55 protein-coding genes (1 of these 55 only partly in view) are annotated in these 57,671 nt (G+C 68.5%); 34 read left to right on the forward strand and 21 right to left on the reverse strand.

The features are described from left to right. Both ACIN94_RS12695 and serC read left to right on the forward strand, forming a co-directional pair. Positions 1-816: the 3' portion of a citrate synthase 2 gene (locus ACIN94_RS12695; RefSeq protein WP_400703883.1), read on the forward strand. 291 nt of this gene lie to the left of the window's left edge; the window shows 816 of its 1,107 coding nt (coding positions 292-1,107); its start codon lies off the left edge, out of view; the stop codon is at positions 814-816. A 123-nt stretch (positions 817-939) separates the two neighbouring features. Further along, positions 940-2,049, forward strand: a complete 1,110-nt coding sequence (gene serC / locus ACIN94_RS12700) for a phosphoserine transaminase (RefSeq protein WP_400703886.1) — start codon at positions 940-942, stop codon at positions 2,047-2,049. 48 nt (positions 2,050-2,097) lie between these two features. Here serC and ACIN94_RS12705 read toward each other — a convergent pair whose 3' ends face one another. The 9 genes from ACIN94_RS12705 to ACIN94_RS12745 form a co-directional block, all read right to left on the reverse strand. Next, complete coding sequence (locus tag ACIN94_RS12705) at positions 2,098-2,724, reverse strand: GntR family transcriptional regulator (RefSeq protein WP_400703889.1); 627 nt, start codon at positions 2,722-2,724, stop codon at positions 2,098-2,100. Positions 2,725-2,884: 160 nt separating this feature from the next. Then, positions 2,885-3,532, reverse strand: coding sequence for a rhomboid family intramembrane serine protease (locus ACIN94_RS12710; RefSeq protein WP_400703892.1), 648 nt, complete (start codon positions 3,530-3,532; stop codon positions 2,885-2,887). Positions 3,533-3,666: 134 nt separating this feature from the next. Continuing rightward, the gene (locus ACIN94_RS12715; protein WP_400703895.1) at positions 3,667-4,467 is read right to left on the reverse strand and encodes a crotonase/enoyl-CoA hydratase family protein; all 801 of its coding nucleotides are present in this window, start codon (positions 4,465-4,467) and stop codon (positions 3,667-3,669) included. A 9-nt stretch (positions 4,468-4,476) separates the two neighbouring features. After that, a complete protein-coding gene (locus tag ACIN94_RS12720) occupies positions 4,477-5,250 on the reverse strand; it encodes an SDR family NAD(P)-dependent oxidoreductase (RefSeq protein ID WP_400703898.1) in 774 nt (257 codons plus the stop codon). Between the two features lie 33 nt (positions 5,251-5,283). Next, positions 5,284-5,658: an STAS domain-containing protein gene (locus tag ACIN94_RS12725; protein ID WP_400703901.1), complete on the reverse strand. Its 375-nt coding sequence runs from the start codon at positions 5,656-5,658 to the stop codon at positions 5,284-5,286. A gap of 275 nt (positions 5,659-5,933) precedes the next feature. After that, positions 5,934-6,668: an energy-coupling factor ABC transporter ATP-binding protein gene (locus ACIN94_RS12730; protein WP_400703904.1), complete on the reverse strand. Its 735-nt coding sequence runs from the start codon at positions 6,666-6,668 to the stop codon at positions 5,934-5,936. Beyond that, positions 6,665-7,429 (reverse strand): cobalt ECF transporter T component CbiQ, encoded by a 765-nt coding sequence (cbiQ, locus tag ACIN94_RS12735; RefSeq protein ID WP_400703907.1) that lies wholly within the window; start codon positions 7,427-7,429, stop codon positions 6,665-6,667. The genes ACIN94_RS12730 and cbiQ overlap by 4 nt, the downstream gene beginning before the upstream one ends. Then, positions 7,429-8,442 (reverse strand): energy-coupling factor ABC transporter permease, encoded by a 1,014-nt coding sequence (locus ACIN94_RS12740; protein WP_400703910.1) that lies wholly within the window; start codon positions 8,440-8,442, stop codon positions 7,429-7,431. Before ACIN94_RS12740 ends, cbiQ begins: the two co-directional genes overlap by 1 nt. 113 nt (positions 8,443-8,555) lie before the next feature. Further along, positions 8,556-10,361 carry a glycosyltransferase family 2 protein gene (locus ACIN94_RS12745; protein ID WP_400703913.1) on the reverse strand — a complete coding sequence of 602 codons (1,806 nt, stop codon included), beginning with the start codon at positions 10,359-10,361 and terminating at the stop codon, positions 8,556-8,558. Between the two features lie 323 nt (positions 10,362-10,684). Between ACIN94_RS12745 and ACIN94_RS12750 the strand changes: the two genes are divergently transcribed. From ACIN94_RS12750 to ACIN94_RS12760, 3 genes are all read left to right on the forward strand, one after another. Next, positions 10,685-11,191 carry a leucine-rich repeat domain-containing protein gene (locus tag ACIN94_RS12750; RefSeq protein ID WP_400703916.1) on the forward strand — a complete coding sequence of 169 codons (507 nt, stop codon included), beginning with the start codon at positions 10,685-10,687 and terminating at the stop codon, positions 11,189-11,191. Between the two features lie 178 nt (positions 11,192-11,369). After that, the gene (locus tag ACIN94_RS12755; RefSeq protein WP_400703919.1) at positions 11,370-12,017 is read left to right on the forward strand and encodes a DUF3995 domain-containing protein; all 648 of its coding nucleotides are present in this window, start codon (positions 11,370-11,372) and stop codon (positions 12,015-12,017) included. A 300-nt stretch (positions 12,018-12,317) separates the two neighbouring features. Beyond that, positions 12,318-12,734 (forward strand): hypothetical protein, encoded by a 417-nt coding sequence (locus ACIN94_RS12760; RefSeq protein WP_400703922.1) that lies wholly within the window; start codon positions 12,318-12,320, stop codon positions 12,732-12,734. Between the two features lie 145 nt (positions 12,735-12,879). Here ACIN94_RS12760 and ACIN94_RS12765 read toward each other — a convergent pair whose 3' ends face one another. Next, positions 12,880-13,422 carry a flavoprotein gene (locus ACIN94_RS12765; RefSeq protein WP_400703925.1) on the reverse strand — a complete coding sequence of 181 codons (543 nt, stop codon included), beginning with the start codon at positions 13,420-13,422 and terminating at the stop codon, positions 12,880-12,882. Between the two features lie 571 nt (positions 13,423-13,993). Between ACIN94_RS12765 and ACIN94_RS12770 the strand changes: the two genes are divergently transcribed. Further along, entirely contained in the window at positions 13,994-14,404 is a 411-nt protein-coding gene (locus tag ACIN94_RS12770) for a cytidine deaminase family protein (protein ID WP_400703928.1), read from the forward strand. A gap of 165 nt (positions 14,405-14,569) precedes the next feature. Here the strand turns inward: ACIN94_RS12770 and ACIN94_RS12775 are convergent, their stop codons facing one another. From ACIN94_RS12775 to ACIN94_RS12785, 3 genes are read right to left on the reverse strand one after another with little or no spacing between them, the layout of a single operon-like run. After that, positions 14,570-15,127, reverse strand: a complete 558-nt coding sequence (locus ACIN94_RS12775; protein WP_400704085.1) for a UTRA domain-containing protein — start codon at positions 15,125-15,127, stop codon at positions 14,570-14,572. 55 nt (positions 15,128-15,182) lie between these two features. Next, entirely contained in the window at positions 15,183-16,349 is a 1,167-nt protein-coding gene (locus ACIN94_RS12780; protein ID WP_400703931.1) for an FAD-dependent monooxygenase, read from the reverse strand. A 52-nt stretch (positions 16,350-16,401) separates the two neighbouring features. Next, complete coding sequence (locus ACIN94_RS12785; protein WP_400703934.1) at positions 16,402-19,659, reverse strand: BTAD domain-containing putative transcriptional regulator; 3,258 nt, start codon at positions 19,657-19,659, stop codon at positions 16,402-16,404. Between the two features lie 260 nt (positions 19,660-19,919). On the opposite strand from ACIN94_RS12785, the gene ACIN94_RS12790 reads away from it, so the two are divergent. Further along, positions 19,920-20,996, forward strand: coding sequence for a TIGR03118 family protein (locus ACIN94_RS12790; protein WP_400703937.1), 1,077 nt, complete (start codon positions 19,920-19,922; stop codon positions 20,994-20,996). Between the two features lie 216 nt (positions 20,997-21,212). Beyond that, on the forward strand, positions 21,213-21,947 hold the full coding sequence (locus ACIN94_RS12795) for a hypothetical protein (RefSeq protein ID WP_400703940.1): 735 nt from the start codon (positions 21,213-21,215) through the stop codon (positions 21,945-21,947). A gap of 998 nt (positions 21,948-22,945) precedes the next feature. On the opposite strand, the gene ACIN94_RS12800 is transcribed toward ACIN94_RS12795, so the two are convergent. Then, on the reverse strand, positions 22,946-24,310 hold the full coding sequence (locus tag ACIN94_RS12800) for an acyltransferase (RefSeq protein ID WP_400703943.1): 1,365 nt from the start codon (positions 24,308-24,310) through the stop codon (positions 22,946-22,948). A gap of 150 nt (positions 24,311-24,460) precedes the next feature. Between ACIN94_RS12800 and ACIN94_RS12805 the strand changes: the two genes are divergently transcribed. After that, complete coding sequence (locus tag ACIN94_RS12805) at positions 24,461-25,306, forward strand: SDR family oxidoreductase (RefSeq protein ID WP_400703946.1); 846 nt, start codon at positions 24,461-24,463, stop codon at positions 25,304-25,306. A 119-nt stretch (positions 25,307-25,425) separates the two neighbouring features. Here the strand turns inward: ACIN94_RS12805 and hydA are convergent, their stop codons facing one another. Then, entirely contained in the window at positions 25,426-26,835 is a 1,410-nt protein-coding gene (gene hydA, locus ACIN94_RS12810; protein WP_400703949.1) for a dihydropyrimidinase, read from the reverse strand. A gap of 91 nt (positions 26,836-26,926) precedes the next feature. On the opposite strand from hydA, the gene ACIN94_RS12815 reads away from it, so the two are divergent. The 15 genes from ACIN94_RS12815 (at position 26,927) to ACIN94_RS12885 (ending at position 43,120) form a co-directional block, all read left to right on the forward strand. Next, positions 26,927-27,706, forward strand: coding sequence for a GntR family transcriptional regulator (locus tag ACIN94_RS12815; RefSeq protein WP_400703952.1), 780 nt, complete (start codon positions 26,927-26,929; stop codon positions 27,704-27,706). A gap of 74 nt (positions 27,707-27,780) precedes the next feature. Continuing rightward, positions 27,781-28,866 carry a BMP family protein gene (locus tag ACIN94_RS12820; protein WP_400703955.1) on the forward strand — a complete coding sequence of 362 codons (1,086 nt, stop codon included), beginning with the start codon at positions 27,781-27,783 and terminating at the stop codon, positions 28,864-28,866. A gap of 9 nt (positions 28,867-28,875) precedes the next feature. After that, the gene (locus ACIN94_RS12825) at positions 28,876-30,453 is read left to right on the forward strand and encodes an ABC transporter ATP-binding protein (protein WP_400703958.1); all 1,578 of its coding nucleotides are present in this window, start codon (positions 28,876-28,878) and stop codon (positions 30,451-30,453) included. Beyond that, on the forward strand, positions 30,450-31,565 hold the full coding sequence (locus tag ACIN94_RS12830) for an ABC transporter permease (protein WP_400703961.1): 1,116 nt from the start codon (positions 30,450-30,452) through the stop codon (positions 31,563-31,565). The genes ACIN94_RS12825 and ACIN94_RS12830 overlap by 4 nt, the downstream gene beginning before the upstream one ends. Beyond that, the gene (locus ACIN94_RS12835; RefSeq protein ID WP_400703964.1) at positions 31,558-33,456 is read left to right on the forward strand and encodes a PfkB family carbohydrate kinase; all 1,899 of its coding nucleotides are present in this window, start codon (positions 31,558-31,560) and stop codon (positions 33,454-33,456) included. Before ACIN94_RS12830 ends, ACIN94_RS12835 begins: the two co-directional genes overlap by 8 nt. After that, positions 33,437-34,597, forward strand: coding sequence for an SIS domain-containing protein (locus ACIN94_RS12840; RefSeq protein ID WP_400703967.1), 1,161 nt, complete (start codon positions 33,437-33,439; stop codon positions 34,595-34,597). Before ACIN94_RS12835 ends, ACIN94_RS12840 begins: the two co-directional genes overlap by 20 nt. Continuing rightward, positions 34,594-35,364: a sugar isomerase domain-containing protein gene (locus ACIN94_RS12845; protein WP_400703970.1), complete on the forward strand. Its 771-nt coding sequence runs from the start codon at positions 34,594-34,596 to the stop codon at positions 35,362-35,364. Before ACIN94_RS12840 ends, ACIN94_RS12845 begins: the two co-directional genes overlap by 4 nt. Positions 35,365-35,411: 47 nt before the next feature. After that, positions 35,412-36,329: a deoxyribose-phosphate aldolase gene (gene deoC / locus ACIN94_RS12850; RefSeq protein WP_400704087.1), complete on the forward strand. Its 918-nt coding sequence runs from the start codon at positions 35,412-35,414 to the stop codon at positions 36,327-36,329. A gap of 11 nt (positions 36,330-36,340) precedes the next feature. Further along, complete coding sequence (locus ACIN94_RS12855; protein ID WP_400703973.1) at positions 36,341-37,780, forward strand: aldehyde dehydrogenase family protein; 1,440 nt, start codon at positions 36,341-36,343, stop codon at positions 37,778-37,780. Positions 37,781-37,873: 93 nt separating this feature from the next. Further along, entirely contained in the window at positions 37,874-38,734 is an 861-nt protein-coding gene (locus ACIN94_RS12860; protein WP_400703976.1) for an aldehyde dehydrogenase family protein, read from the forward strand. Between the two features lie 134 nt (positions 38,735-38,868). Beyond that, entirely contained in the window at positions 38,869-39,684 is an 816-nt protein-coding gene (locus ACIN94_RS12865; protein WP_400703979.1) for a polysaccharide deacetylase family protein, read from the forward strand. Then, on the forward strand, positions 39,681-40,079 hold the full coding sequence (locus tag ACIN94_RS12870; RefSeq protein ID WP_400703982.1) for a cupin domain-containing protein: 399 nt from the start codon (positions 39,681-39,683) through the stop codon (positions 40,077-40,079). Before ACIN94_RS12865 ends, ACIN94_RS12870 begins: the two co-directional genes overlap by 4 nt. After that, positions 40,076-41,002 carry a hypothetical protein gene (locus tag ACIN94_RS12875; protein WP_400703985.1) on the forward strand — a complete coding sequence of 309 codons (927 nt, stop codon included), beginning with the start codon at positions 40,076-40,078 and terminating at the stop codon, positions 41,000-41,002. Before ACIN94_RS12870 ends, ACIN94_RS12875 begins: the two co-directional genes overlap by 4 nt. Before the next feature lie 275 nt (positions 41,003-41,277). Next, on the forward strand, positions 41,278-42,432 hold the full coding sequence (locus ACIN94_RS12880; RefSeq protein ID WP_400703988.1) for a methyltransferase: 1,155 nt from the start codon (positions 41,278-41,280) through the stop codon (positions 42,430-42,432). Positions 42,433-42,661: 229 nt separating this feature from the next. Then, complete coding sequence (locus ACIN94_RS12885) at positions 42,662-43,120, forward strand: dihydrofolate reductase family protein (protein ID WP_400703991.1); 459 nt, start codon at positions 42,662-42,664, stop codon at positions 43,118-43,120. Here ACIN94_RS12885 and ACIN94_RS12890 read toward each other — a convergent pair. The 3 genes from ACIN94_RS12890 to ACIN94_RS12900 form a co-directional block, all read right to left on the reverse strand. Next, a complete protein-coding gene (locus tag ACIN94_RS12890) occupies positions 43,027-43,503 on the reverse strand; it encodes an RDD family protein (RefSeq protein ID WP_400703994.1) in 477 nt (158 codons plus the stop codon). The two genes, ACIN94_RS12885 and ACIN94_RS12890, sit on opposite strands and share 94 nt — an antisense overlap. Positions 43,504-43,692: 189 nt before the next feature. Further along, positions 43,693-44,412, reverse strand: coding sequence for a transglutaminase domain-containing protein (locus ACIN94_RS12895; RefSeq protein ID WP_400703997.1), 720 nt, complete (start codon positions 44,410-44,412; stop codon positions 43,693-43,695). A gap of 209 nt (positions 44,413-44,621) precedes the next feature. Then, the gene (locus ACIN94_RS12900) at positions 44,622-45,293 is read right to left on the reverse strand and encodes a hypothetical protein (RefSeq protein WP_400704000.1); all 672 of its coding nucleotides are present in this window, start codon (positions 45,291-45,293) and stop codon (positions 44,622-44,624) included. Positions 45,294-45,469: 176 nt separating this feature from the next. Here ACIN94_RS12900 and ACIN94_RS12905 point away from each other — a divergent pair, with 176 nt between their 5' ends. The 3 genes from ACIN94_RS12905 (at position 45,470) to ACIN94_RS12915 (ending at position 49,554) form a co-directional block, all read left to right on the forward strand. Next, positions 45,470-46,681 (forward strand): HupE/UreJ family protein, encoded by a 1,212-nt coding sequence (locus ACIN94_RS12905; protein ID WP_400704003.1) that lies wholly within the window; start codon positions 45,470-45,472, stop codon positions 46,679-46,681. Between the two features lie 117 nt (positions 46,682-46,798). Further along, entirely contained in the window at positions 46,799-48,328 is a 1,530-nt protein-coding gene (locus ACIN94_RS12910; protein ID WP_400704006.1) for a fibronectin type III domain-containing protein, read from the forward strand. 164 nt (positions 48,329-48,492) lie between these two features. Continuing rightward, positions 48,493-49,554, forward strand: a complete 1,062-nt coding sequence (locus ACIN94_RS12915; protein ID WP_400704009.1) for a WxL protein peptidoglycan domain-containing protein — start codon at positions 48,493-48,495, stop codon at positions 49,552-49,554. A 208-nt stretch (positions 49,555-49,762) separates the two neighbouring features. On the opposite strand, the gene ACIN94_RS12920 is transcribed toward ACIN94_RS12915, so the two are convergent. Next, positions 49,763-50,374 carry a hypothetical protein gene (locus ACIN94_RS12920; RefSeq protein ID WP_400704012.1) on the reverse strand — a complete coding sequence of 204 codons (612 nt, stop codon included), beginning with the start codon at positions 50,372-50,374 and terminating at the stop codon, positions 49,763-49,765. Then, complete coding sequence (locus ACIN94_RS12925) at positions 50,371-50,922, reverse strand: RNA polymerase sigma factor (protein WP_400704015.1); 552 nt, start codon at positions 50,920-50,922, stop codon at positions 50,371-50,373. The genes ACIN94_RS12920 and ACIN94_RS12925 overlap by 4 nt, the downstream gene beginning before the upstream one ends. 546 nt (positions 50,923-51,468) lie before the next feature. On the opposite strand from ACIN94_RS12925, the gene ACIN94_RS12930 reads away from it, so the two are divergent. Both ACIN94_RS12930 and ACIN94_RS12935 read left to right on the forward strand, forming a co-directional pair. Next, positions 51,469-52,062: a hypothetical protein gene (locus ACIN94_RS12930; RefSeq protein ID WP_400704018.1), complete on the forward strand. Its 594-nt coding sequence runs from the start codon at positions 51,469-51,471 to the stop codon at positions 52,060-52,062. Between the two features lie 146 nt (positions 52,063-52,208). Next, positions 52,209-53,720 (forward strand): tyrosine-type recombinase/integrase, encoded by a 1,512-nt coding sequence (locus tag ACIN94_RS12935; protein ID WP_400704020.1) that lies wholly within the window; start codon positions 52,209-52,211, stop codon positions 53,718-53,720. Here the strand turns inward: ACIN94_RS12935 and ACIN94_RS12940 are convergent. Next, positions 53,686-54,393 (reverse strand): hypothetical protein, encoded by a 708-nt coding sequence (locus ACIN94_RS12940; RefSeq protein WP_400704023.1) that lies wholly within the window; start codon positions 54,391-54,393, stop codon positions 53,686-53,688. The two genes, ACIN94_RS12935 and ACIN94_RS12940, sit on opposite strands and share 35 nt — an antisense overlap. Positions 54,394-54,853: 460 nt before the next feature. Here ACIN94_RS12940 and ACIN94_RS12945 point away from each other — a divergent pair, with 460 nt between their 5' ends. The 5 genes from ACIN94_RS12945 (at position 54,854) to cutA (ending at position 57,437) form a co-directional block, all read left to right on the forward strand. Further along, complete coding sequence (locus ACIN94_RS12945; protein WP_400704026.1) at positions 54,854-55,522, forward strand: RNA polymerase sigma factor; 669 nt, start codon at positions 54,854-54,856, stop codon at positions 55,520-55,522. Beyond that, entirely contained in the window at positions 55,512-55,853 is a 342-nt protein-coding gene (locus tag ACIN94_RS12950) for a hypothetical protein (RefSeq protein WP_400704029.1), read from the forward strand. The genes ACIN94_RS12945 and ACIN94_RS12950 overlap by 11 nt, the downstream gene beginning before the upstream one ends. A 333-nt stretch (positions 55,854-56,186) precedes the next feature. Continuing rightward, the gene (locus tag ACIN94_RS12955; protein ID WP_400704032.1) at positions 56,187-56,474 is read left to right on the forward strand and encodes an ArsR/SmtB family transcription factor; all 288 of its coding nucleotides are present in this window, start codon (positions 56,187-56,189) and stop codon (positions 56,472-56,474) included. Then, positions 56,471-56,860, forward strand: coding sequence for a VOC family protein (locus ACIN94_RS12960; protein ID WP_400704035.1), 390 nt, complete (start codon positions 56,471-56,473; stop codon positions 56,858-56,860). Before ACIN94_RS12955 ends, ACIN94_RS12960 begins: the two co-directional genes overlap by 4 nt. 313 nt (positions 56,861-57,173) lie before the next feature. Beyond that, positions 57,174-57,437 (forward strand): divalent-cation tolerance protein CutA, encoded by a 264-nt coding sequence (cutA, locus tag ACIN94_RS12965; RefSeq protein WP_400704038.1) that lies wholly within the window; start codon positions 57,174-57,176, stop codon positions 57,435-57,437. Positions 57,438-57,671: the final 234 nt, after the last annotated feature.

A 57,671-nucleotide genomic window follows, 5' to 3' on the forward strand; every position in this document is an offset into this window, starting at 1 on the left:
ATCGACGAGGAGCAGGCACGCGCCGACCTGGCGCGCGCCAGCGTGACCGCCCTCAGCTTCGTCGCCCAGTCCTCGCGCGGCCTCGGCCTGCCGATGGTCCCGCAGAGCGAGGTCGACAAGGGCACGAGCATCGTCGAGCGGTTCATGATCCGCTGGCAGGGCGACCCCGATCCCAAGCACGTGAAGGCCATTGACGCCTACTGGACGTCCGCGGCCGAGCACGGCATGAACGCCTCCACCTTCACCGCCCGTGTCATCGCCTCCACCGGCGCGGACGTGGCCGCGGCGCTGAGCGGCGCGGTCGGCGCCATGTCCGGTCCGCTGCACGGTGGCGCCCCCGCCCGCGTGCTGCACATGATCGAAGGCGTCGAGCAGGTCGGCGACGCCAAGAAGTACGTCCAGAGCGAGCTGGACAAGGGCCAGCGCCTCATGGGCTTCGGCCACCGCGTCTACCGGGCAGAGGACCCCCGCGCCCGGGTGCTCCGCCGCACGGCCAAGGAGCTCGACGCACCGCGTTACGAGGTCGCCGCGGCCCTGGAGAAGGCGGCCCTGGAAGAACTGCACGCCCGCAAGCCCGACCGGGTGCTCGCCACCAACGTCGAGTACTGGGCGGCGGTCATCCTGGATTTCGCCAAGGTCCCCTCCTCCATGTTCACCTCCATGTTCACCTGCGCCCGCACCGCGGGCTGGGCCGCCCACATTCTGGAGCAGAAGCGCACGGGCAGGCTCGTCCGCCCCAGCGCCGACTACGTGGGCCCGGCACAGCGCTCGGTCAACGACGTCCCCGGCGCCGCCGAGGTTCTCGGCACCATCTGACCGGTCTCCCGAACGGCTGCCGCGCGACCATGTCGCGCGGCAGCCGTTCCGCATTCCAGACTCGCCCATCTCAGAATCCGGACTTCTGCCTGGATCGGCCGGAAGGCTCAGTAGGCTGTTCAGGTGGCTGACATCGTGATTCCCGCAGACATCAAGCCCGCCGACGGCCGTTTCGGCTGCGGGCCCTCGAAGGTGCGCCCCGAGCAGTTGGCGGCTCTGGCGGCCTCAGGATCCAGCGTGCTGGGCACCTCACACCGCCAGAAGCCGGTCAAGTCCCTCGTCGGGCGCGTCCGTGCGGGCCTGTCGGAGCTGTTCTCCCTCCCCGAGGGATACGAGGTCGTTCTCGGCAACGGCGGCACCACCGCGTTCTGGGACATCGCCGCCTTCGGGCTCGTCCGTGAGAAGTCGCAGCACCTGAACTTCGGTGAGTTCTCCTCCAAGTTCGCCTCCGTCGTGGCGAAGGCCCCGTGGCTGGGCGACCCGACCGTGATCAAGTCTGAGGTCGGCCGCCACCCCGAGGCCCGGCTGGAGGAGGGTGTGGACGTCTACGCCCTCACCCACAACGAGACCTCGACCGGTGTCGCGATGCCGATCAGGCGTGTGGGCGAGGACGGCTCCCTCGTCCTGGTCGACGCCACCTCCGGCGCCGGCGGCCTGCCCGTCGACATCAGCGAGACCGACGTCTACTACTTCGCCCCGCAGAAGAGCTTCGCCTCCGACGGCGGCCTGTGGATCGCCCTGATGTCCCCGGCCGCGCTCGCCAGGGTCGAGGAGATCGCCGGCAGCGGACGCTACGTCCCCGAGTTCTTCAGCCTGCCGGTGGCGATCGACAACTCCAGCAAGGACCAGACCTACAACACCCCGTCGGTCTCCACGCTGTTCCTGCTCGCCGACCAGATCGAGTGGATGAACGGCAACGGCGGCCTGGCCTGGACCACCGCCCGCAGCGCCGACTCCGCGCGGCGGCTCTACACGTGGGCGGAGAAGACCTCCTACACCACGCCGTTCGCCGGTCCGGAGTTCCGTTCCAGCGTGGTCGGCACCATCGACTTCGCCGACGGCGTCGACGCCGCCGAGATCGCCAAGGTCCTGCGCGCCAACGGCATCGTGGACACCGAGCCCTACCGCAAGCTCGGCCGCAACCAGCTGCGCGTCGCGATGTTCCCGGCCATCGACCCGGACGACGTCGAGGCTCTGACGCACTGCATCGACCACGTGGTCGAGCGGCTCTAATCCCTCGATGAACCCCCGGGGACCGGTCCCCGGGGGCATCGGCATTGGTCAGAACTCGTCGGCCCCGGTGACCTGGGCGATGGGGAAGACGTGGCGGGAGGCCGCGCAGATGGTCTCCAGCGTGTGGACCGGGGTGCCGTCGTCGCCGTAGCCGGCACGCAGGATCTGCACCACCCACTCACCGGGATCGAGCTCCAGGGTCGCCTCCTCGAAGGCGGTGGGCGGGCGGGCGATCAGGTGCTCCTCGGCATGGCCGAAACGGTGGCCGAGGGCCTCGATCCCGGCCTGCAGACTGGGCCGCACGAAGTCGGGGTCGGCGAGGGGGGTGTCGCCGAAGAGGTCCAGGCGGAAGTAACTGGTGGCGATCCGCACGGGCACGTCGTCGGCGAGCAGCAGCTTGCGGCGGGCCAGGACCTCGGTGCCGGGCTCGACGCGCAGGGCGGTGGCGATGTGGTCGGCGGCGGGCTCGGTGCCGACATGGAGCATGCGGCGGCCCGCACGGATGCCCTGCCGTTCCGCCTCGGTCATGAACAGCGACGCCGAACCCCGTACGGCGGGCTCGGTGGGCAGCGCCCGCCGGACCAGCACCCTGGGCGGCCTCCGGAGCGGCCCTGCGAGGCCCTCCGCGGCGCCTGTGGCGCTCGCTGCGGTGTCCTTCCTGGCCGTGTCGTCCACGCCTTCCCGTCCCCCCTGTCAAGCGGTCGTCCCGGCCGACTTTAGCCGTCCCCGGACACCTGGCGACGGGGTGGGGACGGATACCGCGAGGAGTCGGCCGGCCCCGCGCGGTCAGCGGGCGGGGACGGGTGCCTGCGCGGAGTCCGCCGGCCTCGCGCGGTCAGTAGGCGGGGATGGCGGCCGGGCGCTTGCGGCGCAGGACCCAGGCGGCCAGGACGCCGCCGACCAGCCCGAACAGGTGAGCCTGCCAGGAGATGCCGGGCTGGCCCGGGAACACGCCCCAGACGATCGAGGAATACGCCACCGCGACGCCGACGCCGATCACGATGTCGAGGACGCGGCGGTCGAACAGGCCCCGGGCGACGACGTAGCCGAAGTAGCCGAACACCAGCCCGCTCGCACCGACCGTGACAGTAGTCGGCGAGCTGGTGAACCAGACGCCCAGGCCGCTCACCACGATGACGATCAGGCTGGCGGCCAGGAAACGGCCGATCCCGCGCAGCGCGGCGAGGAAGCCGAGGACCAGCAGGGGCAGGGAGTTGGCCATCAGGTGGCCGAAGCCCGCGTGCAGGAACGGGGCGAGGAAGACGCCGGTCAGCCCTTCGGGGGTCCACGACCTGATGCCGTAGGCGTCGAAGTTGACGGGCAGCACGTAGTCGATCACCTCGATGACCCACATGCCCGTGACCAGGACGATGATGAGCATCGCGGCCCCCGCGGCACCGGCCGCCAGGCTGCCTGCCCTGCGCTTGAGATGCTCGCCCGAAGACCGTTCCGTCGGAGTGGTCCGGGTCACGTGGTCGTTCATTCACTCTCCTGGCCGTCGGAGCGGTCACCTGGACGGCAAGTGCCCCCGCCGCGCCCGTCCACACCTTTACCGTACGCATTCCGGGCCTTGAATGTGCCGGACGTGTCCATACAGATCACGCCCGGCACCGAGCCCTACTCGCCCTTCCACTCCGGGGCGCGCTTCTCGGCGAAGGCCGCCGCCCCCTCCATCGCGTCCTTGGAACCGAACACCGGGTTGATGATCTCGCCCTGCCTGGCGAACATCTCGTCCCTACTCCAGTCGGCGGACTCGACGATCACCCGCTTGGTCGCGGCGAGCGCCAGCGGAGCGTTGGCCGCGATCCTCTTCGCGAGCTCGAGCGCCCTGGCCAGCGCCTCGCCCGCGGGCGTGACGTGGTTGACCAGGCCCACCTCATACAGCCGGGAGGCGGGGAAGTGGTCGCCGGTCAGGGCGATCTCCATCGCGATGTGGTACGGGATCCGCTGCGGCAGCCGCATGACACCGCCCGCCCCCGCGACCAGGCCCCGCTTGGGCTCGGGCAGCCCGAACCTGGCCTCCTCGGAGGCGATGATGATGTCGCAGGCCAGCGCCAGCTCACAGCCACCGGCCAGGGCGTAGCCCTCGACCGCGGCGATGATCGGCTTCTTCGGCGGCGCCTCGACGATGCCGCCGAAGCCCCTTCCCTCGACGACGGGGAAGTCGCCGGTCAGGAAGCCCTTCAGATCCATGCCGGCGCAGAAGGTGCCGCCGGCCCCGGTGAGGACGTAGGCGGAGACGTCCTTGCGCTCCTCCAGCTCGTCCAGCGCCGCGGCGATGCCTCGGGCGACCACGCCGTTGACGGCGTTCCTCGCCCGGGGACGGTTGATCGTGATGACGGCGACACCGTCGTCGACCTCGACCAGAACGTCGTCGGTCCCAGAAGCCGGCAGAGGGTTGCCGGACGCGTCAGACACCGATGACTCCTACTTGGGCTGGAAGCGGATACCACCGTCGAAACGGACGGTCTCGGCGTTCATGTAGTCGTTCTCGATCAACGAGCGCACCAGGTGGGCGAACTCCGCGGGCTGTCCCATGCGCTTGGGGAAGACCACCGGTGCCACCAGGGTGGCCTTGAACTCCTCGGCGTTGGGCGCGAAGCCGTAGATGGGAGTGTCGATGATGCCCGGGCAGATCGTGTTGACGCGGATACCGACGGCGGCCAGGTCACGCGCGGCCGGGACGGTCATGCCGACGATGCCGCCCTTGGACGCCGAGTACGCCACCTGACCGACCTGGCCCTCCAGCGCCGCCACGGAGGCGGTGTTGATGATCACACCGCGCTGACCGTCCGCGTCGACCGGCTCGGTCTTGGCGACGGCCGCCGCGCCGATGCGCATGAGGTTGAAGGTGCCGATCAGGTTGACCTCGATGACCTTGCGGTAGGACGCCAGGTCGTGGGGCGAGCCGTCACGTTTCACCGTACGGGTGGCCCAGCCGATGCCCGCGCTGTTCACCACGGTACGGAGCGGCTTGCCTGTCGCCACGGCCGCGTCCACGGCCGCCTGCACCTGGTCCTCGTCCGCGACGTCGGTCTTGACGAAGACGCCGCCGAGTTCGTCGGCGAGCGACTTGCCGCGCTCCTCGTTGAGGTCGGCGATGACCACGGTGACGCCGTGGGCGGCGAGATCGCGGGCCGTGGCCTCTCCGAGACCGCTGGCACCGCCCGAAATGATTGCTGCTGATCCGTTCAGGTCCATGAGCGGACTTTAACCTGGAGACCGAATGAAGTTCTACTCAGGGTGGCCAAATGTCCCCCACGACGGGGGCTGAATCCCTCCCACGGCACTGCCGACGTCGGGGTAGACCTTTATCCGCCGATCCAGCCCGGTCGTGCGCAGGATCCGCGCCACCGGCCCCTGGGGCGCGGCCAGGCAGACCCCGCCGCCCTCCCCGGTGGCCAGCCGCCACGCCTCGATCAGCACGGACAGGCCGCTGGAGTCCATGAACGACAGGGCGGTGAGGTCGAGGACCAGCCTGGGGCTGTCGAGTTTGATGGCGTCGCGGACCTCGTCCCGGAGGAACGGAGCGGTGAACAGATCGAGCTCACCCTCGACGGTGACCACCACAGCGTCACCAACGGCGCGACGAGCCAGCCGTAGCTTCATCAATCCTCCTCGCGCCCATGAGGCAGACCCACTTTACTTTGCCCTCACCGTAGGCGAAGGCATGCGGCCTACGATCATTTATCTGGATCAGGAGGCTATGGCAGGAACGCTACATATCGCCGCCGGATCTGTCGGATTCCCAGGATCCTCCGAGTCTGCTGGGCCCGCCGAGTCTGCTGGGCCCGCTGGATCCGCCGGTGAACGCCATGCCCGAGCCGGGCGCCGCACCCGAGCGGGGCGCCGTGCCCGAGCGGGGCGCCGTGCCCGGGAGCCGGTCACGGCAGGGCGAAGCCGTACGGCAGTTCAAGCCGGTGGGCGGCGAGCAGATCGGCGTCGGCGAGGATGTCCCGGGTCCGCCCGTCGGCGGCGATCACGCCTCCGGAGAGGACAAGGGAGCGGTCGCACAGCTCCAGGGCGTAGGGCAGGTCATGGGTGACCATCAGCACGGTCACGTCGAGACCCCGCAGGATCTCGGCGAGCTCTCGGCGGGAGGCGGGGTCCAGGTTCGACGAGGGCTCGTCCAGCACCAGGATCTCCGGCTCCATGGCCAGTACGGTCGCCACCGCGACCCGGCGGCGCTGGCCGAAGGACAGGTGGTGCGGGGGCCGGTCGATCGCCTCCAGCATGCCCACCCGGTCCAGCGCGTCCTTGACCCGGCGCTGCAGCTCCTCACCCCCGATCCCCAGGTTGGCCGGGCCGAAGGCCACGTCCTCCCGGACGGTCGGCATGAAGAGCTGGTCGTCGGGGTCCTGGAAGACGAGCCCGACCCGCCTGCGGATCTCCCTGAGCGAGTCCTTCGCCACCGGCAGTCCGGCCACCGTCACCGTGCCGTGCCCGGCGGTCAGGATGCCGTTGAGATGCATCACCAGCGTCGTCTTGCCCGCACCGTTCGGTCCGAGCAGCGCCACCCGCTCCCCACGCCCGATCGCGAAGTCCACCCCGAACAGCGCCTGCGTGCCGTCCGGATAGGCGTACGCCAGCCGGCGCACCTCAAGAGACGGTGTCGTCATGCCAACCCCCAGGTTCCGAGCAGCACCACGAGCGCCGCGCCCGGCAACATACTCGCGGCGAGCCACTGGCGCGACGAGGCGGACAGATCCTGGATGACCGGCATCGAGCCGGTGTAGCCGCGGCTGAGCATCGCCAGGTGCACCCGCTCGCCCCGCTCGTAGGACCGGATGAACAGCGCGCCCGCCGACCTGGCGATCACCGGGATGTGCCGGACGTCCCTGGCCACGAACCCCCTCGACTCCCTGGCCACCCGCATCCGGCGCATCTCGTCCACGATCACGTCCATGTAGCGGAGCATGAACATCGCGATCTGCACCAGCAGCGGCGGCAGCCTGAGCCGCTGCGCGCCCAGCAGCATCAGACGGGGCTCGGTGGTGGCCGCCAGCAGGACGCTCGCAAGCACGCCCAGGGTGGCCTTGGCCAGGATGTTCCACGCGGCCCACAGGCCCGCGACGCTGAACGACAGCCCCAGGAGGGTCACGCGCTCGCCGGACCCGATGAACGGCAGCGCCACGGCGAACACCACGAACGGGATCTCGACCGCCATCCTCCGCAGCAGGAAGGACGGCGGGATCCGCGCGGAGAACGCCACGGCCGCCAGGAGCAGGGCGTAGAGCCCGAACGCCCAGAACCACTCGCGCGGGGTGGTCACGACCACCAGGGCGAAGCAGGCCACCGCCGCCAGCTTGCACTGGGGCGGCAGCCGGTGGACGGGCGTGTCGCCCGGCCGGTAGAGCCGGTGGTGGTGCCCCGCGCCCACTAGACCGAGACCTCGGCCCTGGTACGGCGGCGCACCCCGAGGAACAGCCCGCCGCCGACCCCGAGGGTCACCCCGACCCCGATCAGGCCGGCCACCCCGACCGGGATGCCACCCGCCTCACCGTAGTCGGCGAGCGGCTGCCCGCCCAGGGAGTGCTCGGCGGCCTGGCTGCTGAAGCCCTTGTCCTCGGCGACCCGCTCCAGCCCGTCGGGCGAGGAGGAGGCGTAGAAGCTGACGACCCCCGCCAGCAGCGCCGCCACCCCGATGCCGGCTGGCACGAACCAGCCCGCACGCCGCGGGGCGGCCGGGACCGGGGCTCCCTGAGGCACCACGGTGTCGCCGTCGGCGCCGCGCAGGACCAGCGGGGCGGCCAGCCCTCGCGCGCCGTACACCAGGTCGGGACGGATCGCCAGTACGGTGCTGACGGTGACCGCCGTGATCAGGCCCTCACCGAGGCCGATGAGCACGTGCACGCCGCCCATCGCGGCGGCGACCGTGCCGATCTCGACGGGCGCGGTGCCCCCGATCCAGAACAGCAGGGTGAAGGCCAGCGCCGCGGCGGGCACCGAGACCAGGGCGCCGACGAACGAAGCCGCCACGACGGCGGTCCTGCCCCTCGCGGCCCGGGTGATCAGGCGGAAGGCGGCCCAGCCGACCACGACAGCGAAGATGCCCATGAGCGTGATGTTGACGCCCAGCGCGGTCAGCCCGCCGTCGGCGAAGAAGAAGCCCTGCACGAGCAGGACCACGGTCACGCACAGCACGGCCGTGTACGGCCCGACGAGGATCGCGGCGAGCGCGCCGCCGAGAAGGTGCCCGCTGGTGCCCGCGGCGACCGGGAAGTTGAGCATCTGGACGGCGAAGACGAAGGCGGCGACCAGACCCGCCATGGGGGCGGTCCGGTCGTCGAGCTCACGGCGGGCGCCACGCAGGCAGACCGCCACGCCGGCCGCCGCGACGGCCCCGGCGGAGAGGGAAACGGCTACGTTGAAAAAGCCATCGGGTACGTGCACGAAAAGCCTCCGAAGTGCGTAATCACCCCCTACTTTAAGCCATGAGCTTGTAGTTGCAATAAAGTTGCATTAACGGAGACAGGTCGGAGGCTTGCGGTTGCGACAAGCCGCCGTTAACGGAGGATGCGCCTGACGAACGTCCCGGGCGTGGCGGTGCGGACCACCGTGCTGAGCCGCCCCTTCCCCGCCGTGGCGTACGGCCGCACGCTCCGCCTGACCAGCCCCCGCCACCACGTGCGCTGCGGCACGATCGTCACCGCCTCCGCCTCGATCCGGAAACGCGTGGGCGGTCCCCCGAGGTCCAGTTCCAGATAGGCGTCCCAGGTGCCCGGCCCCAGCCGGCCCACCATCTGCTGGGCCGCGAACGCGCCCCCCGCCCCGACCGCGACCGGCTCGTGCCGCTCCAGCCCCGACCACCGTTCCCGCCAGACCAGATGGCGTACGGCGTGCGCCCCCGGCGTGCCGGTGCCAACGACGATCTCCCCGGCGATCACCAGCCGGTGGCCGGCCGCCCAGCGCGTCCGGGTCAGCCGCACGCTGGCGGGCACGCTCACCACGTGCCCGCCGACGTCGAGGCTGAGGTTGCCGTGCGGCCGGGTGAAATACGGCAGGGCGACGGCACCCCCGACCATGCGGGGCACCGGCTGGGCGATCCGCCCGTCCCGGTCGGCGCCGAACCGCGCGACCCGGGTGACCCCCTCGCACTCGACGGTCACCTGGACGTCCCAGACGCCCGAGGGCAGCCTCCCGATGTCGATGAGACCGGTGAAACCGTCACAGTCGCCGGTCACCGGGACCACCACCTCGGCGGGCGGCTCGGTACCGCCGTGCCGCAGCCGCAGCACCAGGGCCAGCCCGCCGACGGCGAGCTTCGGGCGGCCCTCCTGCTCCAGCGCGCTCAGCTCGACCCTGCCGGAAACGACCAGCCGGTTCTCCTCGTCCCAGCGGAGCTCGGTGAGCTCCCGGCGCACCACGGCCGACTCGATGTGCGCCAGCCGTACCAGGCGGCCGATGTCCTGGAGCGCGGCGAGCCGGCTCCGGTCGATGACGGTGAGCCGGGCGCGGACACCGTCGGTCAGCCATCGGTCGCACATGTCGGCCACCTCGGCGACGATCTCCTCGCGCTGCACCTCCCCCGCCTCCAGGAAGGGCCGGCCGAGGGCGCCGAAGGCGTCCAGCCGGAAGTGCCGCCGGAGGAGGTGGTCGCGGAGCGCGCCGGGACGCACGTGGGCGACCACCAGCTCGATCGGCCGCCTGATCATCCGCAGCCAGGAGACCGGGTCGCGGCTCCCCTCCTGCTGCATGATGCTGCTGCCGTCGGGCCGGGCGACCAGGTGGTAGCAGTCGTAGTCGGCGACCACCGAGATCACACCGGCGTGGCAGTAGGCGTGGGCGGTGAAGACCACGTCCTCGCCTACCAGCAGCGTCTCGTCGAAACGGATGACGTGGCGCTCCAGCATCTCCCGGCGGAACAGCTTGAAGCAGCTCAGGCTGTTGTAGACCGCGCTCTCCCCGAGCGGCGCCCGCTCGGCGTTCCGGCGGAACATCGAGACCGGCGCCCTGCGGTCATGCCCGACGATCTTCCCGAGGACGATGTCGGAGCCGTTGCGGTCGGCCATCGCGAGCATCCGCTCCAGCGCCTCGGGGCCGAGGTAGTCGTCGGCATCGCAGAAGAAGACGTATCTACCGCGGGCGTACGAGATCCCGACGTTGCGGGGACGGCCCGCGCCGCCGGAGTGCTCCTGCCGGATGACCCGGATGACGCCGCGATGGTAGGAGGCGTAGAGGTCGAGCAGCTCGGCGCTGCCGTCGGTGGAACCGTCGTCCACCACGACGATCTCCCTGTTGACCCGCTGGATCAGCAGGGAAGTGAGACATCTGTCCAGATAGGGGCGGCAGTTGTGGACGGCCACGATCACGCTGACATCTATCTCGGCTGACCCGGATGTCACGTAACGACCCGCGCCCTCCCCCGCGGCCTCGCCGCCGTACCCCGTGCGAACTCGCGAAAGGATCGTCCCCGTCACCGCCGTGCCCCTCGTCGGTCACTTTTGGTTTACATGACGTTCCAGTATGTGACGGAGAGCCGTCCGTGCGCGGCGGATCCAGAGTCTTCGTCCCCGCACCTCCCCACTGCGGTTGCCGTTCTTGGTAAAAAACAACCGGTCCGTACGGCTCTGCGTCAGGTGTCCGTACGGCTCGCATCAGTTGAACGGCCTGCATCAGTTGAACAAGGAGAACCGTGCTGCACGAGTTGATCGCCCCCGGCGCCGGGCTCACCGAACTCCCGGCCCCGGCCGGTGACCCGGCCCTGCTGCGCCGCATCGACCTGGCCTGGAACGAGCTGACCGAACTGCCGCCGTGGATCGGGCGGCTCCCCCGGCTGGAGGACCTCCGGCTGGACGGCAACCGGCTCCACGACATCCCTGACCTGCGCGGCCTCACCGCGCTGCACACCCTGCACCTCGACGGCAACGCGCTGACCCGCTTCCCGGAGAGCGTCCTGGGACTGCCCGGACTGCGGACGCTCTTTCTGTACGGCAACGCGATCACCTCCCTGCCCGGCTCCATCACCGGACTGAGCAGCCTCACCCACCTTGACCTGCGCAACAACCGCCTCCGGGACGTGCCCGACACCCTGACCGATCTGCCCGCCCTGGAGAAGCTCGACCTCCGCTGGAACAAGCTCGACGGCGACCCGGAGGTCCTGCACCGGCTGACCCTGCGCGGCTGCGCCGTGCTCCGCTGAGTGCTCCATCCGGCCCGCCGACGGCGACGAGGCCGGGACCTGCCGGGCGGGGCCGGGTCTGTGCACCCTGCGGCTACCCGGAGCGCTCCGCCGGGCCGTACCGCCGTTCCCCTCCAGTGAAGAGATGTCATTCCGGAGGGGGAGGCACCGGGCGTGCGGCGCTGGAACCGTTGAGGGCATGACGGATTCACCGGATTCACCGGATTCACCGGATTCACCGGATTCACCGGCAGATGAGACGACGCCCCGGCCCCGCCGGGCGGCCTGGGCGGGGTACGGCGCGGCGGTATGGGGCTTCCTGTTCGCGCTGCCGAGCTTCTACTGGGCCCTGGGAGGTACGGCCGGCGCCGCCACGACGATCTCCCCGTCCCTGGTCGCGCTGGTGGAGAACCGGGTCACCTGGTTCCTGGTGGTCCTGTGGGTCACCGGCGTGCTCAAGGTCGTCGGCGGGGTGCTGGGGCTCGCCCTGGTCCACCGCGGCTGGGGCACCGGCATGAACCGGCTCCTGCAGTTCGCGGCCTGGGGCGCCGGGGTGCTGCTCCTGTGGCACGGCGGCCTGTTCGTCCTGTACGGACTACTGCTGCGGCCCGACATCCCCGAAACGCCGACGGAACTTCTGTCGGTGCTCCGCTGGTACACCTACCTGTGGGGCCCGTGGTTCATGATCGGCGGCCTCCTGTTCATCGCGGCCGCCCGCATCCACCTACGCGGCCTGCCCAGCCTGCCCAGCCTGCTCGGCCGCCGGGGCGCCGTGATCGCCGGCGCGATCGGCGGGACCGGCGCGCTGGTCCTGTCGGTGGCGATGACGGTCATGGGCATCGGCTGACACTCAGCGGCGCGGCAGAGCACAGAACACAGAACGCAGGATGCAGGGATAAATCGGATATGCCGACAGCGATGAGAGCCAATGGCGGCCTTAATCGGCTGCCGCCTGCCCAGCTGAACTGCTTATTTACCGGTCAGATCAAGAAAAAGCCCCGGCCAACACCCCTCCGGGAGAGGCCACCGGCCGATCCTCCCTCGGGGAGCCTGCACGCCGTACCTTGACAGAGGGAGAGCGCGGTTGACGGGGGCCGGATCGCCCCTGACAGTGGACTTATCGTGATCACAGGTAGGGGAGGTTGCGGTGCCGGTGGACAGGAAGACCCTTCCCGTGCGGCGTCCGAGCCTTGCATCCGCTGCCGGAACGGCCGGGCTGCTGGCGGTGGCGACCTTCGTCAACTACATGGCCTGGCTGGGATGGGACCGGGAGAAGGACGTGCTGCCCGACGGCACCACCACCGGCCCCTACCAGCCCTGGCAGGTGGTCGGCGTGGCACTGGGCCTGGGGGTCCTGGCGGCCGTCGCGGGACGGCGGGGCCACCCGGTGATCGACGCCGTCGCCATCTCGCTCACGATGACGGTGTGCTGGTCGGTCAACGCCGCCACCTCGGACGACAGCGGCCTGTGGGCGCTGGGCGCGGCGATGGTGCTCGCCGGGACATCCCTGGGCGCGGGAGCGGTCGCCGCCATCGCGGCGAGGTTCCACCGGGGCTCCCGCTAGGTCACCGGCGTGGCCGAGGTCGCATCCCGCACGCGGGCGTGGGGTCACCGTCAAGGTACGGAGACCGCCCGCATGAGAGCCGGGAGGTCCTGAAACCGGGAAACCCCCCGGGAGACGGGCACCGGCTGAAGGTACGGTTCCGGGATCAGGGCGTATCGGTGAGGCGGTCCATCTCGGCGAGGGCGAGCTTCCAGGGGCGGTCGTCGGCGCCACCGGAGCCGGGAGACCGGGGCTCGGACTCCCCTTGGCCTAGGAGGACCCTCACACCTTCGGCCCGTAGCTGTTCGACGCTGTGGCGGAACGGCACCCGGTTGGCAAGAGCGCTGTTCACGAACGGCAGCACCACCACGGGAATCCCCAGACCGGGAGCCTCGGCGAGAAGTCCCAGGGCGTAGGTGTCGGCGATGCCCTGGGCGAACTTGTTGACGGTGTTATAGGTGGCGGGAGCCACGATGATCGCGTCGGCCCGGGGTGGTTTCGGCTCGTCCGGCCTGCGGTAGCGGCTGCGGACGGGGCGGCCGGTCTGCTTCTCCAGCTCGTCGACGTCGACGAAGTCCAGCGCGGCCGGGGTGGTGACGACCTGGACGGCCCAGCCTCTTTCCTGCGCCATCGTGACGAGGCGGCCGACCCCGACGGCAGAGCCGGCGGCGCACACGATCACGTAGAGAACCTTGCCGGTACGGCTCACGGGGTGACTCCAGATGCTTCAGCGGGCGCCGCCCATCCGGTGAATCCGCGGCGCCGTAGGGCAGTCATGCCGGACGGGCCTGACGCAGGTGAGACCGGAACCCTGTCCGCCATAGACGATAGTCAGGATATCGGGCAAACTTGTAGAAGATTCCCGCTGAAAGGGTTGCGAATTTGTCTGGCGCCGGAATAGTCGAGGTCATTGTTCTTTGGGTGGGTTCGATTGTCGTTCAGTTCTTTGTTATATACTTCGCTGTGAAAATGGCATTGAAGCACGACCGCGAACGTTCCGGTCCTCGCGAACCACACCCGTGACCACGCGGACGAGCGACGCGGGTCCGGGCTGCGTACGGCGCCCTCGGATACATCCGCCGCGCCGCGGCCCTGCCGGCTCTCGGAGTCCTCGCCGGCCTTGCCGCTGATCGTGAACTTCGTCGTGGTGTCTCCTGCTCCGTGTTCGGGTCTCTGCTTATGTGTCAATCCTCGGGAAGCCCGGATCGACGTGGGGAGCAGAACTTCTCCGGGAAATATCGGATGGCTGCGGCAGACGGATGTTTGCTAGCTTCCGATCCGTGACTACCGTGTCTAACGATGAGCTGATCGGCTCCGCCGAGGCGGTGCTCAATCCTCACACCGTTGGCGACCGCCTCTTCGGGAACGTGGGGGCCACCCTGGTCACCGAGGCGGGCACCCTCTACTCCGGCGTCTGCGTCGACACCGGCTCGGGCACGGGATTCTGCGCGGAGCACGCGGCCATCGCCGCCATGGTCACGGCCGGCGAATACCGGATCGCGAGGATCGTCGCCGTGTGGCGGAGTGACGAGGGCGTTCTGCACGTGCTGCCGCCGTGCGGACGCTGCCGGGAGTTCATCCGTCAGATCGACCCGGCCAACATCGACACCGATGTGGTCCTCGGCCGGCGCACCTCAACCAGGCTGCGGGAACTGCTGCCGTTTCACGGATGGCCCGACCCGCTCGACTGACACCGGGAAGGGCTATCGGGTCTCCCGAGCGGTCCTCCGACCGTTCCGGTGATTCACAGCGTGATGCGGTTCACCCCGATCTGATCTGTTCACGCAGGTCACGGGCAACGCGGAGGTAGGCGTGCAGCCTCAGTCATGCGCTACCTCCTCAGCCTCGTACGTGATTCACTCCGATGCCTCCCCGACAGGGCCGGAGTAGCCAAGCCGGGAGGTCTCGGCGGGCACGACGATGTCTGCGACCTCGACCGGCCGTCCCTCGGCGAGATAGGTGCGCTCGATCGTCATCACGATGCTGCCCGGCGCGATTCCCAGGAGCTTGGCCTCTTCGGGAAGTACGAGCCGAGCGCCGACGTCCTCGATCCAGTCGTCGACGGCGATGCCGATCTCGGCCATCCGGTGGGTGACGCCGAGACCGGCGGCGGGGCCGTCCTCCGGGAACGCGATGATCGTTCCTTTTGTGAGTGCCAGCGGCTCATAGGAGTCAGACAACATCCATGGCTGATCGTCAGCGGTGAACACGTACCGGGTGTGCATGACATCGGGCCGGTCATCCTCGGAGTCGTCGAGGGCCAGGCGGGCCCGCACCTCCGCCGACGCCTGGGTAGTGGCCGACTCATACCTCCAGCCGCCGCTACGTCCCTCCCGACACCCTGCCCGGAGGCCGGGCCCCTTGACCAGTCCGGCAGCGAGGTCGCCCCCGTACCTCCTGCCGGACTCCCCCAGGCCCCGGCCTCCGTCCCCGGAGTGCCGGGGCCACCCCCCGGCCGTATCCCCTGGGTCACCTTGGGGTGGAGGTCCGGGTGAGCTGGGCGTAGTCCTTGAGCTTGATGTCCGTGGCGAACCAGTCCGTCATCTTCAGCAGTCCCCGCAGGAGGATCCTGCGCTTGAACATCCAGTTCCGCATCCTGATCCCTCGCCGGGTCCTCGGGGCGAGGAAGGAGCCGGCGTTGCCCTGCCTGGCCACCTTGGCGTAGCCGCGGAACTCCTCGTCGTACTTCCGGAACGCCACCCGATGATCGCCTCCGGCCGCCGCCAGCTCCCCGGCCAGCACGTACGCGCCGACGACGGCCAGTCCGGTGCCGAAGCCGCCCAGAGTGTTGCCGTAGGCGGCGTCGCCGAGCAGCACCACCCGGCCCCTGGCGTACCGGTCGACGCGGACCTGGCTGATCGAGTCGAGATAGAACTCGCGCGCGTCCGGCACCCGGGCGAGGATCTCGGGTGTCTTCCAGCCCGCGTCCCGGTAGGCGTCGATCAGGATCCGCTGCTGCCCGCCGGTGTCGTAGCGGTCGTAGTCGAGCTGCTCGGAGGCGAAGACGAAGAACGCGGGCGACTTGGGACCGCCGAGCGACACCAGCCTGCCCGGCTCGTTGTACATCATGCTGTCGATGCCGGCGTCGAGGTCGGCCAGCGCGTAGTAGTGGCCGAGGAAGCGCACGTAATCCGACTCGGGGCCGAAGGCCAGCCGCCGGACGTTGGAGTGGATGCCGTCCGCGCCCACGACGAGGTCGAAGGTGCGCGGCACGCCGCGCTCGAAGGTGACGTGCACGCCGTCCGGCGTCTCGGTCAGCGAGGCGATGGAGTCGCCGAAGACGTACTCGCAGCTCCCCGCGGTCCTCTCGTACAGCAGGGCGGAGAGGTCACCGCGGAGGATCTCGATGTCGCCACCGGTGAACTCGCCCGGCATGACCGCCAGCCGCCTGCCACCGGCGTCGACGATGGTCTGGTCGGCCCCGCCTGTCTGGCGCCGCCGTACCTCCTGGAGGATTCCCATCCGCTCCAGCACGGTGAGCTGGGTCGTGCCCTTGAAGTCGACGGCCTGGCCGCCGGTGCGGAGTGCGGGCGCCCTCTCGACGACGGTGACGGCGCAGCCGTAGCGGTTCAGCCAGTAGGCGAGCGCGGGGCCGGCGATGCTCGCGCCGGAGATGAGGACCGTGGTGTTCTTCATGTCCGGAAGCTTCGCGAGGGGCGCTGACAGCTCACCGATCATCGGCTGACACTCACACGTCCCCGCCGTCGACCGCTGTCAGCGCCTCCCCGTCCCCCGGCCCCTCGCTCTCTCCCCGCTCACCACCCTCACCACCCTCGCCGCTCTCGCCGCTCTCGCCGTCGAGCACTGTCAGCGCCTCGTCGCGGCTTAGCACGGCGCCACGGGCGAACGCCGACGCGAACGCCTCCGGGCCGGCGAGGTCACGGGCGCGCGCGGCGATCCGGGCGACGTCGCGGTCGCCGGCCACGGCCGTCCCGCGCAGCGCCACTGCCACGCCGAGCAGCAGCGCCGCCCGTTCCCCGGCGTTCCCCGGCGTTTTCCCCGCTCCTCCCAGCAGGACGGCTCCCGCGTGCCCCTCGGCCGCGTCGGCGATGTCCGTCGTCAGAGGCGACCTCCGCGCCGAGGCCAGCGCCTGGCGATGGCGGAGCCGGGCTCCGGCGGGATCGCCTCCGGCCTCGGCCAGCCGTCCCAGCGCGGTGAGTACGCGGGCCCGCATCCCCTCGGCGCCGAACGCCCCGGTCTCCGAAGCCCGCAGCGCCGTGCCGAGCAGGCGACGGGCCTCGATGAGATCGCCTTCGAGCCGCGCGATCTCACCCAGGCCCAGGTGGACCTCGGCGGGCACGCCCTGCAGGCCCGCCCTGCGGGCGAGCTCACCGGCGCGCCGGTAGTCGGCGGCAGCGGCGGCGAGATCCCCCTCACGCACCAGCCCCTCGGCCCGGCGCTCCAGCACGTCCGCGGTCTCCTCCAGCGCGCCGAGTTCTTCGAGCAGCCCCATCGCCTCCCCCCACAGCTCACGGGCGCGTGCCCACTCTCCACGCCGGCTCGCGATCAGAGCCAGCCAGTCGAGGCTCTGAGCCGTTCCCCACCGCTCGCCGAGGGATCGGAAGCGGGCCAGCACCTCCTCGAACTCCCGCTCACCCACGGCCGGGTCACCGTCGAACATCGCCAGCAGGGCCAGGCTCAGCCGTCCCAGCGCCTGGTTCCACGGGTCGGAACCGAGCAGCCGGCCGGCATCGGGTCCAACCGGTCGCGACGGCCCCGCGACCATGCCCCACAGGGGCACGGTGAAGGGGTGCCTCGCCGGCCGGTCCAGCGACCGCATGATCGCCCCGGCCCGTTCCCAGTGTTCGGGCCGCGCCCGTGGTACGGCATGCGCCACGCACATGACGTACTCCTCCTCCAGCCCCTCGGGAGGCCCACCGATCGCGTCGAGAACCTCGGCCGCCGCCTCCCCCGCGTGGCTGCGCCGCCCGCTCAGCCACCAGTACGCCGCCAGCGCGGCGATCAGCCGCAGCGCCGTCTCCCGGTCGTCGCGTACGGCCCTGCGCAGCGCGGCCATCAGGTTGGCGTGCTCGGCGGAGAGCCGGGCCAACCACCGGAGCTGCTCGGCCCGGCGGAGGTGGGGATCCGCGCGCTGTGCCAGGTCGAGGAAGAATCGGGCGTGGGCGCCGCGCAGGCGCTCCCACTCCCCGGCCTCGGCCAGCTTCTCCGCGCAGAACAGCCCGATCGTGTTGAGCATCCGGTACCGGTCGCCGTCCGTCTCGATCAGCGACCTGTCCACCAGGTCGGCCAGCAGCTCGGCGGCGCCTTCCATGCCGCAGACCTCCTCGACCGCCTCCAGGGAGGCGCTCCCCGCGAACACGGTGAACCTCCTGGCCAGCGCCTGCTCATCCGGCGTGAGGAGATCCCAGCTCCACTCCACTACCGCGCGCAGGGTCCGGTGTCGGGCCGCCGCCGTACGGTCGCCGCGCGACAGCAGCCGGAACCGGCCGTGTTCGGCCAGGCGCGTGGCGATCTCCTCGACGGTGAACGACCGCAGCCGCGCCGCCGCCAGCTCGATGGCCAGGGGCAGTCCGTCCAGCGCCGCGCAGATCCGGGTGACCGTCTCCACGTTGTCCTGCCCCAACTCGAACGCCTGCCGTACGGCGGCCGCCCGGTCGGCGAACAGCCGCACGGCGGGATAGGCCGACGCGGCGGACGGCGGGGAGTCCGGCGGCGGCGTGGCCAGCGGCGTCAGCGGCACCAGTGTCTCGCCGGTGATGCCGAGGGGCTCACGGCTGGTGGCCAGGACTCTCAGCCCCGGGCACTCACCCAGCAGCCTGCGGGCCAGCGTGGCGGCGGCGGTGACGACATGCTCGCAGTTGTCGAGGATGAGTAGAAGTTCCTGCCCGGCGAGCGCCGACACCAGGCGCTCCGTGGGGTCCGACGCGCGCAGCGACTGGAACCCGCTCTCGCGCAATCCGAGGGCGCCGAGCACCGCCTGGGGCACCTGATCGTTGCCGTCGGACGAGAGGATGCCTCCGCCGAGCGAGGAGGCGCCGCCGCCGGACGAGGGGGTGCCGCCGTCGAGCGGGGAGAGATCGGCGAAGCACACCTCGTGCCGCCCGCGCCCGGCCGCCTCGATCGCCAGCCGGGTCTTGCCGGTGCCGCCCGGCCCGATGATCGTGATCAGGCGGGAGTCGCTCAGCGCGTCGATCCGGGCGAGCTCCTGCTCGCGCCCCACGAAGCTGCTGAGCTGGGCCGCGAGCCGCCGCGGCACCGGCGCGGGGTTCTCGGCGCGCAGGATGGCCAGGTGGACCTCGGCGAGCTCCGGCGACGGGTCGGCGCCCAGCTCCTCGGCGAGCAGGCGCCGGGTCTCCTCGAACACCGCCAGCGCCTCGGCCTGCCGTCCCGCCGCGTGCAGGGCGCGCATCAGCTGCCCTCGGAGCCGTTCCCGCAGGGGGTGCGCGGCCGCCAGCCGCCGCAGGTCGGCGACCGAGGTGCCCTCGGGAAGGGTGAGTTCCGCCTCGACGAGATCCTCCGCCGCCACCAGCCGGAGCTCCTCCAGCCGCGCCGCCTGTGCCTGCCCGGAAGGCAGGTCGGCCAGGGCCGGCCCCCGCCACAGGCCGAGCGCCTCCCGCAGCAGGCCGGCGGCGGCCGGATGAAGGCCCGCCGCCAGCTTCCGCCGCCCTTCGCGGGCGAGCCGCTCGAACCGGTGAGCGTCGACGTCGTCGGGGTCGATCGCGAGCCGGTATCCGGCCCCGTGGAACTCGACCAGCTCGACGGGCAGGTTGCGGCGGAGCCGGGACACCTGCGCCTGCAGCGCGTTGGCGGCACCGGCAGGGGGGTCGTCACCGTACTGACCGTCGATCAGCTGGTCCACGCCGACCACCCGGCCCGCGTTCAGCAGCAGCATCACGAGCAGGGCACGCGGCCGGGGACCGCCCACGGAGATCGCCTCACCGGTGGGGGATCGCACGTCCAGAGGCCCGAGGATGCCGAACTGCATGCCGCCGATTGTCTCCCATCCCGCCGGGCGGCCAGGGAACCGATGTGCTCGGCAGAGCTGCCCGGCACGGACTGCTGCCATGCTGAGGAGATGACTCCCCGCTGAGTCTCTTCTGGAGGGCTGAGTCTCTTCTGGAGGTAGGTGGAGCGAACCGCATGGAACCCCATAAGGAACACTTACCGTTCGAGCTGTCGTGAATCGGCTGGGGCCGCCACCTGCGTTGTTAGCGTGATCGCACGTCAACGACCAGAGGAGGCCTGATGATCATCGGGCGGCGACGACATGCCATTCTCTGCGCTGCGGCTCTCGTTCTGGGCACGACCGGTTTCCTCCCCGCCGCGGCCCAGAAGACGACATCAGCGCCTTCCCACCCGACCCGGTTCAGCGAGGTCGACCTCGTCTCGGATATCCCCGGCCGGGCCACCATCACCGACCCCAAGCTCGTCAACCCCTGGGGACTCGCCATGGGCCCGGGGCTCTGGGTCTCCGACAACGGCACGGACACCGCCACCGTCTACGGGGGTGGCGGCACGGCGGGACCGATCGTCAAGGAATCGATTGAGGTGGCGGTCCCCAGCGCCCCCACCGGCCAGGTGTCCAACCCCGGCCCCGGCTTCACGGTCACCGGTCCGGGTGGCTCAGGTCCGGCACGCTTCATCTTCGCCACCGAGAGTGGCACCATCGCCGGATGGAACTCCACGGCGGACCCCGCCCACGCGGTCGTGGCCGCCACGGTTCCGCACGCGAACTTCAAGGGCCTGACGCTGGTGGACGGTCGCCTGCTGGCGGCTGACTTCTTCCACCGCAGGATCGTGGTCTTCAGCCAGAACTTCCAGCGGATCCCCGGACTCTTCCGCGATCCCTTCCTGCCGGCCGACTACGCGCCGTTCAACGTCGCGGCCATCGGCGGGACCGTTTTCGTCGCCTACGCCAAGACGGCGCCGGGGAGTTCGGACGAGGTCACGGGACCGGGCGACGGATTCGTCAGCCAGTTCAACGCCTCCGGCCGCTTCATCCGGCGCTTCGCCTCCCGCGGCCCGCTCAACGCGCCCTGGGCCATCACGGTGGCGCCGAGAAGCTTCGGTTCCTTCGCCGGAGCGCTGCTCGTCGGCAACTTCGGGGACGGCCGGATCAACGCCTACAACCCGAGGACCGGCCGCTACCTGGGACCGCTGCGCCGGGCAAACGGAACGCCCATGGCGATCGAGGGCCTGTGGGGCCTCGAACCCGGCACGGCGGCCAACGGAGGCCAGGACGCGCTCTGGTTCGCCGCCGGGATCGGAGAAGAGGCCCACGGTCTCCTCGGTCTGATCGTCCCGGCTCCGCCCCCGAGGTAGCGGGGGCTGGGGCTGTCCCGGACGGCTCCCCGAGGGGGAACGCCCGCTCCGGACCCGTCCGAGACAGCCCCCGGGTAGGTAAAACGTTCCCGGTCACACTCCGGAACCCCGTCCTCGAACGGCCGGCTCGGGATACCTTCGAGGACGCCTCGGGAGCCTCCCGGAGGCGGCGGCCGTACGGCCCGGCGGAAGATCGACACCGCGAGGACGGGAAAAATGACAGCCATCGCAGCGGCGCTGCTCGCATCAGGTCTGATGTTGGTGGGCTGCGACCCGGTGCAGGTGGGCGGCGTCGGCGGCCTGGTGAAGGTGGAGCCCGTCCCCGGTCCGGAGCAGCAGGAGACCGTCTCCTACGACGTGTCCGACGCGCTGAACGCGCTGCGGGTCGCGACCGGGACCGGGAGCATCGAGGTGACGGAGACCACCAGGTCAGGCGTCCATGTCACCGAGAACCTCCGGTGGAAGGGGCACAAGCCCGTCACCAGGCATCCCGTGGACGGCGGCACGCTGACGCTGGACTATACGTGCCCGCCCGAGGGCAACACCTGGGACGACTGGGTGTGCGTGGTGGACTACCGGGTGGAGATCCCGCACGGCCTCAAGGTCAGGGCCGACTCCGGAACCGGGGTGGTCACGTTGCACGCGCTGTCGGGCACGGTGGATGCGCGGTCGGGAGCCGGCGACGTCGAGGCCGACAACCTGTCGAGCCCGCAGGTCACCGCCTCGACCGGCACCGGCGAGGTGAACCTGGGCTTCAGCGGCCCGCCCGAAGCGGTCGAGGTGAGGACCGGCACCGGCGACAGCGTGGTACGACTGCCGCAGGGCGCGTACCACGTCATGACCGCCACCGCCATGGGGCTGGCGCGGATCGGCGTCGTCGACGACCCCGCCTCACCGCGCCTGATCCGGGTCTCCAGCGCCACGGGGGACATCGACATATCGCAGGGATGAGACGGTTCTCGCCCCTGCCGCGGTTTCACGCGGTACGGCACGCCGATGTCCACGGCCAGGCACCCGGCCGGGGATGACCGGATCCGGCCAGTGGGTAACCCCTGGGGGAGGCCGGCGCGTCTCTCACGCATCGCCAGGATTCCGGAGAAGCAGTGACGTATCCCCCGCAACGCCCGCAACCGCCGTACGGCCAGCGCGCCCGGCAGCCGCCGCACGGTCAGCACGCCCGGCAGCCGCCCCGCTGGCAGCAGCCCCAGCCCTATGGCCGTCCGCGGCAGCCGCCGCGGGGATACCGCCCGCAGCCCTACCCACCCCGGCACGTCCAGTACGGCCATCCCGGATCCGGCTACCCGCCGCCCCCATCGCCTCCGCCACCGAACAGCGTCGGCATGATCATTGCCCTGGTCGCGGGACTGTCCCTCGCGCTCGTGACCGGCGTCATCGGCACCATCCTCGCCATCGGCAGTGCCACTGCCGTCGCCGACGACGAACAGCTCCGCTCCGTCCCGGGCGAGGCGCAGTCCGCCGACACCGCAACGCCCGTGGAGACCGGCCAACCGGCTGCCGAGCAGGCCAACGGGACGGACCAGCTCACCGCCGTACAGCCTCCCGAACAAGCCGGCGGAACGGACCAGCTCACCGCCGTACAACCCCCGGACAGCCCGGGGAGGCGGACCAGCCGCCGCCAAGCCTGCCAAGCTCCAGTTCGGGGTGATGTTCGGACAGCAGAAGGGCGAGTGGCAGCTCGGCTAGTGCCGCGACCGGCAAGGTTTGCCCGGAAGGAGCGGCGTCCAGGGTGGTGCATCGCAAGGCGGAGGAGGAGGCCGTAGCGGAGCCTACGGCCGACGACGACAACGCGGCGAGGTGCCGCCCTGGGCGACGCGACGGGGCAAAGATTGACGGGAGGGGCACTAGATCCTGTCCTTCAGATCATGTAGTCGGATGGCGGAGCCAGACCCTGATCAAGGCAGCACCGTAGGCCGGGGCCGCCGGCCCGATCACTCCTGCGCCGGATGCGAATACCGCCAACGGACCAACCCCAGAACGGCGACACCGCCGAAGTAGGCGACCAGCACCCTCACGGGCAGGCCCGCCGGCCCGTGGTAGCCCGGGCCGGCCAGAGCGAGGGCCAGAAGCCCGGCGAGCACGGCGCCGGCCCCGGCGACCGTCAGCGCGGTGGGCAGCACGCCCCTCACCGCGCTCACGGAGCCGGCCCGCGGCCTCGTACGCTGCTCGAAACGCCCGAACACCGCGACGAGAAGGGCGAGGATCAGCGCCAGGCAGGCGAGCCAGGGAACGCGCAGGAGCACCCAGAGTGCCGACCCGGGCGTGGCATTGGGCATCACCGCCGTTCCGTAGAGCGCCAGGACGCCGATCACGACGGCGGTCATGTGCCAGAGGAAGAGCGTCATGATCACCGAGTTGACCGCCACCACGACGGTCCACGGGCCCAGCCGTCGCAGCCACCGGTCCCCCCGGTCACGCATCCACAGGGCGACTCCCGCCTGCGTGACGGCCAGAGCCAGGAGGGCCAGCGTGGGCGGGGAGGTGTTCTGTACCTTCTCCCCTCCGAATCCCACCATGCTGACCGGATAGGGGCCGACCACCGTGAGAAGCACGAGGGCGACGGACCCGGCCGCCGCCATCGGTAGAGCCACGCTCCGCCGGGACGGCAGGCGCCCGTCCTGCCAGGCGAAGCCGAGTTGATGCACGGCCAGCCAGCCGAGCAGGAAGTTCGCCTGTCCCACGTAGGGAACGGCCGGCACCAGACGGGCCAGGTCGCCCCCGCCGACCAGGGCCGTCAGGACGATCGGCACGGCCAGACCCGCACGCCGGTGCAGGGCGTACATCGGCGGGGTGAGGACCATCACGGCGATGTAGGCGACCAGGAACCACAGCGGGATCGAGGTCAGCCAGACCGCCTCACCGATCAGAGCGGGCTCCGTCCCCAGGACCCCGGCCGTCAGGGCCGCCACCACCATGCCGCCCAGCAGCACCGTCGTCGGCCGCAGAAGCCGAGCGGTCCGGCTCAGCACCCAGCCCGTGGCGTTGCCGCCCCGCCCTCGATGGGAGGCGAGGGACGCGGCGTTCACGAAGCCGCCGACCAGGAAGAACAGCGGCATCACCTGGAACAGCCACGTCAGCGGACGGGTCCACGAGGCGACCTCGAGGATGCTCCCGCCGTGGAAGCCCCTGCCGTCGTGAGTCACATAGATCGACAGCCAGTGCCCGATGACGACCGCTGTGATCGCGACGGCGCGCAGCAGGTCGACATAGCGCTCCCGCTGCGGCGGGGTCCGCTCGGCCAGCCGCCGTGCCCGCCGCATCATCCGCCGAGCGACCCGGACAGGGTGCGCTGCCATTCCCTGACGCTTGACATGATGAGAACCTTCCTCCATCTATGTCATCTCAAGCGGCCTCCCATCCGTGAGGATCGAGGCGAGACGAGACTCCGCGTCCCGCGGCCCGAAATCCGCTGGCCTCAGCACGCCACGACATGAATACTCACGATCATGAGCCATACGGATTCCGCCCCTGAGACGGACTCTCCGCTGCGGAGAGAACCGCTGCCGCTACGCGGCCGAGTCGCGTTGGTGACCGGAGCAAGCCGACGGTCCGGCATCGGATACGCCATCGCCCGCCGGCTGGCGGCGTTGGGCGCCAACCTCTTCCTGCACCACCACCTCCCGCACGACCGCGACCAGCCGTGGGGAGCGGATCCCGGCGGGCCGCAGGCCGTGGCCGACGGAGTGGCCGAGGCCCTGGCCGACGGAGACGCCACCATCCACCACCTGGGACTCGACCTCGCCGACCCCGACGGCCCCATCCAGCTGATCGACGCTGCGACCGGGAAGTTCGGCCACCTCGACATCCTGGTCGCCAACCATGCCCGCAGCGGCGGGGACGGCCCTCTCGGCGTGTTGGACGCCGCGATGCTGGACGCGCACTGGTCCGTCAACACCCGCTCCACCATCCTGCTGGCCCAGGCCTTCGCCGCCCAACACGACGGGCGCCCCGGCGGACGGGTCATCTTCATGACCTCCGGCCAAGACCTCGGCCCCATGCGCCATGAGGTCGCCTACGCGGCCAGCAAGGGAGCACTCGCCTCCATCACCCCCACTCTGGCCGACCACCTCGCCGACCGGGCGATCACTCTCAACACGGTCAATCCCGGCCCCGTCGACACCGGCTACGCCCAGCCCGACGAGCTTCACGCCCTCAGCCGACACTTCCCCGCGCAACGCTGGGGAACCCCTGACGATCCCGCCCGCCTCATCGCCTGGCTCGCCACCGACGAAGCATCCTGGATCACCGGACAAGTGATCAACACCGAAGGAGGGTTCCGCCGATGGGGCTGACCGCCCCACGAGAGGGCTGGACCCGGCCCCAATACCGTTCGAGCGGGGATTCCTCGTGTCGCATGCCCTGGCGAGCCCACAGGACCAGTACGGCGGAACGCGACAAGACATTTCGGTGGTCAGCAGAGCAGACGGTCCTGGACGAGCGGCCCGGACTCCAGTGCCTTCCCGCGGTGTCCGGCGACGTGAAGCACACCCTGGTGGAGAAGAACCTCACCCTTCACTATCACCGTGCTGGGCCACCCGGAGAGTGACTTTCCCTCGTAGGGGCTGTAGTCGGTGGCCATGTGCAGTCCATTGGCGGTCACCGTACGGGTCTCGGCCGGATCGATGATGATGAGGTCGGCATCCGAGCCCGGCGCGATCACTCCCTTCCGGGGGTGGATTCCGTTGAGCCGCGCGGGATTCGCGGCGGTGAGAGCGACGAACCTCTCCAGGGGCAGCCGCCGACGTCGCACGAGTTCGGTGAAGATCACAGGCATCCGCGTCTCGACGCCGGGCATGCCGTTGGGCATGACACGCACGTCAGAACGGTCCGCCCGCTTCTGCTCAAGGGTGTAGCAGCAGTGGTCGCTACCGATCGTGTCGACCTCACGGGCCAGAGTTCGGCGGACGACTCCGGCGACGGTGCTCGCCGACCGCAGAGGAGGGCAACACACGTACAGTTCGGGAGACTCGCTCTGGTACACGCTGTCGTCCAACGTTAGGTAGTGCGGGCATGTCTCCGTGTAGGCGCGGACACCGCGTGCGCGTGCGCGCCTGACCTCGCTGATGGCCGCTGGCGTCGACTGGTGAACGAAGTACACCGGAACATCAAGAGCTGCCGCGGAGGACAGGACCTCACGTACGGCGGTGACCTCGGCGAGCTCGGAGCGGGTGTGGGCATGTCCTGAGGCGTCGATGCGACCGGCGGACGCGGCCTTGTCCTGGTCGCTCTCCACGAGATGGTTCGCCTCGGCATGCACGTAGGCCATGCCGCCCAGAGTTCGCAGTGACTTCATGACCCTCACAACGGTGCCGGGATCCGCCATGACGACGTCGCGGTAGGTGGTGAAGAGTTTCACGGTACGGACCCCGAGTTCGGCCATCTCACGCAGCTGCCCGGGCACACTGTCGTCCCAGTCGATGACGCAGGCGTGCAGGGCTGCGTCGCACACGCCCAGTGCCGCAGCTTGGCGCCGCTCGAGGACCGCCTCCAGGGGAGTCTGACCGGCAGTGGGGATGGCGAAGTCGACGACCGTGGTGGTCCCTCCCCACAGAGCCGCCGTCGTGGCCTCGAGATAACCGTCATGAGTTGTGTAGTCGCCGAGCGACATACCGATGTGGGTGTGCGGATCGACTCCTCCGGGCAGCACGAGGTGTCCGGTCGCGTCCACGACACGCGTGTCATCGCTGGTAGGGGGGATGGGCTCCCCCGCGGCGATCACCTGGACGATTCGCCCATCACGCACGACCACTGTTGCCGGCGCACTCCAGTCGTCATTCACCACCAGCCCACCGACCACAAGAAGATCCGGTGATTGGTTCATTTTCCACTCCCTCGACGCAATTTCGCGGACACTCTTGACGGGCTTCTTGTAGGTCAGGTTGGATGTCCAACAACCTACCAAGGAGACATGCATGGAGGAAGAGCCGAGTTGGGATCTCGGATCCTGGCCAGGGAGACGGTCCTCGCTGCCCAACGAGATCGCTGCCGCGCTCGCTTCGCGCATTCGCTCGGGTGAGGTGCCGCCAGGTACGAGACTTCCCAGCGAGCCGGAGTTGGCACGCAGTCTCAACGTCAGCCGCAACTCCGTTCGCGAGGCCATGAGCGTGCTTCGGGAGCAGGGGCTCGTCGCGACCAAGCAGGGCATCGGCACCTTCGCTCTGGATCCCAGCCGTGATGCGCACTTCCCGGTGGACGTCGGCATCGAGCACCTCATGAGCACCACCGAGTTGATCACCCGGGCCGGGCACAAGGCGGGCAGCCGGGGCTACAGATTGGTGACGGGCCCGGGGAATGCTGGCATTCGGCAACAGCTACGACTCGGGCCGGAGGAACAGGTCCACTGCGTCGAACGGGTGCGGACGGCGGACAACCTGCCGGTCATCTTCTGCCGTGACTATCTCAGCGTGACGCGCGTTCCGGCGAAGCTCATGGCGCAGTACAAGGGAGACGAGTCGCTGTTCGTCTTCCTGCAGCGCGACTGTCGGCTCGAGGTCCACACAGCGCGCGCGGACATCGTCCCTTCCCTACCCAGTCCGCGGGTCGCCGAGCTGCTCCAGGTGACCCGGCGCAAGCCGTTGCTCGTGCTGAACCAGCTCCACTACGACGACGACGGAGCACCGTTCCTGTACAGCGAGAACCACTTCAACCTCGAGTACATGGGCCTGCACGTCCGCAGGACACCCATCACCTAGCCGTTCGGTCTTCCCCTCGATTGCGCTGACCTCGTGGTCATCGGCTTCACCTCAGAGATTGCCCAGGAGGCATCGTGACCCACACTCACCACGCCAGCGCGCGGCGGCGCGCCGCGACGTTTCTCGCTTTCGGGAGCGTCGCCGCACTGGTCCTGTCGGCCTGCGGTGGAGGTCCCGCCTCCTCCCCTGCCGCCACCTCATCGTCCTCCGCCTCTGGTGGGGTCGGCGCCGGTTCCGCTGCGGGCAAGACCGCGACCCTGGTCAGCATCCAGTCGGTGACAGACAAGGGCGTGATGCAGGACTTCGTGGCCGGTTTCAAGGCCGCCACCGAGAAGGCGGGCATGAAGTCGAACGTCGTCGTCCTGACCGACGCGTCCACCTACGAGTCGACCCTTGAGAGCGTGTCGGCTCGAAGCGACCTCATCTTCACCACCTTCCCGCCCATGATCCAGGCCGTGGAGAAGGTCGCGCCGCAGCACAAGGCGGTCTCCTACGTGCTGCTCGACGCCCGTCTCGGCACGCCGCAGAGCAACGTCCAGGAACTGTTCTTCCGTGAGAACGAGTCGTCCTACCTCGGCGGAATCGTCGCTGGAAAACTGACCGAGACGAAGAAGGTCGGTTTCCTCGGCGCGCTCAAGCAGGACGTCATCGACCGGTACCTCGTCGGATTCCAGGCGGGCGTCAAGTCGGTGGATCCGGATATCAAGGTCTGTTACGCCTACGTCGGGTCTCTCGGCGACCCTGCCCTCGGTAAGCAGTTCGCCAACACGATGTACGACCAGGGCGTCGACATCATCCACGCGGCCACCGCCGGAACGCAGGTGGGCGTTTATCAGGCCTCAGAAGAGAAGAAGAAGTTCCTGGTCAGTGCCGATGTGGACGTTCGTCCGCTGGCTCCCGGCTACGGGCTGACGGCTACCGGCCCGGACTTCTCCGGTGCCGCGAAGGTCGCGGTGGAGCAGTTCGCCGCCGACAAGTTCAAGACGGGTCTGCAGGTTTACGGCCTGGCTGACGAGGCCGTGCGGATCCTGCCCTACAACGACAAGCTCGTCCCGCAGAACGTGCAGGCCGACGTCGAGAAGGCCAAGCAGGACATCATCGCTGGAACGATCCAGGTGCCCGACGACAAGTCGGTCGACTCGATCAAGAACTGCGCGTAAGGGTCACCGATGACGGGTTTGGGTGCGGTGACGGAGGGTGCCGCCGATGGGCGGCATCCTCCCGCCGACAGAATTGCGCTGGAGACGACCGGGCTGACCAAACGGTTCGGTGCTCTGGTGGCGAACGACGACGTCGGGCTCCGGGTGCCGGGCGAGACGATCCACGCTCTCGTAGGTGAGAACGGCGCGGGCAAGACCACGCTCATGCGCATGATCTATGGCCTGTACGTGCCGGACTCGGGAACCATCCGTCTGCACGGTAAGCCGGTCGCCTTCGGGAGCCCGCGCGACGCTCTCGCGCATGGTGTCGCCATGGTGCACCAGACGTCACTGCTGGTCGGTTCGCTCTCCGTCGCCGAGAACGTCATGTTGTCGCTGGCCGGGCGGAGCCGATCCCCGCGGCGGGCCGTGATCGAGCGACTCGCCCGACTCAGCGGCGAGAACGGGCTGGGCATCGATCCGCGGGCGGTCGTGGACTCGCTGTCCGTCGGGATGCGTCAGCGTGCCGAGATCCTCGGCGCGCTCTACCACGATGCCAAGTTGCTCATTCTGGACGAGCCGACGACCGTACTGACTCCCAAGGAGGCCGCGCGCCTGTTCGCCGTGCTGCGTGACGTGACCACGCGCGGCACCACCGTCGTGCTGGTCACACACAAATTGCGAGAGGTCCTCGCTGTCACGCAGAACGTGACAGTGCTGCGGGGCGGCAAGGTGGTGGCGGAGGCCCCGACCGCCGAGCTTGACGAGAAGAAGCTCGTCCGGCTGATGGTCGGGCGAGATGTCTCCTTGACGGTGAGCGAGACACACCCCGTCTCCGGACCCGCACCTGTCAGGGAATCACCCACCCTCGAGGTGGAGGATCTCGTGGTGGTCGACAAGATCGGCTGTCGCCGTGTCGACGGCGTGTCTCTCAGCGTTCATCCGGGAGAGATTGTCGCGGTCACCGGTGTGGAGGGAAACGGGCAGCGGGAGCTGGTCGAGACGATCGTGGGATTGCAACGTTCCACAGCCGGTCGTATCCGGTTGGGCGGCGTGGACGTCACGAGCGCCGGCATCGGCCGCCGGCGGCGACAGGGACTTGGCTACATTCCGGAGTCACGTCCCACAGACGGGCTCGCAAACGAACTGCCCATCGAGGACAACCTCGTTCTGGGGCAACATCGTCGCGCGGCGTTCGCCCGCAACGGACTGCGCAGGATCCGCGCGACACGTGACTTCGCCGTCCGCCAGATCGCCGATTTCGACGTCGTGGCGAGCGGTCCGGGCGTCGCCGTCGGAACGCTGTCCGGCGGTAACGCGCAGAAGGTCGTCGTCGCCCGCGAGGTCAGCAAGCAGCCGAAGGTGTTGCTCGCGGTACAGCCCACTCAGGGGGTGGACGTCGCGGCCGCGTTCGCGATCCGCCAGACCCTGAGACGGCTCAGGGACGAGGGCATGTCGATCCTTCTCGTCACGTCTGACCTGCGAGAGGCGTGCGACCTCTGTGACCGTGCCGTTGTTCTCTACAACGGATCGATCGCGGGGGAGCTGGACCGGAGCGAGGCGACGGAAGAGAGCCTGGGAGGCCTGGCCATGGGGGTGACCGCGTGAGCACTCTTACCCAGGGCCCGCGCCGGATCGTACTCGGCACGACAGGGCTGAGGATCCTCGCGATCGTCGTCGCCGTGATCCTGGCCGCCGTCGTCGGCGCCCTCGTACTGCTCTCGGTGGGCGAGGACCCGCTGGAGGCGTACCGAGGGCTCTACGACGGTGCCTTCGGGTCGTCGACGGAGATCAAGGCGACGCTGGCCCAGAGCACACCACTCATCTTCGCGGCACTGTCCTTCGTCGTGGCGTTCCGTTCCGGGATCTTCAACGCCGGTGGGCAAGGCCAGGTCGTCATGGGCGGGTTCGTCGCGGCGATGATCGGCTCAAGTCCCGCACTCGCCGGGCTGCCAGGGCCGGTGCTGGTGAGCCTGGTCATCGTGGGCGGAGCGGTCGGCGGCGCCCTGTGGTCGCTTCCGCCCGTCCTGCTCAAGGTCTGGTGGGGAACCAACGAGATCCTGACGTCGCTCATGCTGAGCTACGTCGCGGCCCTGCTCAACGACTACCTCGTCCAGGGACCGTTTCGAGCCGCCTCGGTGCAGCCGGGCTCGAACGCCCAGACGGAGAGCCTGCACCCGGCCGCGCACTTCCCCGTGGTCCTGCCCGACTCACGGGTGACGTTCCTGCTCCCTCTCGGCATCGCCGCGGCCGTATTCATCTGGTGGGCGATGCGCCGCACCACACTCGGGTATGAGCTGCGCTTCTTCGGTCACAACCCCCAGGCCGCGCGTGCGGGAGGAATCGGCACGACCCGCGTCATGATCACGGGCATGCTGTTCAGCGGGGCCCTGGCCGGGATCGCCGGAGCCGCGGTGGTCGGTGGAGTCTTCCAAGCAGACATCACCCCGTTCCCCGCGGACATCGGCTTCAACGGGATCCTCGCCGCGTTGCTGGTGGGCACGTCGCCGCTACTGGCGCCGTTCGCTGCGATCTTCTTCGGGGCCCTGTCCCAGGGAGGTCTGGGTCTGCAGATCTTCACCGGTGTCTCTCAGTACATCGCGTCGGTCCTCACCGCCACGGTGATCCTGTTCATCGCACCGCGGGGACTGCCGGAGACGTGGACCAAGATCAAACGACGATTCACTGTCCGTTCGGTGAGCGGAGGCCACCGTGAATGACCTCATCGGTCTGCTGGGACCGGGAATCCTACTGGCCGCGCCGATTCTCTACGCGGCACTCGGCGGCATCTTCACCCAACGAGCCGGTATCTTCAACATCGGTCTCGAGGGCTTCATGCTGCTCTCGGCCTACTTCTCGGTCGCCGCGGCAAGCGCCACAGGTTCACTCCTGGTGGGAACGCTGGCCGGAGTGGCGGCCGCGGCACTGACGGCCGCGGTCATGGGCGTCATCGTGGTCGGGTTCAAGGCGGACGAAGTCATCGTCGGTATCGCCGTGAACGTGTTCGCCCTTGGGCTGACCACTTTTCTGCTGTCCAACGCCCAAGCCTCCGAAAGCCGTCTGGAGCTGGCCGCCGGCTATCCCCAGCTGCACCTTTCCTGGCTTGATGACGTGCCCGTTCTCAACCAGGTGTTCAACAACCGTGACGTCCTGGTGTGGGCACTGATCCCTGCGGTCCTCGCCGTGAGCTACGTGCTCCGCCGCACGAGTTTCGGACTGCGGCTCAAGGCCGCGGGTGAGGCCCCACTGGCGGCGCGCGCCGCAGGAGTACGAGTCGCCGGTGTCCGGTTCGCCAGCGTCGTCATCAGCGGCGTCCTGTGTGGAATCGCGGGCGCGCAGCTGGCGATCGGGTCGGTCCACCTGTTCAGCGAGAACATGACCTCGGGGCGAGGGATCATCGCCTTCGCCGCAGTGATCTTCGGCGCCGGTCTCGTCAGCCGCACGACGGTGGCCTGTCTGCTGTTCGGGTTCGCGCAGGCGCTCGCCGGTCTCCTGCAGATCCGGACCGACTTCCCGCCCCAGTTCGTGCTCATGGTCCCCTTCATCCTGACCATCCTCGCCGTCACCCTGAGCGATGCTCTGCGTGGTCGGCGGGTCCGGCGGCCTGCCGAGGAGGTCACCGCCGAAGACGTGCTCGTCGCGGAGTCGGCAGGCATCGTCGTCGCCGGCCATCTGACCATCGACGAGATCCGGTTGCCGGACGGACAGACACTGCCAGCCACCACAGGAGGAGCCGCGGGCTACGCGGCGCTCGGTGCGTTCCTCGCCCAAGGGGACGCCGCCATCGTCGCTCGTGTCGGCTCCGACTATCCCCTGGCGCGGCTGGAACTCCAGCACCTCGACGGAGGACGTGTCCACACGGACTCGGTCAGGGTCCTGCCGGGCAGAAGCATTCACAACGTCGCCTGGTACGCCGCGGACGGCGCGCGGGTATTCGACATCGAGAGCTTCGACGTCCTGGTCGCGCAGACCCCGCAGCCCGAGGACCTGGCCGATCTGAAGCTTGAGGGCCGCTGGGTTCTCGTGGCGCCCACCACCCTTGAGCAACAGCGGCATCTCGTGGAAGAACTCAAGGCGAGGGGTGCCCGTGTCGCCCTCGACACCGAGCTTCACTACCTCACCGTCCCGGACGCACTGGAGCGGTTGCGTGACCTGACGCGTCTGTCGGACTGTTTCCTGCCCAGCATCGAACACATCCGGCACCTCTTCGGCGCCGGCACACCAGATGATCCCGCCTCGCTCCAGGCGGCGGTCGCATCGTTCGACTGTCCCCTGACGGTCGTGAAGTGCGGACGCGACGGTGTCGTCGTCTACGACTCCGGCGCACCGCAGGGCGCGACCGTCCCGGCGGTCTCCGACCTCGAGGTGTCGGATCCCACGGGGGCTGGCGACAGTTTCAACGGAGGCTTCCTCGTGGGATTGGCCAGAGGCGAGCGAGCCGTGGCGGCTGCCGTCACCGGCTGCGTGGCGGCGTCCTTCGTGGTGCAGTCCGTCGGCGTCGAGGTGCCCACTGTCTTTTCAAGTCTGGAGCGGGCCAGTCGTTATCGACTCCTGTCCCGCATCGAGACACCATCGTTGGAGAGGGAAGAGCTTGTCCAAGACCAGAGCTGATGACACGCGAGCCACGGAGAATACGCCGGCTCAGTCGCTTCTGGAGCAGGAGATCCCGCACCAGCCAGAGGTTCTGCGCCTGGCAGCCGACTCGTTCGGCGGCCCGGTCGCAGCCCTGCTGGAGGCCGTCTCGGGCCGGGATGTCGACGACTGGGTCGTCACCGGATGCGGGGACAGCCTGTTCGCCGGCATCTGCGCGGAGGTGTGGTTCGCTCGGCTGGCCGGACTGCGTCTGCGCGCGCTGCACGCCATGCACCTGTCCCGGGAGACCTACCAGTCACTGACCTCGCGCTCCGTCGTGCTGGCGGTGTCCCACTCGGGAACCACCGCACGAGTGCTGGAAGCCGCGCGTGCCGCCCGCTCCCGCGGTGCCTACGTCGTGGCCGTCACCGCCAACCCCGAATCTGAGCTGGCCCGTACGGCCGACATGTGGATCGACAACTCCGTCCGCGAGGAGAGGTCGAACTGCCGAACCGCCAGCTTCCAGGCGGTCTCGCTGTTCATGCGGATGCTCGCCGAGGGACTCGCGTCGAAGGCCGGCCGGGAAATCCCCTCGTTCGATCCCGACCGGCTCACCCCCTACATCGAGGAGTCCCGCCGTCAGGTCGCGGAGATCCCGGAGTCGAAGCTCGCCGGCGACCACTGGATCTACACGGGCAGCGGACTGGGTCTGGCCGTCGCCGAATACGGGATGGCCAAGGCGTATGAGGCGGCGACGATCCCCGCTCACAGTGTCGAGCTTGAACAGATGATCCACTGCGAGATCTTCACCGTACGGCCGGAAACCGTAGTAGTGATCATCTCGCCGGCCGGGCGGGCGGTGTCCCGGGCGGTCGAACTGGCCAAGGGGCTCGAAAAGCTCGGCACGGTGACCATCGCCATCACCGATCACGAGGAGTTGGCGACGGCGTGCACGCACGCGCTGCGGCTCCCCGAAGGTCTCAGCGAGGACGACCTGCCGTTCATTGGAATCCTTCCACTGCAGTGGCTGGCGTTGCGGCTCGCGGAATCCCGTGGCGAGAATCCCGATCTCGTCAACAACAAGTGGGTCAACCGCCCACTCATCGACCACTCGGACCAGTGGGGGCCTGAGATGTATGAGACCGGCACGCCCGCCGGCCTGGGGAGGGGTCAGGCATGAGCACCGACGCCCCCGCTTCGACCACCTATCTGCGTGACCTGCGGGAACTGCTGCTCCGCATCGAGACCGAGCAGGCCGGCCAGGTGGAGGCGGCCGCCCGGACGATGGCCGACTGCATCGCTCGCGGTGGCATCGTGCACCTGTTCGGCAGCGGCCACTCCATGCTCCCGGCACTGGAGATCTTCCCGCGTTACGGCAGCTTCGTCGGCCTTCACCCACTGATCGACCCTCGGCTGTTCTGGTTCAACGTTCTCGGCTCCTTCGGCGTGCCCGAGATGCTGTTTCTGCAGAACACCGAGGGGTACGCGGACGTGTTCCTCGACGGCCAGCACCTCCAGGACGGCGACGTCCTGCTGATCTTCTCCCACGGAGGCACCAGCGCCGTGGTGGTCGACGCGGCGCGGTACGCCAAGAGCCGGAACATGACCGTCATAGCCGTCTCCTCATCCTCGGCGAGCGCCGCCACGGCCCGCCACAGTTCGGGACAGAAACTGGCCGATCTCGCGGACCTGACCATCGACACCTTCGCGCCCCGCGGCGAGGCACTCGTCGAGGTTGACGGTCTCGCCGAACCGGTGGGTGCCGCCACGACCGTCCTGGCGATGTCCGCCGGGCTTGCGGCGGTCGCGCGCACGGCTGAACTGCTCGTGGAGGCCGGTCATCCCATCGTGCAGTCGGTGCGCGCGGAGGCGGACGAGAACAGCGCCTATCGCTCGGTGTACGACGCCTACGAGGACACGCTGAGACGAAGGCAGTCAGGCCAGTGATCACCGAAACGTCGGCCGGTCCACCGCGTGACAGCCGGCTCGATGAGATCACCGCTTCCGAGGCCTCACTCCGCCGTTTCCTGCACGGACTGCCCGGCGTGGATCAGGTGGGCGCGGAGGCACGCGCCGCCATGCTGGGCACCCGTTCGATCAAGACCACGGCCAAGGCCTGGGCGATCGATCTGGCGATCTCGATGATCGACCTGACGACGCTGGAGGGCCAGGACACCCCCGGCAAGGTCCGGGCGCTGTGCGCCAAGGCGATGCGGCCCGATCCGTCTGATCGCACCGTCCCGAGGGTCGCGGCCGTCTGCGTCTATCCCGACCTGTCGCCGGTCGCGGCCGAGGCGCTGCGCGGCAGCGGGGTACACGTCGCGAGCGTCGCCACCGCGTTCCCCAGCGGGCGGGCGAGTCTGCCGGTGAAACTGGCGGACACCAGGTACGCGGTGGCGGCGGGCGCCGGCGAGATCGACATGGTGATCGACCGCGGGGCCTTCCTGTCCGGCCGCTACCTCCAGGTGTTCGAGGAGATCGTGGCGGTCAAACAGGCCTGCGGCACGGCCCATCTGAAGGTGATCCTGGAGACCGGTGAGCTCGCGACGTACGACAACGTACGCCGGGCCTCATGGCTGGCGATGCTGGCCGGCGGAGACTTCATCAAGACCTCCACCGGGAAGGTCACTCCGGCGGCGACTCTCCCGGTGACGATGATCATGCTGGAGGCGGTGCGGGACTTCCGCGCGGCCACCGGCCGGCAGGTGGGCGTGAAACCGGCGGGCGGCATCCGTTCCACCAAGGACGCCATCAAGAATCTCGTGATCGTCAACGAGACCGCCGGCAGCGACTGGCTCACCCCGGAATGGTTCCGGATCGGGGCCTCCAGCCTGCTCAACGACCTGCTGATGCAGCGCACGAAGATCGCGACCGGTCGCTACTCGGGCCCCGACCACTTCACCCTGGACTGAGGCTGATCGTTATGCCGAGCACATTCGAATACGCCCCGGCGCCGGAGTCCCGGTCGATCGTTGACATCAAGTCCACGTACGGGCTTTTCATCGGCGGAGAGTTCGTCGACACGACCGGGGGGCGCACCTACAAGACGGTCAGCCCATCGACGGAGGAGGTGCTCGCCGAGGTCACCGAGGGCAGCACGGCCGACGTCGACCGGGCGGTGGCCGCGGCACGCGAGGCCTACGGACGCACGTGGTCGCGGCTCCCGGCAAGAGAGCGCGGCAAGTACCTTTACCGCATCGCACGCCTGATCCAGGAGCGGGCACGCGAGTTCGCGGTGCTTGAGTCGCTCGACAACGGCAAGCCGATCCGTGAGAGCCGCGACGTGGACGTCCCGTTGGCGGCGGCCTACTTCTTCTACTACGCCGGGTGGGCCGACAAGCTCGACCACGCCGGGTTCGGGCCGGGGCCACGGCCACTGGGGGTGGCCGGGCAGGTCATCCCGTGGAACTTCCCGCTGCTGATGCTGTCCTGGAAGATCGCTCCGGCGCTGGCATGCGGGAACACGGTGGTGCTCAAACCGGCCGAGACGACACCGCTGACCGCTCTGCTGTTCGCCGAGATCTGCCGGCAGGCCGACCTGCCATCCGGCGTGGTGAACATCGTGACCGGCGCCGGCGAGACCGGGCGCGCCCTGGTGAACCATCCAGACGTGAACAAGATCGCCTTCACCGGCTCGACCGAGGTCGGCAAGATGATCGCCCGCGCGGTGGCCGGTACGGGGAAGAAGGTCACCCTTGAACTCGGCGGCAAGGCGGCGAACATCGTCTTCGACGACGCCCCCATCGACCAGGCGGTCGAAGGAGTCGTCAACGGCATCTTCTTCAACCAGGGCCACGTCTGCTGCGCCGGTTCACGGCTGCTGGTCCAGGAGAGTGTCCACGACGAGGTGCTGACCGCTCTCAAGCGCCGTCTCGGCACGCTCCGCGTCGGAGACCCTCTGGACAAGAACACCGACGTGGGCGCGATCAACTCCGCGGAGCAGCTGGCACGCATCCGGTACCTGTCCGACGTCGGCGAGGCCGAGGGCGCTGAGCGCTGGTCTCCGCCGTGCGAGCTGCCGGACCGGGGTTTCTGGTTCCCACCGACGATCTTCACCGGTGTCAGCCAGGCCCACCGGATCGCCCGTGAGGAGATCTTCGGCCCGGTTCTGTCCGTGCTGACCTTCCGCACCCCGGATGAGGCCGTCGAGAAGGCCAACAACACCCCCTACGGCCTGTCCGCCGGGGTATGGACGGACAAGGGCTCGCGGATCTTGTGGATGACGAACCGGCTGCGGGCCGGTGTCGTGTGGGCCAACACGTTCAACCGCTTCGACCCGGCGTCGCCGTTCGGCGGCTACAAGGAGTCCGGTCATGGCCGCGAGGGCGGCCGCCACGGTCTGGAGGCCTACCTCGATGTCTGACATCCACCGTCGCCCGATCGTAAGGGAGACCGCGCATGTACCCGTCACGGTCTCCCGTACCGTCATCAGCCGGGAACGCCCTGGAGCGGTCCGATGAGCGAACGTCTCGCGATCCGTAAGACCTACAAGCTCTACATCGGCGGGTCGTTCCCGCGATCGGAGAGTGGTCGCACCTACGAGGTCACCGACGCCGAGGGCCGGTTCCTCGCCAACGCCGCGAAAGGCTCTCGCAAGGACGCCCGCGACGCCGTCGTAGCCGCACGCAAGGCCTTCCCTGGCTGGTCGGGTGCCACGGCCTACAACCGAGGCCAGGTCCTTTACCGTGTCGCCGAACTACTGGAGGGGCGTCGGGCGCAGTTCGTCGACGAGGTCGCCGCAGGTGAGGGAGGCGACCGGAGCAAGGCCGAGTCCTCGGTGTCCGAGGCCATCGACCGCTGGGTCTGGTACGCCGGGTGGTCGGAGAAGGTCACCCAGGTCCATGGCTCGGTCAACCCCGTCGCCGGACCCTACTTCGGCTTCTCGATCCCCGAACCCACCGGTGTCGTGGCCCTGCTCGCCCCCCAGGACTCCTCCCTGCTCGGGCTGGTCTCGGTCCTGGCCCCCGCCATCGTCACCGGCAACACCGCCGTGCTTCTGGCCAGCGAGAACTCACCCCTGCCGGCGATCACTCTGTCCGAGGTCCTCGCCACGTCCGACGTCCCCGCCGGCGTGGTCAACGTCCTCACCGGCCACACCGCCGAGGTGGCCCCCTGGCTCGCCTCGCACATGGACGTCAACGCCATCGACCTCGCCGGAGCCGGCGAGACCCTCGCTGTCGAACTGCAGACAGCGGCCGTCGACAACCTCAAGCGCGTCCTGTGCCCCCACCCCACCGACTGGGCCGCCGCCCCTGGTCTCGAGCGCATGCTCACCTGGCTTGAGACCAAGACCGTCTGGCACCCGATCGGCATCTGACCCTGCAAACCCACAGAGAGGTTCGGTGTATGACCATGGCCGGGACGCGGGGCCCTGAACGTGATCTCGTTGGCTACGCTCGCGATCTGCCCACCGGAGGCTGGCCTAGCGGGGCGCGCATCGCCGTGTCACTGGTGGTGAACTACGAAGAGGGATCTGAACGTTCGTTCGCCATGGGCGACGCCGATCAGGAGACGTCCACGGAGTGGAGTTCCTACTCACTGCCTGGCGAGGTGCGCAACCTCGCCATGGAGACGATGTACGAGTACGGCTCCCGGGTGGGCATCTGGCGCATCTTCGAGCTGCTTGAGAAGTACGGCGTGAAGGCGACGTTCTTCGCCTGCGCCGTCGCGGTGGAACAGGCTCCAGAGGTCGCCCGAGCCATCCTCTCCGGTGGTCACTGCGTCGTCAGTCACGGCTACCGCTGGGAGGAGACGTTCCGGCTGAGCCGTGACGAGGAGCGGGAACACATCCGCCTGGCCATGGCGTCGTTCGAGCGGACCCTCGGGTCGAGGCCGCGTGGCTGGTACTGCCGCTACGGACCGAGTGTCAACACGCGCGAGCTCGTCGTCGCCGAAGGCTTCACCTATGACTGCGACGCCTACAACGACGACCTGCCGTATTTCGTCGAAACCACGGGACGGCGGCACCTCGTCGTTCCCTACAGCCCGGATGTGAACGACTTCCGATTCTGGCAGTCACCGGGGATAGCCACCTCCGCACAGTTCTTCGAATACCTCAAGGACTCGTTCGACGTGCTCTACGCCGAAGGCGAGCGGCGTCCCCGCATGATGTCCATCGGCCTGCATCCCCGCATCATCGGCAGGCCTGGCCGTATCGGAGGACTGGAGCGATTCCTCGACTACACGCGCGGCTTCGCGGACGTCGCCTACTTGACCCGCGACGAGATCGCGGACCACTGGCTGGCCGAACACGGAGGGTCGAAGTGACCGGCGAACAGGGGCGGCCCGCTCCGACGACGCGCGTCGTCCACGCCTCTGAGGTACCCGCCGTTCCCCTCGGCGATGCCGGTACCCAGCGGGTGCTGCTCGGCGCGCCTCATGCGGACGGAAGTCCGCTGCTGATGGGGATCAGTCGAGTGCTCCCTGGACGTACGAGCGCGCTCATCGAGCACGACAGCGCGGAGATCGCGTACGTGCTGTCTGGAACCGGGTGGATGGTCACCGACACGTCCGAACACCCCTTCGAGCCAGGAGACGCGATCCTCATCGATGAAGGCTGCTGGCACGCGATACGAGCCGGCGAAGAGCCGGTCGAGATGGTCTACGTGTTTCCCAGCTCCGCGGCTCCCGCGACCCGTGCTCATCCGAAGGCGGTCCAGTGAACGACGTACTCCCCACGTGGTGGCCGGAGAAGACGGTCGCGTGCTACCAGGACCTGGTCTCCTACCGGCTGGTGGGTGCCAGCGCCTGCGCCGACCGGATCACCGAGGCCATGGCCCAGCTGGCTGTTGCCGCCCAAGCCAAAGGCCTTGAAGTCTTCGCTGAGGTCACTGCGGCGGGCCGGAGGTTCTGTGCGCTCAAGCCCGACACCGCACTGTACGTGAACGCGGTCGAACTGATGGCTGAAGCGAGCCGCGAAGGTCGTGCGGAGGATGTCATCGAACGAGCCGACTGGCTCGTGCGTCACCGACGTCGAGCCGGGACGCAGGTGGTGGAGCACGCGGTCTCGCTGCTGGAGGGAGCGGAGACTCTCCTCGTCCACGACTACAGCAGCATGGTGATTCGAATCATCGCCGAGCTGGGCAGCAGACGGGCGCGCCGGGTCGTGGTGACGACCGGTGAGCCCCTCGGCCAAGGAGAGAGAGTCGCAGAACTTGTCGCCGCGTCGGGGCACAGCGTGGTATACATCCCCGACATGTCTGCCGCGCGAGTGATCGGCGGCGTCGACGCCTTCGTCACCGGCGTCGAGTCTTTCTATGCCGACGGCTCCATGGCCAACACCGTGGGAACGGTGATGCTCGGCTTGCTCTGCCGTGAGAACGACGTGTCAGTGATAGCTCCCGCTGAGTGCCTGAAATACGACCGTCAGAGAACTTCCGTGAAGGACGCGGACCTCACAGCGCGTCTCCTGCATCCGTGGCCGAGCGGTGAACGTGCTCAGAGAAGCGGATGGCGCGTCGAAGATCACGTCCTGGATGCCGTACCCGGCGAGCTGGTCTCGGCCTACGTCACCGAGGCGGGAGTGCGCGACGCCGCCGAGATCGGCCAGACAGCTCGCAGTGCGGTAGCGCGGCTCACACTCTGAATTCGCCTCCCAGAGGCGGACCAGGCGCAGCGGATGGCCTCCACCAGCAGCCAGGTGGCCCACACGGAGGATCGGGCCGCCACACGAGGAACGTTGTCCAGGATGATCCGGGCCGCCGCGACTCGCCGCAGTCCATCGGTGCCCGTCCCTGCGCAGGAGCGGGCACCGAATCACGTCGGCCCCGCTCAGCCCACCTCTGGCTCCGCCCACCCGGTCGGCCCCGGCAAGGCGGGGATTTGGCCGGCACATCGCGCGACTCGTTAGTCTGAGGCGTGATGAACCGTTTGACGACGTCGAGAGGTGAGCTCGATCTCACCCGTTTCCCCGAGGATCCCCGGGACCCGCTCCGCGCCTGGGACGCCGCCGACGAGTACCTGCTGCGGCACCTCGACGGAATCGACGGCGGACCGACAGACCTTTCGGGCACCGTGGTCGTGCTGGGCGACCGGTGGGGCGCTCTGGTCACCGCGCTCGCCGATCACCGTCCCGTGCAGATCACCGACTCCTTCCTCGGCCAGGAGGGGACCCGGGCGAACCTGAGGCGCAACGGGGTCGCCGCGGACACGGTACGGCTCCGTACGACCAGGGACACGCCACCGGACCGGATCGACGTGCTGCTGATCCGGGTGCCCAAGAGCCTCGCGCTCCTTGAGGACCAGCTGCACCGCCTCGCACCCCACGTGCACGCGGGTACCGTGGTCGTCGGCGCGGGGATGGTCACCGAGATCCACACCTCGACGCTGAAGCTGTTCGAACGGATCCTCGGGCCGACCAGGACGTCGCTGGCGGCGAAGAAGGCACGGCTCATCTTCTGCTCACCGAATCCTCAGCTCTCCCGGAGCGCCAACCCCTGGCCGCGGAGCTACGCGCTGCCCACCGGCGTCGGAGCGGTCTCGGGCCTGACCGTCACCAACCACGCGGGCATCTTCTGCGCCGACCGCCTCGACATCGGCACTCGCTTCTTCCTGCAGAACCTGCCGCCGTTCCGTGGCCGCGAGCACGTCGTGGACCTGGGCTGTGGCAACGGGGTGGTCGGGCTTGCCGCGGCACTGGCCGACAGCGAAGCCAAGGTGACGTTCATCGACGAGTCGTACCAGGCACTGGCTTCGGCGGAGGCCACATTCCGGGCGAACGTGGATGCGGGCACCATGGCAGAGTTCATGGCGGCCGACGGCATGTCGGGTGTACCGGCGGGGACGGTGGACCTGGTGCTGAACAACCCGCCGTTCCACACGCACCGCGCGACGACCGACGCGACGGCCTGGCGGATGTTCAACGGGTCACGCGCCGCACTACGCCGCGGCGGCGAGCTGTGGGTGGTAGGCAACCGGCACCTCGGCTACCACGCGAAGCTGCGCCGGCTCTTCGGCAACTGCGAGGTCGCCGCGAGCGACCCGAAGTTCGTCGTCCTGCGAGCCGTCAAACGCTGACCGCACACCGGCGACCGCCACCGGACCGCCGGCCCGGTTGGAAGACCACGGCGATGATCGCCCGGGGCGTACCGGCCTCACAGAGACATCGCCTCTCGTCTCGTTGATCTCAACGGACAGTGCGGCAACTGCTGAGAACAGCGTCAGGCTGACCTGAGGATCCGCCAGAGGCTCCGCGACTCCCCCGGAGAAACAGCAGGGCCATCCCCCCTCTCCGGTTGACTGCATCGTGCTGGGCCGCAAGCTCGCCGAGGGGTTCATCCCGACCTGGGCGGCCCAGCCGGCAGGCGAACCCCAGGAGGCCATCGACAAGATGAACAACACGCACAAAGTCGTGATCTCCAACACCCTCACCGAGTCACCCTGGGAGAACACCGTCGTCGCCGGCGGCGACCTCACCGAGACCGTGAACAAGCTCAAGGACCAGCCGGGCGGGGACATGATCGCCTACGGCGGCGGCACGCTCGTATCGGACCTGATCGCCAAGGGTCTGCTCGACGAACTCCACCTGTTCGTCAACCCGACCGCGATCGGCGCCGGAATGCCCGTGTTCGCCAACTCCGGCGCCCACCAGCGGCTCCGCCTCGTCACCGCTCACCCGTCGGAAATCACGTCATGTAGGCATTGGCGCTTCGCGCCTACGAACATCCACAGCGCGTCGACCAGATTGATCAGCGCCCCGGAATAAGGCGTTAACGCCAGGGCCGGGTAGACAAGAGCGCGGATTCCCGCATGGCGGAGGCTCGGTGGTTCTCCGGTCTTTCTGGAAACCACCTTCAAGCGGCAGAGCCGCTTGCCGAGCGTCTGACCCCACAGTGCGTGCTGTAGCCAGAAGTAGACGGCGAGGAGGATGGTGACCGCTACTTCGATCGGCCAATCGGGATTTCCTGCGTACGGGTTGAGATAATTGATGAGGGTTGATTCATTAGACATCTCGAGACCCTCAAAAGGTAGCGGATAGACCAGCGAGACCGCTATATGGAAGATCAGGTTGTCGATAAGGAAGGCCACGAAACGGTGACGTCTCGCGGCGATAATCTGTGTTTTTAGGGCTTGGGGGGCGGCTGTCACGCGAGTCAGTTTGCCGGATGACCTTGACGCGCGAAACCAGGGTGGCGGGAGATTTGAGGGCGGTTCGGCATGGACCGGCTGTGAACTGCAACCTGGCCAATCGTCGTAGTCCTCGAACGCCCAATAGGCCCAGTACTCCCAAACTACGGCGAGGGGCCGAGTGGAACGGCTCCCAGCCCATGACGGAACTCAGGCTGCCCAACGGCTCATGACAAGGTCAGCGGTAATCCGGGCGGGCAGGCACAAGGTTTGACCATGCGCCCCGAACAGGGCGTCGCGGGAGTCGAAATAACCCAGATCGGTCAGCACATAACCCGACAGGTCGCATGACGAGCAGGTGACGCCGCCCCAGTCCACGGCGGTGCGGGCGACCGCGTCGAAGAGCGTCTCGCCAGCAGTGTTGGTGAACCGGCCTCCCGCCCGTAAAGTGTCCAGGCCGCCGAAAAGCTCGGAGACGGCCACCCAGTGACCGTCAAGCAGGAACTCCGGCCAGGCGAGTACCACCTGTTGGGGGATCAACGCCCGGAGCCGCGGAAAGCGCGGATACCAGAAGCGGCCGTCCACCAGTAATCCCTTAACTCGGCTGGCGATCCCACACGCCCGCGCCACGGCCTCCAAAAGCGCCAACCGCTGGCTGCACGATCCGCGCTCCAGGACAATCGTCCTGGAAACAGGCTGCTTTTCGTTCATGGCGTACACCGGGCGCACCCTTGCGGCGATGAGCCGGTGGGCACTGATCAGGTCATCCCGGCCCTTCCCAACACTGTTCTTCTGGACTTCGGCCACCAATCCCAGTACCCGGGGATGCTCCCAGTCGAGAATAGGCGTGGCAGCCAGTCCACCCTCGACCGTTGCCGGGTGGGAGGCGGCGGCACGCCGACACCATGATGGTGAAAGCACCGACTTCATTCCATGATTTTATCTGCGGCCCGTAATTCGCCGAATGAGGGCTGGTGAGAGCGGGATGGCAGAGTGCACTGGCTCTGCCAGAGAACATGAAGTACCTCACCCTCACCGTCGATGACCCGTCCGTCCTGACAGCCGTCCACGACCAGGGCCGAAGCGTTCTCGGATCATGAGATGGCGGACGACGGAAGGGCCTGACCTGGGAGTCGAGCCTAGTCGAGCCAGATCACGATGCCGGTTAAGCCGTTGAGCACGGCCGCGGCACCGGCCCGGACGGCGCGCCCGGCGCGCTCGGGGGTGAAGGTGGCGGGATCGTACGTCGAGGACATGCCGAGACCCTCACCGCGGAACGACGCACCGGCCCAGTCGGCGGCGGTGACGTTCGCCGTGGGCTCGGCCAGCTCGGCGCCGACCACGAGGAACTGCTGGTCGAGGTGGTTGGCGCTGACCAGGGCCAGGGGGTCGATGAGGTCGTTGCCGGCGCTGATGATGAGGTCGGGCGCCAGGTCCATCGCCGTGCTGATGCGCGGAATGAACTGGTCCGGCTCCGTGGCCGTGAGGGTCTTGAGGCTGACGCGCTCCTCCTCGGCCCAGTCCGTGACGGCGCTCACCAGCGTTTTGGTCTGGGGGTCGTCCCCCGCGGTGAGCAGCACCACGCGGTAGCCCTCCGACGGACGGACCCCGTTCCAGGAGCCGGGTCGCGGCGTGATCGTCGCCTCCGGGGCGGGCGATGCGGCCGGGAAGAACCCCGGACCGGGGGTGCCGACAGCGGTGGGCTTCGCGTGCGGCCGGGACCAGTCGTCGCCGGAGCCGCATCCGCTGACCAGTAGGGCGGTCGCGACTGCCGCGGCCAGTGTGCTGGCAGGCAGAAGTCGAGAGCGCATAGAGATCGTCCTCCGGGGGTGGCGGGAAGTGCGCCTACTTCCTACCTCATTGTTCGCGGCCTTCGGTGCGGGGGCCGCCTCCGCCGGGCTTGGTTTCCTCGCCGGTTCAACCGCGAGATGCCGTTCGTTCATCTGAGTCGAGCAGATTTCGTACACCAAACCCGAAAAGGAGTCATATGTCCCCCGCCGCGCGGCGTCGTGCCTGTGCCGTCATCGCCGCCGCAGCCGTGGCCGTCCTGCTCAGTGCCCTGCCCGCTCTCGCCCACGGGTTCACCTCGACGGTTTACGCCAACCTCACCTCGCCCGAGACCGGGCACGTCCGCACCGAGCTCCAGCTGGAGTACGACCTGCTCGTCGTCTCCGCCGCCGACAACGAGAAGGACGATCCGCTCTTCCGAGCGGGCACCGCGGCGTTCGAGGCCGGTGACACGGCGCAGCAGGCCGCCGCGCTCGACGCCCACGCCGACTCGGTCATCGCGTACGTGACCAAGCGCTTCGGCGTCACGGCCGGGAGCGAGGCGTGCACCCCGGCCCGGGACGGCGACTTCACGATCGGGCGACGCGAGGGTGTCCCGTACGCGCTGCTGACCCTCGACTACCGGTGCCCGGAGTCCGCCGAAGCGCACGAGGTGCGCAGCGGGCTGTTCCCGGGCTCCGAGGGCTTTGTACGCGACAGCAAGACGATCGTCACCTACGACCTCGACCTGAGGTCCGGAAGCACCGCCCTCGACGCTCAGCATCGGTCGTTCTCCACGCAACAGTCCTGGCTCGAGCGGTTCTGGCAGTTCTTCCGGCTCGGAGCCGAGCACCTGCTCAGCGGGCTCGACCACATCCTGTTCCTGCTGGCACTCATCGCGGGATCACGCCGCCTGCGCGAGATCGTGCTGACGGCGACGACCTTCACGCTGGCCCACTCGGTGACCTTCATCCTCGCCGCTCTCGGCCTCGTGCAGGCGCCCGAGTCGTTCGTCGAGCCGGTCATCGCCCTCTCGATCGCGGTCGTGGCGGGCTGGCATCTGTGGCGGATCTGGCGACGCCGATCGCACGCCACAGATCTCGAGACGGTCGGTCACGGTCACCTCAGCCTGGACCGCGCGGGCTGGACGCGGCTCGCGGTGGTCTTCTGCTTCGGCCTCGTGCACGGTCTCGGCTTCGCCGCCGCACTGGGGATCGACCAGGCCTGGTCGTGGACGCTTCTGTGGTCGCTGCTCGTCTTCAACGTGGGCATCGAGGTCGTCCAGCTGGCGATCATCATCGTCGTCTTCCCGCTGCTCGCCCTGCTGCGCCACCGCCAGCCGGCCGCGGGGCTGTGGGCGACAGGGGCGATCGCAGCGGGTGTGTCCGTGATGGGCCTGGTGTGGTTCGTGGAACGAGTTCTCGAAATCTGAGATCACGCCACAACTTCTGGCAAGCGCAACAGTCCACCCACCCCACGTTCACCTCCAAGACACCGCTCTCCGGAATCTTGACAAACATCCCCAATACCCCCAAATGGATGGAAACCAATGAAGCTCAACAAGGGGACACAGAGCCCAGGGCATGTTCTGCGCCGGGTGGCCATGAGCGCCACCGCGGCGGCCATCGGTGTCACGGCAGTGTTCGGCAGCGGCCTGGTGACCACGGCCCACGCTGACAGCCTGAAGCTCACCGGCATCGTCCTCGGCGTGGGCGCCAACGAAACGCAGCGGGTCGTGTCGTGGTACTCCTCGGCCGGCACCGCGCAGGTGATCCAGGTCGCGCCGACCGCCAAGCTCGTCAAGGGTGAGTTCCCCGCAAGCGCCGTCACCTTCTCGGCCACGGTCGCCGCCAACAGCGTCAACGGCGGCTACAACGGTCACGCCACGATCGACGGCCTGAAGCAGAACACCTCCTACTCCTACCGTGTGGGTGCCGAGGATGCCTGGTCCCCGACGTACTCCTTCACGACCCAGGACTTCAACGGCAACAACCTCGACTTCCTGTTCTTCGGCGACCCGCAGATCGGCTCGTCCGGCAACGTGGCGAAGGACGGCGCCGGGTGGGAGGACACCCTGAACGTCGCCCTCGCCGCCAACCCGAAGGCCGAGCTGCTGGTCTCGGGCGGTGACCAGGTCGAGACCGCCAACACCGAGACGCAGTGGGACGCGTTCCTCGCGTCCGACAAGCTGCGCCAGTACCCGTGGGCCGCCACCATCGGTAACCACGACGTCGGCGGCAGGGCGTACGAGCAGCACTTCTGGACGCCGAACACCGACCGCTCCGCGCCGTACTACAACGGCAGCGCGGCGACCCGGTCGGGCGGTGACTACTGGTTCAAGTACAAGAACGTGCTGTTCATCGACATCAACAGCAACGCCTACACCAACGGCTCCGACGCCGCGCACATCGACTACATCACCAATGTCGTCAAGGAGCACGGCGCCGACGCCAAGCACACGGTGCTCATCTACCACCACGCGATCTACTCGCCGGCCGCCCACGCGAACGACAACGACAACAAGCAGCGTCGTCAGGACTTCCCGACCGCCTTCTCGAAGCTCGGCGTCGACCTGGTCCTGCAGGGTCACGACCACGCCTACTCCCGCAGCTACGTGATCAAGAACGGTCAGAAGGCGAACCAGGACGAGCAGCCCGGTGCCGACTCGGTGGTCAAGGGTCCGGGCGGCGTCATCTATGTGACGGCGAACTCCGCGTCGGGTTCGAAGTACTACGACCTCACCGCTCCCGACGTGACCAAGGACCCGAACTTCGGTCCCGACCCGCTGAACCCCAAGAGCCACTGGGCCAACTCGGTCGAGAACCAGGAGCACGTCCGCACCTACGTGAGGATCCAGGTGCGCGGCAACAAGCTCGTCGTCGAGAACATCCGCAGCAGCACCTGCGCTGCCCCCAACGCCGCGGTGGAGCTGGGCCAGGTGAAGTGGTGCGGCCCGAACAACGGCGCCACCACCGCTCCGGCGGTCGGCTCCGCCGTCGACAAGGTTGTGATCCACACGCAGGACAACAAGGGCAACGAGAACAAGTCGGCCGCAGCTGAGTCCGACTGGCTTCAGTAGACGACAGAGGGTGGTGCCGGGACCCTCACGCTCACCGCGCTGAGCTGATCCGGCCCACTCAACCTGGTGGGGTGGGCACCGTCGGGTGCCCACCCCACCACACGCCTTCCACCCGCCGCGTGTCTTCCATCCCGCCGCTCCCAGAACTGCCCGAGGACCATCAGATGCACCCGCCCAGACCGCGTACGGCCGCAGCAGCCGGATCCCTCGCCCAGGCCACCGTCGTGGTGCTGCTCGCCGCGCTCGGTTTCCTCGGAGTGGGGACGGGACCTGCTGCGGCGGCGGACGGCGAGGTTTCCTGGGCGGTCACGACGGCCTCCAACGACTTCGGGTCCGGCCGGCAGAACTACAGCTACGCCCTCGACCCGGGCGGGCAGCTCCAGGATGGTCTCGTGGTCGTCAACCACGGCACGACGCCGCTCCACCTGGCCGTGTACGCCGCCGACGGGTTCACCACCAAGCAGGGCCGGCTCGACCTGGTCGCCAAGGACGCGAAGTCGACCAAGGTGGGTGCGTGGGTCCGCACGGACCGGTCCGACGTGACGGTCCCGCCCGGCAAGTCGGTCGAGGTGCCGTTCACGGTCGCTCTTCCGGACAGCGCCGCGCCCGGCGAATACATGGGCGGCATCGTCACCTCGTTGACGCAGGCCGGCGGAGCGGACGGGATCGATGGGGACCGGCGTCTCGGCATCCGGATCCTTCTGCGCGTAGGTGGAGAGCTCAAGCCGAGCCTGTCGGTAGAGGACCTGCGCGTGCGCTACTCGGGCACGCCCAATCCCTTTGGGAAGGGTGACGCCACCGTCACGTACACGATCCACAACACGGGCAACGCCATCCTCACTGCTCGGCAAGCGGTGTCCATATCCGGCCCCCTCGGGCGCCTGGGCGTCCACGCGGGGCAGATCGACGACTCGCCTCAGCTGCTCCCGGGCGACACCTGGAAGGTCTCCGTGCCGGTACACGGAGTGGCTCCCGCGCTGAGACTGACGGGGATGGTCACCCTCGTCCCGCTACTCACCGACGTGTCGGGCTCGGTCGCCCCGCTCGCCAATATTGAGAGCACCACACAAACCTGGACCATCCCCTGGGCACTGCTGCTTTTCCTCATCGTCCTTTGCGTGCTCGTCGTCGCGGCTCTGGCTTCCCGGCGCCGCCGTCAGACCAAGCTCCGCGTCCAGGAGGCCGTCGAACAGCCGCTTCGCGAGCGGGAGACCTCTGACCATTGACGCGATCCCCGGCCTGAAGGACTCTGCCGGCAGTTTCAGTGAACGACATTATTGATCATGATTCAGATGGGACCGCGCCCTCAATGACGACCGTTGACAGGAGAGAAAGATGGCGGGGTCCCGCCCGATCAAGCTGATCGAACGGAACCCCAGCTAGATCACCTTCGGGTGATCTCACCTTGACGGGCGGATCCGCTCTCCACGAAGATCAACTTTCTGCGGAGGGCCGGCCGGGACCGTCGACGTCGTTCCAGATCGGGTCGTCGACGACGACGCAGGGCTTGACCTGGCCGTTGACCACATATGCGGAGAACGTCCACTCCACCCCCGGCTTCTTCGGCCCAGAGGTCCGGTCCTTGTTCTCACTGAACGTCATCACCAAGGTCTGCCCCTTCCCGACGTACCGGGGATCGATCTCCAACCCCGTGAGACGCAGGCGAGCGGCCTTGTCGGACGCGGAGTCCTTCCACTCCTCCGGGGAGCCGCCCCCGACGATCTCGCCCCTGTTCCCCTTGCACGACTTGCCGGGCTTGAGATAGGTGATGTCCGCGAACACCCCCATCCTTTTCAGATCCTGTTCCAGCTTGTCGGCGTCCCTGAACTCATTGAGCTTGACGTTGATCGTGCCGTCGGCGTTCTTGGTCACCGCGTACGCGGACTGCTCCGACCCGGTCAGCAGCGGCACCGCGATTGCCGCCGCCGCGGCCAGCCCGGCCACCGCCGCCCCCGTGAACAGGCGGCGACCGGTGCGACGACGTCGTTCGGCGCGCGCGGTGATTTCAGCTTTCAGTTCCATCAGTATCCGCTCCTCGAAACTCATCCCGGTGTTCCTTCCATGACGAGGGGCAGTCCCTGCAGCGTGCGGCGAGCGCGGTGCAACCGCACCTTGGCGGTCCCCGGCCGGATGCCGAGGACCGTCGCCGCTTCGGTGACCGTGAGCTGGTCGATGACGACCAGTTCCAGTACGGCGCGCTCCCCCTCGGGCAGGTCGGCCATGGCCTTGAAGGCCCGCCTGGCGGGCCGCTCCGCATCAATGCGCTCTTCGAGCCTGGCAACGTCGTCGGTGTCCAACGGCCGTCGCCCGCTCACCCGGCTCGTCAGCCGCGACTCCTTGAACGCCCGGCGCCGCTCGGTCGAGAGCGTGTTGCGTGCCACGCCGTACAGCCACGCGATCTCGGTCCCCAGCCCGGCCCGGTAGGTGTGGGCGGAGTCAAGCACCGCCATGAACACCTCTGCCACCAGGTCGGCGACCGTGTGCGGGTCGTCGACGCGCCGAGCGAGGAAGCGGGTGACCGCGTCGACGTGCCGCCGGTAGAAGGCTTCGAACGCCACGTGATCTGTGGCGATCTCCGCCTGTTTGCGACGCACCGGCATGCTCCCTTCGTCGATTAACACCCCTGCTTGGTCAGAACCGCCTAAAGGGTTACAAGAGGGCGGTGGCTCCCCGTTCCTCCGGCTCGATCGAAGAGGGCGCGGCACACGGAGCAATTGTCAATACCTGTGGATCGGTGGTGAGCGTTATTACGCCTCGAGGTCCTGGTGGCCCTTTGGGGTGAGAGTCGTTTGATTTCGGTGATCAGCCGAGGGATATCTTGGTGGGCGTCCGCGATGAACTGGGCGTTCTCATCCCAGCGTCCGTCGGCTCAGCGAGCTGCGACACACCGACAGGTTGGTTCCTTACGGCTTCTTCTTGGTGTGCCTTCCCGACCGATGCGCCAACATCGGCCTGCTTGAGAACCTCATCTCAGGTCCGGGAAGGTACACCCCTTCCTCGCAGACCCACAGGTTTCAAGCATTGCTCTCGGCCTCTCCCTGCGGAAGGGAGAATCACTTAGAGTGCCCGACATGATCATTAATCGTTCACTTTTCGCCGCCGGTCTCTTATGTGGGGTGCTCATCACACCGACTCCCGGTTTGGCTGAGAGCTCTCCCGAGCCACCGTCTCTGGATCAACTCAGAGCAGCCCTACTTCTGCCGGAGGACCTCGGCGAGGGCTTCACGCGCAGCGCGATCCGGAACAGGGATCCCCTGTATTCCTCGGTCACCCGCTCGAAGGCGTGCACCAGGGCGGTCAAGGGGATCGCCCCGCTTTATCGAGCCAAGGCCGCGACCTGGCTGAAGAAGGAAGACAAGTGGGAGGGGGTGAGCGAGTACATCGTGAGCGGCACTCGCGGCAAGATCTCCGCCCTGGAGCGGGCGGCCAAGGTCATGGTTCGCGACTGCGGCCACGTCACGGTCACCACGGACGCCACCAAAGACACGGTCCGCAAGCTGTCGGTGGGCAGGCTCGGTGATGGTGTCTATGGGATCAAGCTCCGCAGCGGGTTCCCGGACAGGAACCTGGACAAGGAGTCGATGATTGCGATCGACATCATGATTATCAGGGTGCGGAACACCATGATCGTGCTGGAACACGATGGCCACGTGGGCCAGTTCGATCCCGCGCTCACCAGGTCCGCCGCCGAGGCGGCCACGACGCGGCTCCAGGAAGCTCTGGAGAATTCGTAGGAATCGTTTTGGGGACCATCTCGGACACTCACTCTGACGCCCCCGACCGAAATCCCCATGATCCGGCGACGGTATTCATCGTTGGCGCTCTGCGCGCCGCCGTCCTGGACTAGCTGTGACGTGGCTGCCTGGGTATTCCGGAGCAGATGGTGGCATTCCGGCGCTACCCCTGTCGCAGTCGGGTCGCCGGCGCCAATGTAAAGCACTCGTATGGCTGCGTAACGGTTGGGGCCAGTGGTCGGAGCGACCTTTGCAGCGGCGCGGCTCAGTGCGGCGGGTTCGTTGGGTACGGCGGGCGGGCGGCCCGCGACGCTGGGCCGTACGGCGGCGCCGCCTTGATCGGTGACTGTCCATGCTCCCCGGTCACATCGCGGACTCGACCTTGGACGACTACGAGGACACGGTACGGCTCCACCTCAAGCCGGGGCTCGGGCGGCACAAGCTCACCGCGCTTCATCCTCCTGGCGCCCGTCTTCGGCCTCCGCCGTGGTGAGGCGCTCGGGTTGATGTGGGACGGCTTCGACCCGGAAGCCCGGACCCCGCGCGTGACGCACGCGGTGAAGCGGCTCAAGAACCGCACTCCCGACGCCGAGCGGAAGACCCGGCTCGTGATCTCCGAGCTCAAGACCAGGAAGTCACGCCGTACGCTCTGCCTGACTCCCGAACTGGTCGACGCGCTCAAGCGACACCGGGCCACGCACAACACCGAACGACCGCAGGCGGGTGAGGCCTGGACCGAGCACGGGCTGATCTTCCCCACCGCCTTCGGCCACCCCTCGGACCCCGACACTTTCTCGCATCTGTTCTCCAGGCTGGCGCAGAAGGCCGGCCTCGGCCACTGGCACCCGCACGAGCTACGGCACTCGGGCGCCTCGCTCCTGCTCGCCCACGGTACGCCGCTGCACGTCGTCTCCGACATCCTCGGGCATGCGAGCATCGCGATCACGAAGGACGTCTACAGCCACCTGCTGGCCGGCGAGCAGGCGTCGGTGCAGCTCTTCGCCGATACCGCCTACGACACCGGTGAGGCCCGGTGCAGCCTGCACCAGGCCGGACACCGGCTGGTGATCAAGCCCGCCCCGCTGCGACCGGCCATCCCCGGCGGGTTCACCCTGGACGACTTCGCCATCGACACCACTGCCGACACCGTGACCTGCCCCGCGGCATACACCGTCGCGTTGTCACCTGCGAGCGGGCAGCATCATCAGCGCAAGGCCTTCTTCGGCGATCGGTGCGTCTGCTGCCCGCTACACAAGCGATGCACCACGGCCAAGACCGGCCGCATCCTGACCATCCGTCCGCACCACGACCTGATGGCCGCCGCCCGCCGTCGGGCCGTCACCGATGCGGTCTGGCGAGCCGACTACCGCCGCTGGCGGCCACCCGTCGAACGTGACGTCGCCTGGATCGTGGCGCGTGGCAATCGCAGGCTGCGCTACATCGGTGCCATAAAGAACGACGCCTGGCTCCACACCCGCGCCGCCGCTCTCAACCTCCGCCGGTTGATCAGCCTCGGCCTGACCCGCACCAACGGCACCTGGGTGATCGTCCCTTCCAGCGCACAGCGAAGGGGCATCCCAGTCCCGAGACGCCCCTCCACCAGAAAGATTTTCAGCGGCCTTCCTAGGCGCAGAACTCGTCGGGGAACTGGGCGATGATGCCCTGGGAGAGGGTGTCGGACAGCATCATCATGTGATCGAAGGCCTTGTCGTAGTCCTTGATCGCCTCCGCGTAGCCGCCCTTCAGGAGGTCGACGGCGTAGACGGTGGTCTGGTCGATGTGCGCCTTCATCATCGGCTCTGTGGCTGATGTCGGCCAGTTCTCCGGGTTGGCTGCGGAGAGGAAGTCGGCGATCTCCTTGGCGTTGGCGTACCAGTCGGCTAGGGCCTTGTTCAGCGCGGCCTTGTCGCCGGCTTGTGCGGCCTTGAGTACCGGCACGGCCTGCTTGATGTGCGTGGTCAGCAGGTCGGCCAGCTCGTCCCCGGCAGCCTTGCCGTAGTACGGGACGGCCGCGGCGCCGATGTCCTTCTGGTTCTGCAGGAGCCGGTCGAGGGTCGGCTGCAGGGCCTTCTGGTTGTGGAAGTACGCATCGACCGTCGCGTAGGTCCACTGCATGTGGTCCATCCACAACTCGCGCATCGTGGTGTAGAGCGCGATCTCCTTCTGGAGGTTCGAATCGTGCGGAGTGTGGCCGGCGACCGTGCTCGCCGCCGGCGCCGCGGCGGCCTCCGAGGAGCCGCCGGCAGCGTATCCGGTGAGCAAGGTTCCCACGATGGCCAGGCCCGCCATGACGGACGCGATACGGTGGCTCCGTCGCTGTGCTCCGGTCATCTCTGCTTCCTTTCGCAAGCGCACGCCGCAGGCGGCGACGCGTCGAGGTCGGTGCCCGGGCGGCCGGGCCCGTCCATCGGTGACGCGGATGGTCATGGACAGTGGGTGTTCCGGAGCAGGGGCGCCCTTACCGTCAGCGGCGATCTGATCGGGGGACTTCTTCCTCGGGCGGTCTCGGTAAGGCGGGCGGCCGGGACGTCGACCCAATGAACGTGATGACTGAGCCGTTCACCCTGCCACGATCGCCACAGCGCGATTCGTCCCGTTCCCCAGCACTCCGGGAGTGGCAGGCGAACGTCCTGGCCCGGGTGGGCTTCGACGCCGTCCTGGCGACTAAACTCGCGGGATATGACGATCTGGACTTCCACGCGTTGTTGACGTTGGTCGACCGAGGGTGTCCGCCGGAGCTCGCCGCACGGATCCTTGCACCCTGGTGCCCGGGCGGGTGACGATGACGTCCGTGACCACATCGAGCGAGCAAGCACGGCGGAGCACGCGAGCACCACGGTGCGAGGATGCGGGCGAGCAGGAGTGGATCGACGCGTTGCGGGCACGCGGCGCGGGCCATGACGACGCCGTCCGGAGGCTGTGGCAGGCGGTCGGGCAGGCGGCACGTCACCAGGTACACCGGATGCCCCAGGTGTGGGTCGAGCTCGGTGGGGTCCGGGCCGAGGAGATCATCGAATCGGCCACTGACGAGGCGACGGTAGCGGTGCTCGCTCGTCTGGACCGGTTCGAGGGCCGGAGCAGGTTCACGACCTGGGTGTACAAGTTCGGGATCTTTCACGCCGCGGCCGAGGCCCGACGGGCACTGTGGCGTGATCGCCCGGTTGACCTTGAGGATCAACCGGAACCGGCCAGTAACGATCCCATGACTCCCGAGGCCTGTATGGAGGCACAGGACTTCTCCGCGGCGGTGGCGGTCGCGATGCGGACGGTACTGACACCCCATCAACGACGAGTAGCGCGCGCTCTCATCATCGACGAGGTGCCGATCGACGTGCTGGCCCAGCGCCTCGCAACGAACCGCAATGCGCTGTACAAGACTCTGCACGACGCACGGGTCAAGCTCCGAGCCGAACTGCGCCACCGCGGCTTCCTGCCCGACTCTCGCGTGGATGAGAGATGACGAGATGAACACACCGGACAAGCCGTTGACAGCCGCACAGGCCGAGAGCCTCACCGCTACCAGCGAGCCGTGGCTGTCCTGCGATGACTGCTTCGACCACATAGACAGCTGTGTCGATGCGCTGATCCATGACGGTCGCGGGCTCGACGAACCGATGCGGGTGCACCTCGCCAGATGCCCCGCATGCTACGAGGAAGCCGAAACCTTGATCAGCCTGGCGGCCGCCGGCCAAGGCATGAGTTCCGGACAGGGACTCAACGCGTTCCGCATCGGTCTTGGCCTTCCCGTCAGGGCACAAACGGAGCGGAGGACGGGTCAGTCTTCGGTGTAACTGATTTTTGCAGGTTCTACTTGCGGGCGTTGGACAGACGGCCCTCGAAGGATCACGCGATGGCCGTCCTCATTTCACGGCGCCACGCCCATTAGCTGGGGAAACTCGTACACCACCTCCCTGGGCGCGGCCCAGTCCGCCTGGAACAGCATGGAACGGCGATGAGCTGCAGCCCGGATCATCGCCCGCGCGGACACGCACATCCCCTCGCCTGCTCCTCCCGTCTACAGGCCGATGGTGACGAGTATGCCCTTGGCGATCATCCCGGAGCCGGAGCGCCCCCGCCGGAGGCTGGATTGACAGGCAAGTGACAGCTTGCCTATCCTCGCCCGCATGGGCGATGTCTTCAAGGCCCTCGCCGACCCCACCCGGCGAACCATCCTCGACGAGCTGACCGAGCGCGACGGCCAGACCCTGTTCGAGATCTGTGTCCGCCTGACGAGTCGACATCAGCTGAGCCTGACCCGGCAGGCCGTATCCCAGCATCTGGCGGTGCTGGAGGAGGCCGGGCTGATCATGACGCGCAAGCAGGGGCGGTACAAATTCCACCACCTCGACACCACTCCCCTGGCCGCCATCTTCGAGCGGTGGCCGGTCATCAGGAAAGGACAGGCACCGTGAAGATCTACGTCACCAGCGTGTTCGTGGACGACCAGCAGAAGGCCCTCGACTTCTACACCGAGGTGCTCGGCTTCACCAAGAAGCACGACATCCCGCTGGGCGAGGCCCGGTGGCTGACGGTCGTCTCACCGGAGGACCCCGAGGGCACAGAGCTGCTGCTGGAGCCGGACGGGCACCCCGCGGTCAAGCCGTACAAGGAGGCGCTGGTTGCCGACGGCATTCCGGCCGCCTCGTTCCAGGTCGCGGACGTGCAGGCGGAGTACGAGCGGCTGCGCGGGCTGGGGGTGACGTTCACACAGGAGCCGATGGAGGCAGGGCCGGTGACCATGGCGGTCTTCGACGACACCTGCGGGAACCTGATCCAGATCGTGACCCCGGCCTCGTAGTACTTTGTCATGATCGGGCGAGGTTGGCGGAAAGTTGCGCGCGGTCGGGCGGTGGCGTGGCCCACGGCCGGCGGGTGCGGCGGGGTGCGGTGCGGCGGGCGGCCCTGAGCCCCGCCGCCGTTCGGGACCGGCGCCCACGCCGCACGCCCGGACGGCGGGCGGGTGGAGGGCCGTGCGGCGGCGCGGAGCGCCGTCCTTGATACCTACAACAACAATTCGGCAGTCTGGCGGCATGCTTCAAAATGCTTCGGATTGCTTCGAGGTCCGTGTCACTGCCAGCAGCCGCGCGGAGGCCGACCGGATTTGTTCGGCAGTGGTCGGGGGACGGCTGGCCGCTGATGCGCAGATCGTTGCCCCGATCGAGTCCACCTACTGGTGGGCGGGTGAGATCCGGCGCTCTGAGGAGTGGTTGTTGCTGATGAAGACCACCGTGGACCGCTTCGAGGAGCTCGCCCGGCGTGTGCGGGAGCTGCACTCCTATGAGGTGCCGCAGATCATCGCGGTTCCCTTGGTGGCCGGCACCGCTGACTACCTGGAGTGGATCAGACGGGAGACGACCCCAAGCCCCGGCGAGTAGAGGCGATGTCGCCGAATAGCTCTCTCGCCGTCCGGTCTGACTTGGATGCAAGGGCCTTCTCCACCTTGGCGAGGTTGCTGGAGCCCCCAGGTCGATTCGCTGCGCTGGGCTACTTCCGGAGCGCGGCGGGCGTAGGCGGTTCCTCCGGCAACGCCGCCTGTCTGAAGCTGGGCCTGGGCGATGCCGGCGTAGATGACGGCCACCCTCTTGTGGTCGGCTTCCAAGGGCTCTCCT

Origin of the sequence: Streptosporangium sp. NPDC087985 (genome assembly GCF_044741965.1) — a bacterium.
In the GTDB taxonomy this organism is placed as follows: Bacteria; Actinomycetota; Actinomycetes; order Streptosporangiales; family Streptosporangiaceae; genus Streptosporangium.

What these genes read in the sequence shown, in the direction of transcription:
- ACIN94_RS12815 (WP_400703952.1), top strand. Translation starts at nt 26,927, where the DNA reads ATGGAGGAAGAGCCGAGTTGGGATCTCGGATCCTGGCCAGGGAGACGG.
- ACIN94_RS12905 (WP_400704003.1), top strand. Translation starts at nt 45,470, where the DNA reads ATGTCCCCCGCCGCGCGGCGTCGTGCCTGTGCCGTCATCGCCGCCGCA.
- ACIN94_RS12845 (WP_400703970.1), top strand. Translation starts at nt 34,594, where the DNA reads ATGAGCACCGACGCCCCCGCTTCGACCACCTATCTGCGTGACCTGCGG.
- ACIN94_RS12915 (WP_400704009.1), top strand. Translation starts at nt 48,493, where the DNA reads ATGCACCCGCCCAGACCGCGTACGGCCGCAGCAGCCGGATCCCTCGCC.
- ACIN94_RS12725 (WP_400703901.1), bottom strand. Translation starts at nt 5,658, where the DNA reads ATGAAGCTACGGCTGGCTCGTCGCGCCGTTGGTGACGCTGTGGTGGTC.
- ACIN94_RS12780 (WP_400703931.1), bottom strand. Translation starts at nt 16,349, where the DNA reads ATGAAGAACACCACGGTCCTCATCTCCGGCGCGAGCATCGCCGGCCCC.
- ACIN94_RS12940 (WP_400704023.1), bottom strand. Translation starts at nt 54,393, where the DNA reads ATGACCGGAGCACAGCGACGGAGCCACCGTATCGCGTCCGTCATGGCG.
- ACIN94_RS12790 (WP_400703937.1), top strand. Translation starts at nt 19,920, where the DNA reads ATGATCATCGGGCGGCGACGACATGCCATTCTCTGCGCTGCGGCTCTC.
- ACIN94_RS12795 (WP_400703940.1), top strand. Translation starts at nt 21,213, where the DNA reads ATGACAGCCATCGCAGCGGCGCTGCTCGCATCAGGTCTGATGTTGGTG.
- ACIN94_RS12935 (WP_400704020.1), top strand. Translation starts at nt 52,209, where the DNA reads ATGGTGGCATTCCGGCGCTACCCCTGTCGCAGTCGGGTCGCCGGCGCC.
- ACIN94_RS12955 (WP_400704032.1), top strand. Translation starts at nt 56,187, where the DNA reads ATGGGCGATGTCTTCAAGGCCCTCGCCGACCCCACCCGGCGAACCATC.
- ACIN94_RS12860 (WP_400703976.1), top strand. Translation starts at nt 37,874, where the DNA reads ATGAGCGAACGTCTCGCGATCCGTAAGACCTACAAGCTCTACATCGGC.
- ACIN94_RS12920 (WP_400704012.1), bottom strand. Translation starts at nt 50,374, where the DNA reads ATGAGTTTCGAGGAGCGGATACTGATGGAACTGAAAGCTGAAATCACC.
- ACIN94_RS12880 (WP_400703988.1), top strand. Translation starts at nt 41,278, where the DNA reads ATGAACCGTTTGACGACGTCGAGAGGTGAGCTCGATCTCACCCGTTTC.
- ACIN94_RS12785 (WP_400703934.1), bottom strand. Translation starts at nt 19,659, where the DNA reads ATGCAGTTCGGCATCCTCGGGCCTCTGGACGTGCGATCCCCCACCGGT.
- ACIN94_RS12805 (WP_400703946.1), top strand. Translation starts at nt 24,461, where the DNA reads ATGAGCCATACGGATTCCGCCCCTGAGACGGACTCTCCGCTGCGGAGA.
- ACIN94_RS12855 (WP_400703973.1), top strand. Translation starts at nt 36,341, where the DNA reads ATGCCGAGCACATTCGAATACGCCCCGGCGCCGGAGTCCCGGTCGATC.
- ACIN94_RS12825 (WP_400703958.1), top strand. Translation starts at nt 28,876, where the DNA reads ATGACGGGTTTGGGTGCGGTGACGGAGGGTGCCGCCGATGGGCGGCAT.
- ACIN94_RS12755 (WP_400703919.1), top strand. Translation starts at nt 11,370, where the DNA reads ATGACGGATTCACCGGATTCACCGGATTCACCGGATTCACCGGATTCA.
- ACIN94_RS12900 (WP_400704000.1), bottom strand. Translation starts at nt 45,293, where the DNA reads ATGCGCTCTCGACTTCTGCCTGCCAGCACACTGGCCGCGGCAGTCGCG.
- hydA (WP_400703949.1), bottom strand. Translation starts at nt 26,835, where the DNA reads ATGAACCAATCACCGGATCTTCTTGTGGTCGGTGGGCTGGTGGTGAAT.
- ACIN94_RS12710 (WP_400703892.1), bottom strand. Translation starts at nt 3,532, where the DNA reads ATGAACGACCACGTGACCCGGACCACTCCGACGGAACGGTCTTCGGGC.
- ACIN94_RS12895 (WP_400703997.1), bottom strand. Translation starts at nt 44,412, where the DNA reads ATGAAGTCGGTGCTTTCACCATCATGGTGTCGGCGTGCCGCCGCCTCC.
- ACIN94_RS12730 (WP_400703904.1), bottom strand. Translation starts at nt 6,668, where the DNA reads ATGACGACACCGTCTCTTGAGGTGCGCCGGCTGGCGTACGCCTATCCG.
- ACIN94_RS12800 (WP_400703943.1), bottom strand. Translation starts at nt 24,310, where the DNA reads ATGGCAGCGCACCCTGTCCGGGTCGCTCGGCGGATGATGCGGCGGGCA.
- ACIN94_RS12910 (WP_400704006.1), top strand. Translation starts at nt 46,799, where the DNA reads ATGAAGCTCAACAAGGGGACACAGAGCCCAGGGCATGTTCTGCGCCGG.
- ACIN94_RS12950 (WP_400704029.1), top strand. Translation starts at nt 55,512, where the DNA reads ATGAGAGATGACGAGATGAACACACCGGACAAGCCGTTGACAGCCGCA.
- ACIN94_RS12720 (WP_400703898.1), bottom strand. Translation starts at nt 5,250, where the DNA reads ATGGACCTGAACGGATCAGCAGCAATCATTTCGGGCGGTGCCAGCGGT.